At 68.4% G+C, this 55,177-nt stretch carries 51 protein-coding genes and 2 tRNA genes (2 of these 53 running past the window's edge); 23 read left to right on the top strand and 30 right to left on the bottom strand.

The features are described 5' to 3' along the window. The 5 genes from ASC81_RS22355 to ASC81_RS22335 form a co-directional block, all read right to left on the bottom strand. A protein-coding gene (locus ASC81_RS22355) for a ribose-phosphate pyrophosphokinase (RefSeq protein ID WP_056272308.1) crosses the window boundary here: on the bottom strand, window positions 1-97 show its start. Its footprint begins 866 nt before the window's first position; the window shows 97 of its 963 coding nt (coding positions 1-97); it begins with the start codon at window positions 95-97; its stop codon lies beyond the left edge, outside the window. A gap of 65 nt (window positions 98-162) precedes the next feature. After that, window positions 163-239 (bottom strand) — tRNA-Gln (locus ASC81_RS22350). A 40-nt stretch (window positions 240-279) separates the two neighbouring features. Beyond that, a complete protein-coding gene (gene ispE, locus ASC81_RS22345; RefSeq protein WP_056272306.1) occupies window positions 280-1,197 on the bottom strand; it encodes a 4-(cytidine 5'-diphospho)-2-C-methyl-D-erythritol kinase in 918 nt (305 codons plus the stop codon). Next, complete coding sequence (locus ASC81_RS22340; protein ID WP_056272304.1) at window positions 1,194-1,706, bottom strand: outer membrane lipoprotein LolB; 513 nt, start codon at window positions 1,704-1,706, stop codon at window positions 1,194-1,196. The genes ispE and ASC81_RS22340 overlap by 4 nt, the downstream gene beginning before the upstream one ends. Then, window positions 1,703-3,439 carry a tetratricopeptide repeat protein gene (locus ASC81_RS22335; RefSeq protein ID WP_056272300.1) on the bottom strand — a complete coding sequence of 579 codons (1,737 nt, stop codon included), beginning with the start codon at window positions 3,437-3,439 and terminating at the stop codon, window positions 1,703-1,705. The genes ASC81_RS22340 and ASC81_RS22335 overlap by 4 nt, the downstream gene beginning before the upstream one ends. A gap of 195 nt (window positions 3,440-3,634) precedes the next feature. On the opposite strand from ASC81_RS22335, the gene mutM reads away from it, so the two are divergent. From mutM to ASC81_RS22315, 4 genes are all read left to right on the top strand, one after another. Then, window positions 3,635-4,453, top strand: coding sequence for a bifunctional DNA-formamidopyrimidine glycosylase/DNA-(apurinic or apyrimidinic site) lyase (mutM, locus tag ASC81_RS22330; RefSeq protein WP_056272297.1), 819 nt, complete (start codon window positions 3,635-3,637; stop codon window positions 4,451-4,453). Beyond that, window positions 4,438-5,457, top strand: coding sequence for an A/G-specific adenine glycosylase (mutY, locus tag ASC81_RS22325; RefSeq protein ID WP_056272294.1), 1,020 nt, complete (start codon window positions 4,438-4,440; stop codon window positions 5,455-5,457). Before mutM ends, mutY begins: the two co-directional genes overlap by 16 nt. Continuing rightward, window positions 5,458-5,760 (top strand): hypothetical protein, encoded by a 303-nt coding sequence (locus ASC81_RS22320; protein WP_056272291.1) that lies wholly within the window; start codon window positions 5,458-5,460, stop codon window positions 5,758-5,760. A gap of 76 nt (window positions 5,761-5,836) precedes the next feature. After that, the gene (locus ASC81_RS22315; protein WP_056272288.1) at window positions 5,837-7,603 is read left to right on the top strand and encodes a methyl-accepting chemotaxis protein; all 1,767 of its coding nucleotides are present in this window, start codon (window positions 5,837-5,839) and stop codon (window positions 7,601-7,603) included. A gap of 52 nt (window positions 7,604-7,655) precedes the next feature. Here ASC81_RS22315 and ASC81_RS22310 read toward each other — a convergent pair whose 3' ends face one another. The 6 genes from ASC81_RS22310 to ASC81_RS22285 all read right to left on the bottom strand — a co-directional run bounded on the left by ASC81_RS22310 (window position 7,656) and on the right by ASC81_RS22285 (window position 14,694). After that, complete coding sequence (locus ASC81_RS22310; protein WP_056272284.1) at window positions 7,656-8,798, bottom strand: FAD-dependent oxidoreductase; 1,143 nt, start codon at window positions 8,796-8,798, stop codon at window positions 7,656-7,658. Then, window positions 8,795-10,528, bottom strand: coding sequence for a M56 family metallopeptidase (locus ASC81_RS27980; RefSeq protein ID WP_082536731.1), 1,734 nt, complete (start codon window positions 10,526-10,528; stop codon window positions 8,795-8,797). The genes ASC81_RS22310 and ASC81_RS27980 overlap by 4 nt, the downstream gene beginning before the upstream one ends. Beyond that, complete coding sequence (locus ASC81_RS22300) at window positions 10,525-10,917, bottom strand: BlaI/MecI/CopY family transcriptional regulator (protein ID WP_056272281.1); 393 nt, start codon at window positions 10,915-10,917, stop codon at window positions 10,525-10,527. The genes ASC81_RS27980 and ASC81_RS22300 overlap by 4 nt, the downstream gene beginning before the upstream one ends. A gap of 61 nt (window positions 10,918-10,978) precedes the next feature. Then, window positions 10,979-11,893, bottom strand: coding sequence for an RNase adapter RapZ (gene rapZ, locus ASC81_RS22295; RefSeq protein WP_056272278.1), 915 nt, complete (start codon window positions 11,891-11,893; stop codon window positions 10,979-10,981). Then, window positions 11,890-13,590: a DNA repair protein RecN gene (gene recN / locus ASC81_RS22290; protein ID WP_056272276.1), complete on the bottom strand. Its 1,701-nt coding sequence runs from the start codon at window positions 13,588-13,590 to the stop codon at window positions 11,890-11,892. Before recN ends, rapZ begins: the two co-directional genes overlap by 4 nt. Before the next feature lie 237 nt (window positions 13,591-13,827). Continuing rightward, on the bottom strand, window positions 13,828-14,694 hold the full coding sequence (locus ASC81_RS22285) for an NAD kinase (protein WP_056272273.1): 867 nt from the start codon (window positions 14,692-14,694) through the stop codon (window positions 13,828-13,830). A 68-nt stretch (window positions 14,695-14,762) separates the two neighbouring features. Here ASC81_RS22285 and hrcA point away from each other — a divergent pair, with 68 nt between their 5' ends. Further along, window positions 14,763-15,770: a heat-inducible transcriptional repressor HrcA gene (gene hrcA / locus ASC81_RS22280; RefSeq protein WP_056272270.1), complete on the top strand. Its 1,008-nt coding sequence runs from the start codon at window positions 14,763-14,765 to the stop codon at window positions 15,768-15,770. Between the two features lie 35 nt (window positions 15,771-15,805). Continuing rightward, window positions 15,806-15,882, top strand: a tRNA-Ile gene (locus ASC81_RS22275). A gap of 138 nt (window positions 15,883-16,020) precedes the next feature. Here the strand turns inward: ASC81_RS22275 and ASC81_RS22270 are convergent. Continuing rightward, entirely contained in the window at window positions 16,021-16,689 is a 669-nt protein-coding gene (locus tag ASC81_RS22270; RefSeq protein ID WP_162253771.1) for a glycosyltransferase, read from the bottom strand. 329 nt (window positions 16,690-17,018) lie between these two features. On the opposite strand from ASC81_RS22270, the gene ASC81_RS22265 reads away from it, so the two are divergent. After that, window positions 17,019-18,911, top strand: a complete 1,893-nt coding sequence (locus tag ASC81_RS22265) for an AAA family ATPase (RefSeq protein WP_056272265.1) — start codon at window positions 17,019-17,021, stop codon at window positions 18,909-18,911. Window positions 18,912-18,928: 17 nt separating this feature from the next. Here the strand turns inward: ASC81_RS22265 and ASC81_RS22260 are convergent, their stop codons facing one another. Further along, on the bottom strand, window positions 18,929-19,981 hold the full coding sequence (locus tag ASC81_RS22260) for an alpha/beta hydrolase (protein ID WP_056272262.1): 1,053 nt from the start codon (window positions 19,979-19,981) through the stop codon (window positions 18,929-18,931). A 224-nt stretch (window positions 19,982-20,205) separates the two neighbouring features. Here ASC81_RS22260 and ASC81_RS22255 point away from each other — a divergent pair, with 224 nt between their 5' ends. From ASC81_RS22255 to ASC81_RS22245, 3 genes are all read left to right on the top strand, one after another. Further along, window positions 20,206-20,988, top strand: a complete 783-nt coding sequence (locus ASC81_RS22255; protein WP_056272259.1) for a class I SAM-dependent methyltransferase — start codon at window positions 20,206-20,208, stop codon at window positions 20,986-20,988. A 34-nt stretch (window positions 20,989-21,022) separates the two neighbouring features. Next, window positions 21,023-21,832: a DUF2520 domain-containing protein gene (locus ASC81_RS22250; protein ID WP_056272256.1), complete on the top strand. Its 810-nt coding sequence runs from the start codon at window positions 21,023-21,025 to the stop codon at window positions 21,830-21,832. Window positions 21,833-21,956: 124 nt separating this feature from the next. After that, window positions 21,957-22,511 (top strand): protein phosphatase CheZ, encoded by a 555-nt coding sequence (locus ASC81_RS22245; protein WP_082536729.1) that lies wholly within the window; start codon window positions 21,957-21,959, stop codon window positions 22,509-22,511. A gap of 3 nt (window positions 22,512-22,514) precedes the next feature. On the opposite strand, the gene ASC81_RS22240 is transcribed toward ASC81_RS22245, so the two are convergent. Then, window positions 22,515-23,336, bottom strand: coding sequence for a zinc-dependent peptidase (locus tag ASC81_RS22240; RefSeq protein WP_056272533.1), 822 nt, complete (start codon window positions 23,334-23,336; stop codon window positions 22,515-22,517). A gap of 174 nt (window positions 23,337-23,510) precedes the next feature. Between ASC81_RS22240 and ASC81_RS22235 the strand changes: the two genes are divergently transcribed. Together ASC81_RS22235 and ASC81_RS22230 are read left to right on the top strand one after the other, a co-directional pair. Continuing rightward, window positions 23,511-24,692 carry a YbfB/YjiJ family MFS transporter gene (locus ASC81_RS22235; protein ID WP_200946960.1) on the top strand — a complete coding sequence of 394 codons (1,182 nt, stop codon included), beginning with the start codon at window positions 23,511-23,513 and terminating at the stop codon, window positions 24,690-24,692. 89 nt (window positions 24,693-24,781) lie between these two features. Beyond that, window positions 24,782-24,976: a hypothetical protein gene (locus ASC81_RS22230; protein WP_056272250.1), complete on the top strand. Its 195-nt coding sequence runs from the start codon at window positions 24,782-24,784 to the stop codon at window positions 24,974-24,976. Between the two features lie 6 nt (window positions 24,977-24,982). On the opposite strand, the gene ASC81_RS22225 is transcribed toward ASC81_RS22230, so the two are convergent. From ASC81_RS22225 to ylqF, 3 genes are all read right to left on the bottom strand, one after another. Next, window positions 24,983-26,185: an acetyl-CoA C-acetyltransferase gene (locus ASC81_RS22225; protein WP_156392354.1), complete on the bottom strand. Its 1,203-nt coding sequence runs from the start codon at window positions 26,183-26,185 to the stop codon at window positions 24,983-24,985. A gap of 19 nt (window positions 26,186-26,204) precedes the next feature. Beyond that, complete coding sequence (locus tag ASC81_RS22220) at window positions 26,205-27,608, bottom strand: wax ester/triacylglycerol synthase domain-containing protein (RefSeq protein WP_056272244.1); 1,404 nt, start codon at window positions 27,606-27,608, stop codon at window positions 26,205-26,207. Window positions 27,609-27,673: 65 nt separating this feature from the next. After that, window positions 27,674-28,627, bottom strand: coding sequence for a ribosome biogenesis GTPase YlqF (gene ylqF, locus ASC81_RS22215; RefSeq protein WP_056272241.1), 954 nt, complete (start codon window positions 28,625-28,627; stop codon window positions 27,674-27,676). A 122-nt stretch (window positions 28,628-28,749) separates the two neighbouring features. Here ylqF and ASC81_RS22210 point away from each other — a divergent pair, with 122 nt between their 5' ends. Continuing rightward, the gene (locus tag ASC81_RS22210; protein ID WP_056272237.1) at window positions 28,750-29,130 is read left to right on the top strand and encodes a cold-shock protein; all 381 of its coding nucleotides are present in this window, start codon (window positions 28,750-28,752) and stop codon (window positions 29,128-29,130) included. Between the two features lie 51 nt (window positions 29,131-29,181). Here ASC81_RS22210 and ASC81_RS22205 read toward each other — a convergent pair whose 3' ends face one another. The 5 genes from ASC81_RS22205 to ASC81_RS22185 form a co-directional block, all read right to left on the bottom strand. After that, window positions 29,182-29,499, bottom strand: coding sequence for a TonB family protein (locus tag ASC81_RS22205; RefSeq protein ID WP_056272234.1), 318 nt, complete (start codon window positions 29,497-29,499; stop codon window positions 29,182-29,184). A 29-nt stretch (window positions 29,500-29,528) separates the two neighbouring features. Then, on the bottom strand, window positions 29,529-31,076 hold the full coding sequence (locus ASC81_RS22200; RefSeq protein WP_056272233.1) for a methyl-accepting chemotaxis protein: 1,548 nt from the start codon (window positions 31,074-31,076) through the stop codon (window positions 29,529-29,531). Window positions 31,077-31,282: 206 nt separating this feature from the next. Next, entirely contained in the window at window positions 31,283-32,572 is a 1,290-nt protein-coding gene (locus ASC81_RS22195; RefSeq protein WP_056272230.1) for a cytochrome c, read from the bottom strand. After that, window positions 32,569-33,246, bottom strand: coding sequence for a c-type cytochrome (locus ASC81_RS22190; RefSeq protein ID WP_056272228.1), 678 nt, complete (start codon window positions 33,244-33,246; stop codon window positions 32,569-32,571). Before ASC81_RS22190 ends, ASC81_RS22195 begins: the two co-directional genes overlap by 4 nt. Beyond that, window positions 33,243-33,920 (bottom strand): YggS family pyridoxal phosphate-dependent enzyme, encoded by a 678-nt coding sequence (locus ASC81_RS22185; RefSeq protein ID WP_056272226.1) that lies wholly within the window; start codon window positions 33,918-33,920, stop codon window positions 33,243-33,245. The genes ASC81_RS22190 and ASC81_RS22185 overlap by 4 nt, the downstream gene beginning before the upstream one ends. Before the next feature lie 27 nt (window positions 33,921-33,947). Here ASC81_RS22185 and ASC81_RS22180 point away from each other — a divergent pair, with 27 nt between their 5' ends. The 3 genes from ASC81_RS22180 (at window position 33,948) to ASC81_RS22170 (ending at window position 37,128) form a co-directional block, all read left to right on the top strand. Continuing rightward, on the top strand, window positions 33,948-34,991 hold the full coding sequence (locus tag ASC81_RS22180; protein WP_056272224.1) for a type IV pilus twitching motility protein PilT: 1,044 nt from the start codon (window positions 33,948-33,950) through the stop codon (window positions 34,989-34,991). A gap of 107 nt (window positions 34,992-35,098) precedes the next feature. After that, on the top strand, window positions 35,099-36,235 hold the full coding sequence (locus ASC81_RS22175; RefSeq protein WP_056272220.1) for a PilT/PilU family type 4a pilus ATPase: 1,137 nt from the start codon (window positions 35,099-35,101) through the stop codon (window positions 36,233-36,235). A gap of 2 nt (window positions 36,236-36,237) precedes the next feature. Then, the gene (locus tag ASC81_RS22170) at window positions 36,238-37,128 is read left to right on the top strand and encodes an NAD(P)-dependent oxidoreductase (protein WP_056272217.1); all 891 of its coding nucleotides are present in this window, start codon (window positions 36,238-36,240) and stop codon (window positions 37,126-37,128) included. Between the two features lie 51 nt (window positions 37,129-37,179). Here the strand turns inward: ASC81_RS22170 and ASC81_RS22165 are convergent, their stop codons facing one another. From ASC81_RS22165 to ASC81_RS22155, 3 genes are all read right to left on the bottom strand, one after another. Next, on the bottom strand, window positions 37,180-37,791 hold the full coding sequence (locus ASC81_RS22165; protein WP_082536728.1) for a BON domain-containing protein: 612 nt from the start codon (window positions 37,789-37,791) through the stop codon (window positions 37,180-37,182). A gap of 19 nt (window positions 37,792-37,810) precedes the next feature. Beyond that, complete coding sequence (locus ASC81_RS22160; RefSeq protein ID WP_056272212.1) at window positions 37,811-38,389, bottom strand: SIS domain-containing protein; 579 nt, start codon at window positions 38,387-38,389, stop codon at window positions 37,811-37,813. Window positions 38,390-38,540: 151 nt separating this feature from the next. Beyond that, window positions 38,541-38,936: a YraN family protein gene (locus ASC81_RS22155; protein WP_056272208.1), complete on the bottom strand. Its 396-nt coding sequence runs from the start codon at window positions 38,934-38,936 to the stop codon at window positions 38,541-38,543. Between ASC81_RS22155 and rsmI the strand changes: the two genes are divergently transcribed. Then, window positions 38,929-39,849, top strand: a complete 921-nt coding sequence (gene rsmI / locus ASC81_RS22150) for a 16S rRNA (cytidine(1402)-2'-O)-methyltransferase (protein ID WP_056272206.1) — start codon at window positions 38,929-38,931, stop codon at window positions 39,847-39,849. The two genes, ASC81_RS22155 and rsmI, sit on opposite strands and share 8 nt — an antisense overlap. On the opposite strand, the gene ASC81_RS22145 is transcribed toward rsmI, so the two are convergent. After that, entirely contained in the window at window positions 39,827-41,011 is a 1,185-nt protein-coding gene (locus ASC81_RS22145) for a sorbosone dehydrogenase family protein (RefSeq protein WP_056272203.1), read from the bottom strand. The genes rsmI and ASC81_RS22145 overlap by 23 nt on opposite strands. A 170-nt stretch (window positions 41,012-41,181) precedes the next feature. Here ASC81_RS22145 and tldD point away from each other — a divergent pair, with 170 nt between their 5' ends. From tldD to ASC81_RS22125, 4 genes are all read left to right on the top strand, one after another. Next, a complete protein-coding gene (gene tldD, locus ASC81_RS22140; RefSeq protein WP_056272200.1) occupies window positions 41,182-42,645 on the top strand; it encodes a metalloprotease TldD in 1,464 nt (487 codons plus the stop codon). Between the two features lie 200 nt (window positions 42,646-42,845). Continuing rightward, entirely contained in the window at window positions 42,846-43,970 is a 1,125-nt protein-coding gene (locus ASC81_RS22135) for a 3-deoxy-7-phosphoheptulonate synthase (RefSeq protein ID WP_056272198.1), read from the top strand. A gap of 75 nt (window positions 43,971-44,045) precedes the next feature. Beyond that, entirely contained in the window at window positions 44,046-45,929 is a 1,884-nt protein-coding gene (gene htpG, locus ASC81_RS22130) for a molecular chaperone HtpG (protein WP_056272195.1), read from the top strand. Window positions 45,930-46,246: 317 nt separating this feature from the next. Further along, window positions 46,247-46,807 (top strand): GNAT family N-acetyltransferase, encoded by a 561-nt coding sequence (locus ASC81_RS22125; protein ID WP_056914158.1) that lies wholly within the window; start codon window positions 46,247-46,249, stop codon window positions 46,805-46,807. 253 nt (window positions 46,808-47,060) lie between these two features. Here the strand turns inward: ASC81_RS22125 and ASC81_RS22120 are convergent, their stop codons facing one another. Genes ASC81_RS22120 through ASC81_RS22110 form a run of 3 tightly spaced genes read right to left on the bottom strand, consistent with a single transcriptional unit; the run spans window position 47,061 to window position 52,800 of the window. Then, a complete protein-coding gene (locus ASC81_RS22120) occupies window positions 47,061-48,551 on the bottom strand; it encodes a M81 family metallopeptidase (protein ID WP_056272188.1) in 1,491 nt (496 codons plus the stop codon). A gap of 12 nt (window positions 48,552-48,563) precedes the next feature. After that, window positions 48,564-50,528, bottom strand: a complete 1,965-nt coding sequence (locus ASC81_RS22115; protein WP_056272185.1) for a serine hydrolase — start codon at window positions 50,526-50,528, stop codon at window positions 48,564-48,566. 13 nt (window positions 50,529-50,541) lie between these two features. Next, the gene (locus tag ASC81_RS22110; RefSeq protein WP_056272182.1) at window positions 50,542-52,800 is read right to left on the bottom strand and encodes a TonB-dependent receptor; all 2,259 of its coding nucleotides are present in this window, start codon (window positions 52,798-52,800) and stop codon (window positions 50,542-50,544) included. Between the two features lie 173 nt (window positions 52,801-52,973). Between ASC81_RS22110 and ASC81_RS22105 the strand changes: the two genes are divergently transcribed. Further along, window positions 52,974-53,705: a helix-turn-helix domain-containing protein gene (locus ASC81_RS22105; protein WP_056272180.1), complete on the top strand. Its 732-nt coding sequence runs from the start codon at window positions 52,974-52,976 to the stop codon at window positions 53,703-53,705. Here the strand turns inward: ASC81_RS22105 and ASC81_RS22100 are convergent. Further along, a complete protein-coding gene (locus ASC81_RS22100; RefSeq protein ID WP_200946949.1) occupies window positions 53,692-54,993 on the bottom strand; it encodes a peptide MFS transporter in 1,302 nt (433 codons plus the stop codon). The genes ASC81_RS22105 and ASC81_RS22100 overlap by 14 nt on opposite strands. A 92-nt stretch (window positions 54,994-55,085) precedes the next feature. Here ASC81_RS22100 and ASC81_RS22095 point away from each other — a divergent pair, with 92 nt between their 5' ends. Then, window positions 55,086-55,177, top strand: partial view of an FAD-binding oxidoreductase gene (locus tag ASC81_RS22095; RefSeq protein ID WP_056272177.1) — the beginning only. Its footprint extends 1,075 nt past the window's final position; only the first 92 of its 1,167 coding nucleotides appear in the window; its start codon is at window positions 55,086-55,088; its stop codon lies beyond the right edge, outside the window.

Genomic DNA, 55,177 nt, shown 5'->3' with positions numbered 1-55,177 from the left:
CCACTGCCTTGCCCAGCTCGAGGCCGAGATGGGTCGCCATTTCCTGGGAGAGGACCGGGTTCGCGTTGCCGGTGAAGAGAACCGTGTTGAGCAGCACTGGGAGCCTCTGGTGTCAGTGGCTCGCTGAAGCGCAAGCCGGTTCAGCGAATTACAGAAAACATTTGGCAGGGGAGGAAGGACTCGAACCCTCGCATGTCGGAATCAAAATCCGATGCCTTGACCAACTTGGCGACTCCCCTACACAGGACCCGGCCGAGCGGCCGAACCCTATAAACCTGATCAGCCAGCCCAGCCCGCGAGCGGGTGTTGGGCCATGCTGCGGCAAATTCGACCGGTCCACCCTTCAGCCCCATCCTTAGCTTGGGCCTGAAGCAATGTCGCCAGGGACTGGTCGTCCTTGCCATCTTCTCCGTTCCCGGCGAGCACTGAAAACACGGCGGCTCCCGAGCCCGTCATCCGGGCGTTGCCGAATTGCTTCGACATCAGGGCCAACGCGTCTCGCACTTCACTGCTGATCGACTCGGCTGCTGGTTGTAGGTCATTCCGACCGAAGTCAGGACCGAAACCGGTGACAAGCTTTTCTGCAGTTCCAGCCAGGGCGGGAAAGCCCGCGACTATAGCCAGGTTTTCGCTCCGTGCCAAGAGCGGGCTTGAAAAGATGTCCTTGGTCGCCAGCCCCGTCGGGCCTTTGATGACGGCGAAGCGCTGGTCGGGCAGGGTCAGCGGATGCAGGACTTCGCCGATGCCCTCGACGAAGGCCGGCCCGCCGCCGAGGAAGAAAGGCACGTCGGCGCCGAGCTTGAGGCCCAGCGCCATCAGCCGGTCCAGCGGCAGGCGCAGGTCCCACAGCCGGTTCAGCGCCAACAGCGTGGTCGCTGCATCCGACGAGCCGCCGCCCATGCCGGCGCCAGCGGGCAGGCGCTTTTCCAGATGGATGTCAGCGCCGAGTGCGCAGCCGGTCTCGGTTTGCAGCAGCCTGGCCGCGCGCAGGCAGAGGTCGTCCGCCGGCAGGTCGCCGCCCAGCACGTCATGGCGCGCGAGCCGGCCGTCGTCGCGGCGCTCCACGTGCAGCGTGTCGGCCCAGTCGATCAGCACGAAGAGGGATTGCAGCAGGTGATAACCGTCGGGCCGCTTGCCGACGACGTGCAGGAAGAGGTTGAGCTTGGCCGGCGCGGCGAGGTCGTGCAGGGCCTTCATTCGCCCGTATCCAGCTTCGCGCGCAGCGTCACCGTGGGTTCGGCGAGGCGCGTCGCGACGAGGACCGGCAGCTTGGGCTCGATGCGCCAGCCCAGTTGCTCGAAGCCACCCGGCGCCGCCTGATGGGGCGCGGCCGGCCAGGGGCGGGCCTTCAACCAGTCGAACAGCGCGGCCACCGGCACGGGCTCGCCGAGCAGCTCACGTGTCAGCGCGTCGAGGTCGTCGAAGCGGCGCTCTTCGTCTGGCGTCTGCAGCGTGACGCGGCCGGGTTGCCAGCTGGCGCGCGCCACCAGTGAGCCCAGCGGCGATGTCAGCTCCAGCCGCCCGGCCTGCGGACCGCCGAACAGCTCGAAGCTGGCCGCGCCGCCGGTACCGCGGTTGTGCACGTTGCCGGCCACCGTCACGCTGATGCGCCCGCTCAGGCGGGTCTCGTTGCCGGGTGGCGGTGTTTGTGGAAGCTGGGCGCAGCCGGTCAGTACCAGCGCGAGGAAGGCGGCGGCGAACCTCACGGCTTGACCTTCAGCCGGTCCAGGGTCTCGCGCAGCGCCTCGTTGGCGGGGTCGCGCTGGGCGGCCTCGGCGAAGACGCGACGGGCTTCGTCCTGGGCGCCGCTGGCCCACAGCACCTCGCCGAGATGGGCAGCGATCTCGGTGTCGGGCCGGCCCGCGTGGGCCTGCTTCAGCAGCTTGGTGGCTTCGGCCAGGTTGCCCAGGCGGAACTCGACCCAGCCGAGGCTGTCGACGATGAAGGGCTCGTTCGGCGCGAGCTTGAGCGCCTGTTCGATGAGCTGCTTGGCCTCCGGCAGGCGCAGATTGCGCTCGGCCAGCGAATAGCCCAGCGCGTTGTAGGCATGGTGGTAGTCGGGCTTGATCTCGATGACCTTGCGGAGCAGCGCCTCCATCTCGTCGAAGCTGCCGATCTTCTCGGTCATCATGGCCTGCTCGTAGATCAGGTCGGGATCGGTCGGGAAGCGCGCCGTGGCGGTCTTCAGCACGGCCAGCGAGGCCGCGTAGTCCCGCTGTTCCCGCATCAATTGGGCCTCGGCCAGCAGCGTGGCACGTGCGTCTGTTTCGCTCGCGTCCGGGCCGGGCTGCAGCAGCTTGCGCGCCTCGGGCAGCTTGCCTTGGCGGGCCAGCAGGCTGGCGCGGCGGAAGCGCACGTCCAGACCGCGGCCATCGACCTTCTGCAGCGCTGCCTCGGCCGCCTTGAGGTCGCCGCGTTGCTCGGCGGCCTGCGACAGCATCAGCCAGGCCTGCTGGCGGCCATCGATGCGCGCCTTGATCTCGGCATCGGTGCCCGAGGCCGGCGTGTCCAGGCGCTTGAGGCCCTCACGAAGCGCCGTTTCGGCGGCAGCGGGCTGCTTGAGTTCCAGCTCGATGGCGCCCAGGGCCAGCCAGGGCGCGGGGTTGTCGGGCGTCGTCTCGGTCAGCAGGCGGAACTCGCGCGCGGCGTCGGCCGGCCGCTGCGCCTGGATCAACGCGCGGGCATAGGCCTGGCGAACCGCATGCTGGTCGGGCTTTTTCTCAAGACGGGCGGTGATCAGGCTCTCTGCCTGCGGTGCGCTGGGCAGCAGGTCGACGGCGAGCTGCATCGTGTCGTCACTGTCGGGCAGCGCCTTGTCCAGCTCGCGGGTGAGTGCCAGCGCCCTGCCGTTCTCGCCAGCGTTGATGGACAGGCGGGCCTCGGTGTACAGAGCGGGGGGCTTGAGCGGGCCGGTCTGGACCTGCAGCACCGGCCTCAGCGCGGCGAGCACAGATTTGGGATCGGGCGAGCGCTGGAACAGGCGCGGCAGCGCCAGGATGAAGCCCGGTCGCTGCGGCACCGGCGCAATGCGCAGCAGCGTGGCCAGCGGTTGCGCCACCTCGGCGGGCTTGTTCATCAGCGCCAGCAGCTGCACGGTGCTTTGCAGGGCGTCTACCGACGTGGGTATGGTTTCTGACCAGGCGCGTGAGGCCTGCAGGGCCTGGTCTCCAGCGCGAGCCTGGATGGCGATGTTGACGACGCGCTTGAACAGCTCTTCGTCGGCCGTGCGGCGCGCCGCGTCCAGCAGCACCTGGAAGGCGACGCCCGCCTGGCCGTTCTGCAACTCGATCTCGCCGATCAGCAGCTGATAGAAGAGGGGCGCGTCCATGGCCGAGCGGGTCGGCGGCTCGGCAGGCGTGGCCGGAGTGGCGTCTTGAGCGTGGGCTTGCAGCGCCAACAGCAGGGCGGCGGCGATCACGCGACGTTTAGGCAAGGGCATTCGGGCTCCGGTTAGGAAATGCTGAGCAGGCCCCTTACGGCACGCGCATCCCGGCTGTGGGCGCATCGCGGCGTTGCAAATGCTCGCCATAGCACGCTATGTCTGCGCTTTGCGCCTTGCGCTGCATCCCACACCCGGGCGCGCGTACTCGCTCGGAACCTGCTCAGCATTTCCGCTGATTATGATTTCCGTCCAATGCCCGAGTTACCTGAAGTCGAAGTCACGCGCCGCAGCTTTGCTGGTGCCATCCAGGGGGCCCGGGTGACCGGTCTGCGCCTGGGAAAACCCCTGCGCTGGCCCCTCGGCATCGACCCGGAAACGCTGCTCGGCAGCCGAGTCGGCAGCACGCAAAGACGCGGTAAATATTTGTGGCTGCCGCTGGAGGAGCGAGGCGGCTTGCTGATGCATCTGGGCATGTCGGGGTCGCTGGCCTTTCTCGACACCACGCCAGCCGCGGGCGTGCACGACCATTTCGACCTGCACACCGACCGCGGCCTGCTGCGGCTGACCGACCCGCGCCGCTTCGGCGCCGTTGTCTGGGGTGCTGCGCTGGACGCCGAACCGGTGGCCAGCCTGCTTGGCGGCCTGGGCCTGGAGCCGTTCGATGATCGATTCGACGGGCTGCACCTGCATGCGGCGCTCAGCGGCCGACGGGTGGCCATCAAGCAGGCGCTGCTGGCAGGCGACATCGTCGTCGGCGCCGGCAACATCTACGCCTGCGAGGCGCTCTTCATGGCCGGCATCGACCCGCGCCTGCCCGCTGGCAAGCTCAGCCGCCCGCGCGCCGAAAAATTGGCCATCGCGGTGCGGACGGTGCTCGGCCAGGCGCTGGAGGCCGGTGGCACGACGCTGCGCGACTTCCGCGACGCGCACGGCGTGGCAGGCAGCTTCCAGATGCAGGCCCAGGTCTATGGCCGCGAAGGTCAGCCCTGCCGGCGCTGCGGCACGGGAATCAAGCGCATCGTGCAGGGCCAGCGCTCCACCTTCTTCTGCCCGCAATGTCAGAAGCGCTGATCGACGACTTCGGCAAGACTGTCGTCGCTTGGCAGCGCCGCCATGGCCGCAACACGCTGCCCTGGCAGAACACGCGCGACCCCTACCGCGTCTGGCTGTCCGAAATCATGTTGCAGCAGACCCAGGTCGTCACGGTGCTGGGCTACTACGAGCGCTTCCTGGCGCGCTGGCCCAAGGTCACCGACCTGGCCGCGGCGTCGCTTGACGAAGTGTTGGCGCAATGGGCGGGGCTGGGCTACTACAGCCGCGCGCGAAATCTCCATGCCTGCGCGCGGGCTGTGGCTGAACTTCATGGCGGCGAATTCCCGTCCACGGCTGTCGGGCTGCAGACGCTGCCGGGCATCGGCCGCTCGACTGCCGCAGCCATCGCGGCCTTCTGCTTCGGCGAGCGCGTGGCCATCCTGGACGGCAACGTCAAGCGCGTGCTGTCGCGCGTGCTTGCCTTCGACGGCGACCTGGCCAGCAGCGCGTCCGAGAAAAAGCTGTGGAACCACGCGACCGCCCTGCTGCCCGAGCGCGACGTGGGCCGCTACACCCAGGGCCTGATGGACCTGGGCGCCACGGTGTGCGGCACACGCTCGCCGAACTGCCTGCTGTGCCCTGTGCAGCCGCTGTGCCGCGGCCAGCAGGAGGGTGACCCGACGCGCTACCCGGTCAAGACGCGCAAGCTCAAGCGCGGCCGGCGCGAGAACTGGTGGCTGTGGCTGGAGAAGTCCGGGGGCCAGGTGTTGCTGCAGCAGCGGCCCTCGACGGGCGTCTGGGCGGGGCTTTGGACGCTGCCCATGTTCGACGACGAAGCCAGCGCCCGCGCGGCGCTGCCCGATGCCAGCCTGGAGACGCTGCCGCGCATACAGCATGCCCTGACCCATTTCGACTGGGTGCTGCACACCATGCGCGCCACTGGTCCTGAGGGAAACCTACCTGCGGGCACCTGGGTCACGCGAGAGAAACTTGCCGACTACGCGCTGCCCGCGCCGCTGAAGAAGTTGATCGAGGAAAGTTGAATGAAGACCGAAGTCAAGAGCGGTGTCGAGTACGCGCTGATCAGCCTGCTGGCGGTGGGCCTGTGTCTTTGGCAACTGATCAGCGGCGCCAACGAGCCGGACCCTTCCCCGGCGCGCATGACGTTGATGGCCCTGGGACTGGTGGTCAGCGGCGCGATGCACGTCGTCTTCATGATGCAGTTGGTGCGGCGCACCGGCCGCTCGTTCTGGCCATGGCTGGTGGCCGTACTGCTGTTTTTCCCGCTCGGAACGGCCGTACTTCTCGCCATGCTGCTGGGTGAGTCCGAGATGTCGGAAAGTTGACAAAACGGGTGTCTGCCCCGCATTGCCTGTGTGGGGTGAAAGGGGCAAAGTTGTCCGCATAACGATGGGGACTGCCATGGATGCTCTGAAGAATCTGCGCGTTGGATCGCGCCTCGGCCTTGCATTCGCTGTCCTGCTGGCACTGTTGCTTGCGATGGCGGGCGTCGGGGCGCTGTTGACGAAGTCGCTCAACCACTACGTCGAGTACTACCCCGAGAACATCCTGCCGTCGCTGCGCATCATTCATCAGATCGACGGCGGCATAGCGGACGCACGGCGGCTGGAGCAGCAGCACATCCTGACCGACGACGACAAGGACAAGAAGGCGATCGGTAGCCAGCTCGCCAAGATCCGTGAGGACGTCCGCCAGCGCCTGAAGGACTATGCGCTGCACGTGGCCGACGACGAAGACGGCGCGTGGCTGAAGACGGTCAGCCAGGGTGTCGAGGCGTATCTGGCGGGGCAGGAGAAATTGCTCAAGGCGTCCGACGACAGCGCGTCGGACCCAACCCAGGGCACAGCCGCCCGCGAGATGAGCGCCGGCGCCGCGCGCAGCACCTTCCTGCCGCTGCGTGAGAACGTCAGCAAATGGTGGGACTACAACGAGAGGCTGGCCGCCGCGACGGCCGCCGCCGCCGAGAGCGCCTATCGCCGCGTGCTGTTGATCTTCGGCGTCGCTTCGGCGGTGGGCCTGGTCATCGGTGTGTTGGCGGCGCTGGCCATCACGCGCTCGATCACCGGCCCCGTCAAGCGGGCCTCCGACGCCGTCAAGGCGGTGGCGGGCGGCGACCTGACCCAGCGTCTTCACAGCAGCTCGCGCGACGAGCTTGGCCAGCTGCTGACCATGCTGGACGAGATGACGCAGAACCTGGCGCGCATGGTGTCGGGCGTGCGCCAGGGCTGCGACCAGCTCAGCGTGGCCGCCGCCGAGATCGCCCAGGGCAATGCCGACCTGTCGGCGCGCACCGAGAGCCAGGCCTCCAGCCTGGAGCAGACGGCCGCCTCGGTCGAGCAGATGGCGGCGCAGATCAGGGCCAACGCCGACAACGCGCGCCAGGCCGATCAACTCGCCAACCATGCCTCCGAAGTCGCCGGCGCGGGCGGTGTCGCCGTGGGCGAGGTCGTCACGACGATGGACGGCATCTCCACGTCCAGCCGCAAGATCGCCGACATCATCGGCACCATCGACGGCATCGCCTTCCAGACCAACATCCTGGCGCTGAACGCCGCGGTGGAGGCAGCTCGCGCGGGGGAGCAAGGCCGCGGTTTCGCGGTCGTGGCCGGCGAGGTGCGCCTGCTGGCCCAGCGCAGCGCCGAAGCGGCCAAGGAAATCAAGAGCCTCATCGGCGACAGCGTCTCCAAGGTGGAGAGCGGCAGCGCCCAGGTCCTGGCCGCCCGCGAGACCATCGGCCAGATGGTCAACGAGGTGCGCAAGGTGACCGACCTGGTCGGCGAGATCACGGTGTCCAGCCGCGAGCAGAGCGAGGGCGTCGGCCAGATCAATGCCGCCGTCAACCAGCTCGATCAGGCCACACAGCAGAACGCCGCGCTCGTCGAGCAGACAGCAGCGGCGGCGGAAAGCATGCGGATGCAGACGGCCAAGCTCAACGAGGCGGTGTCGGCGTTCCGCGTTGATGCGGGCGCGGCGACGGGCCGTAGCGCACACAAGGCGGCACTTCGTCCCGTGGCAGCAACCAGGCCGCCCGTGCACAAGCCGGTTGCAAGAGCGACGGCGCCCAAACCTGCCGCGCAGCCCCGGCCGGCGCCGGCGGTGGCTGCGCCGGCCCCCAGGGCCGCGGCTGCTGCCCCCGGCGGCGGCGAGGGCGACTGGGAGACCTTTTAGGGCCTGTTAGCGCTACGGCAACGCGACCCGTTGCCGTAGTGTTGACAGGGCCCTAGAACAGCGCCGCGAGGCGCCGCACGGCGTCCTCTGAATGCGCCCGGTCGGGCCGCAGGTCGTCGCTGCCGAAGTCGTGCTCGCCCATGGCAGCAATGAGCAGACCGTCGCGGCGCGGCAGGGCGACGACGTTGCGGCCGCGGTAGATCAGTGCGTAGTCCACCTCCGGCTGCGGAATGAGCCGTGCCGTCTGGCCGCGCACCGGCGTCAGGCTGGTATCGCCCAGCAGCATGCGCGCGCCGTCGCCCGTGCAATTGACGACGAGGCGCTCGGGCAGGGTGCCCAGGTCGCGCAGCTGGCGGAATTCGCGCTGAACCAACTCGCCGCCGTCGCGGGCAAAGTCGTCCAGCAGCAGGCGCTGATAGGCCGGGATGTTGAAGACGAGCTGCGTGAAGCGGCGCACATGGGCCAGGCGGAAGGGATGCTCGCCCGCCGCCAGCGCCTTGCCGCGCGGGCGCAGGTCGGCAACGCGAGGGTGCAGGTCCGGGTAGTCGGGCTCGCCGACGTGACCTGCGATCGGCTGGTCGAAATCCTCATCGGCGACGACGAAGCCGTCGTGCCATTCCACCGGACCCGAGGGCAGGCCAAGATAGCTTTGATGCACTTTGAACGATGCGCGCGCCATCGCCTCCCAGCCGGCGGTCCAGGCCTCGCTGGCATGCTCGCTCGTGACGATGCGCGAGTCCGGTGTCCACAGCCCTGTCGCCGCCGACGAGTGCACGCGCGGTGGCCTGTCCTTGGCGTAGAGGCGCACCTTGTAGCCCGCCTGCTGGGCCGTGCGCGCCGTCGTCAGCCCGATGGCGCCGCAGCCAACGACGGCGATGCGCGCGCCCGGGCGCAGGCCGGCGACCTGGACCAGCGCCAGTGCCCGCTGCGCAGAACCCCAGCACAGCGACCAGCCGCTGCCGCCATGGCCGTAATGGTGGACGAGGGTCTTGCCGAAGCGCCGCTCGGCCTCGATGCGCGGGCCTTGGGCGCGGAAGGGGCGGATGCCGACTGTGATGTCGACGATGCGGTCAATGCTGGCGCGCATCGCCGCCGGCGCGCGCGGCGCGGCGAAATCCAGCGCCTGGGCGGGCAGGGCGAGCGTGGCGCTGCCCGCCGCGAGCAGATGGCGTCGCTGCAATCCGGCGGGCTTCATGGCTGTCGCGCGAGGGATTTGCGGATGAGTGCGGCGTCGCGCAGCCGGTTCGCCGAGCCGTCGGCGTCCAGCAGCACGACGGTGATCGGGCGCTTGCCGTTCATCATGCGCATCGCCAGGCAGCGGCCGGCTTCCTCGGTGTAGCCGGTCTTGGAGACGCGGATGTTCCAGCCCTTGGCGCCGACCAGCCGGTTGGTGTTGCGGATCTCGCGCGGCCGGCCGTTCACCGGCACGCTGGCCTTCTTGACGCTGGTGATGCGCACGATCTCGCGGTAGCGCGCTGCCGCGGCGGTGATGGCGGCCATCTCGCTGGCGGTGGAGGTGTTGTCGGGCGACAAGCCGGTCGCCTCGGCGATAGAGGTGCGGCTCAGGCCTAGCTGGCGTACCTTGGCATTGACTGCCTTCACGAAGCCGGCCTCGCCGCCCGGGAAGGTGCGCGCCAGCGCCGCAGCGGCGCGGTTCTCCGACTCCATCAGCGTCATCTCCAGCGCCGCCTGGCGCGACATCTGCGTACCCACCCGCACCTTGGAGCGGCTGTGCTTGAGCGTGTCGACGTCGTCGCTGGTGATGCGCAGCTTCTCGTTGGGGTCCAGCTTGGCGTCGATGACGACCATGGCCGTGAGCAGTTTGGTCAGCGAGGCGATGGGCACGATGACATCGGCGTCGCGCGACATCAGCACCTTGCCGGTCGCATCGTCCACGACGACGACATGCTTGGCGTTGACGGGCAGGCGCAGTTGCTGGACGGGTGGCGCTGCCTTGGCCGCCGCGGCGGGCACGGCGCGGGCCGGCGGCTCGGGTTCGTCCTTGCCTTTGGCCTGCACGACAAAGCTGGTGGCTGCGATCAGCAATGCCGGCAGCGCCAGCTTCCAGCCGGTGGCCTGCGGGCGCGGTGCAAGCAGCCGCTCGATGCGCGCCAGCAGGTCGCCACCGCGGGCTGCCAGTGCGACCGCGGGCGGCGGGCTGGATTCCTGCAGTTCGGACAGCGCATGCAACGCCCGTGCGAGCCGGCGCCCGCCATCGCGCTGGCCCAGCAGCTGGGCCGAGATCTCGTCGGCCACCAGCTCGCGCTCGGCGCGCATGCGCGCCGACAACCACCACACGACGGGGTGGAAGAAGAGCAGGGCCTCGACCGCGCTCTGCAGCAAGTTGGCCAGGTAGTCCCAGCGGCGCACATGGGCCAGCTCGTGGGCCAGCAGCGCTTCAAGCAGGTCGACCGGCAGGCGGCTGAGCAACGCGGCCGGCAGCAGCACGCAGGGTTTGAGCATGCCTAGCGCAACTGGCCCGGCCAGCTCGGGCAACAGGCGCAGGCTGACGGCGCGGCGCATGCCCAGCCGGCGCGCGAGGTTGTCGAGCCTGGCCTGCCATTCGGCCGGCGCCGGCATGCTGCGCCGCCGCGCGCGTCCCACCCAGGCCAGTCCCAGCGCCAGGCGCCCGAACATCAGTGCGACGCCGAGCGCCCATGCCGTCACCAGGGCCGGCATCTGCTCGGCCAGCTCGGGCAACTGCCCGATGAACTCGGCATCGGCCGGCGCGAGGTCCAGGCACTCGGCCAGCGGCAGGCCCAGGCAAAGCCCAAGGCTGGCGGCGCAGACGGCATAGCGCCAGCGCGCCGATGCGCCGCGCATCAAGCCCATCATCAGCGCGGCGACGCCGCCGACCACGGCGCCTTGCCAGATGAAGTTCAACAGCGCCGAGCCCCAGGCGTTCATCGCGATATCGAGGCTCATTCGCCGTCTCCGTTCTTGGTAAGCAGCTGGCGAATCTCAGCGCGCTCCTTGGCGCTGACATGGCTCTTCAACGCCGCCAGCACGAGCGCCTTGCCCGAACCGGCAAAGGCCTTGGCGATGAAGTCCTTGACGAGTGACTGCTGCAGCTTGTCCTGGGCATGCAAGGCGGCATAGCGCTGCGGGCGCTGGCTCTCGTCGCGATTCAGCAGGCCCTTGCCGTGCATGACCTGCAGCTGGCGCAGCACGGTGGCGTAGGTGGCGTCCGGGCGGTCCGGCAGCAGGGCTTCATGAACTGTCTTGGCATCAGCGGGGCCGAGGCGCCACAGCACCTGCAGGAGGTCCAGTTCGGCCGTCGTGGGCCGCACGGGTGGGGAAGACTTTGAAGGCATGAAGCCAGAATAATCGTTCTAGAACTAGATGTCTAGAACAAATATTCTGAACTTCTAGGGGTTAGCGCGCGTCGAGTTCGCGGTGGCGCTTGAGCACGTGTCCGTGGTGGCTGAACTGGCGCGCCAGCATCTCGACGAGGTAGACCGAGCGGTGCTGGCCACCGGTGCAACCGATGGCGACGGTGAGATAGCTGCGCTGGTCGGCCGCGAAGTTGGGCAGCCAGCGCGACAGGAAGCCCGCGATTTGGCCCATCATCAGACCGACTTCGGGCTGCGCCGCGAGGTAGGCGGCCACTGGCGCATCGCGGCCGGTGAGCGGCCGCAGCTCGCGGTCGTAGTAGGGGTTGGGCAGCACGCGCACGTCGAAAACGAAGTCCGCGTCGCTGGGCACGCCATGCTTGAAGGCAAAGCTCTCGAAGACCAGCGTCAGCTTGGTGCCAGCGTTAGGGCCGACCAGGTCAGCCAGCCAGACACGCAGCTGGGCCGGGCGCAGCTGGCTGGTGTCGATGACGGTGGATTCGGCCTTGAGGCCGCCGAGCAGTTCGCGCTCCAGCTTGATGGCGTCCAGCAGCGGCCGGTGGCTGTCGTCGCTGCTGCCGTCCAGCGCACCGAAGCCGGTGTCGCGGCCCTCGCGCAGCGGATGCGGGCGGCGCGTCTCGGAGAAGCGCCGCATCAGCGCGTCGTTGCTCGCGTCCAGGAAGACCGAGCGCACCGCCACACCCTGGGCACGCAGCTGCTTGAGCAGCGGCAGCAGCAGCGGCAGGGAGCTGGCCGAGCGCACGTCCACCGCGATGGCCACGCGCCGCTCGCCGCGCTGCTGCTCAAGCTTCAGGAAGTCCATCAGCAGCTCGGCCGGCAAGTTGTCGACGCAGAAGTAGCCAGCGTCCTCCAGCGCATGCATGGCCACCGACTTGCCGCCGCCGGACATGCCGGTTAGCAGCACCACGTCGCCTTGAAGATCGGTGTCCAGGTTCATGATCTGGCCTTGCGCGGCCGGGTGGATGCAGCGGTGGAGGCGTCCAGCATTTCCTGCGCATGCGCCAGGCTGGTCGACGACAGGCGCTCGCCGCCCAGCATGCGGGCAATCTCGGCAACGCGGGCCTCGCCGGCCACCGGCGTGACACGGCTGGTCGTGGCGCCATCCTGCATGGCCTTGGCGACGACGAGATGACGGTCAGCGCAGGCGGCCACCTGGGGCAGGTGGGTGACCGCCAGCACCTGGCGCTCCCCGCCCGCCGAATGGCCGAGCTGCTTCATCAATCGGCCGACGGTTTCGGCAACGGCGCCCCCGATGCCGACATCGATCTCGTCAAAGATCAGCGTGCCGGGCGCGTGGTCGTTGGCGGCCTGGCTGGCTGTCACGGCGATGGCCAGCGCAATGCGCGACAGCTCGCCGCCCGATGCCACCTTGGCCAATGGCCGCGGTGTGCTGCCAGCATGGCCGGCGACGAGGAATTCGGCCGATTCGATGCCGAAGCTTTGGGGGCCGTCGGTCGGGTTCAGTGCGATATCGAATTGGCCGCCGGCCATGCCGAGCTGCTGCATCGCCGCCGTCACGGCCGATGCGAGCTGCGGTGCGGCCTTTTTGCGGGCGCGGCTGGCGGCCTGCGCTTCGATGTCGAAGGCCTTGCGCGCGGCTTCGAGCGCAGCTTCGAGCTGGGCGGGGTCACTGGCCGCGTCGAGTGCGGCCAGGTCGCCCCGCCATTGCGCCAACAGTGCTGGCAGCTCCTGCGGCTGGCGGCGGTAGCGGCGCGCCAGCGTCATCCAGGCGGACACGCGCTCGTCCAACTCGTCCAGCCGCGCCGGGTCGAGATCGGCCTTGTGCAGATAGGCCGACAGGGTGTGGCTGGCATCCTGCAACTGGGCCTGCACGTCGCGCAGCGCTTGCACGGCCGGCAGCAGGCGGGCGTCGTGGTCCAGCACGCGTTCGAGCTGATCCAGCGCGCCGCCAGCGAGGGACTGAGCGCTGGGCTCGGCCTCGTCCAGCGCGTCCAGCGCTGATTTGGCGGCGTCGATCAAAGACTGGCCGTGCGCCAGCCGCCCATGCTCGGCGTTCAGCTCTTCCCACTCGCCCTCGGCCGGCGCCAGGCCGTCGAGCTCGCCAATCTGCCAGGCCAGGCGCTCGCGTTCGCGCAGCGCGTCGGCCTGCTGGCCCTGGGCCTTCTGCAGCGCCTCTGCTGCCTGCTTCCAAGCGGCGTGAGCGCGGGCCAGCGGCGCGGTGTCCAGACCAGCAAAGCCGTCGAACAGCTCGCGCACCGCGGCCGGGCGGGTCAGGCCTTGCCAGGCGTGCTGGCCGTGGATGTCGAGCAGGTGGTCGGCCAGTTCGCGCAGCTGGGTCAGCGTGGCGGCGCCGCCGTTGATCCAGGCGCGGCTCTTGCCGCCGGCGTCGATGACGCGTCGCAGCAGCAGCGCCTCGTCCGCATCGAAGCCCGCTTCGTCCAGCCAAGCGCGCAGGTGCGGCGGCGTGTCGAACTCGGCCGTGATCTCGGCCTTCGCCGCGCCCTCGCGCACGACGCCCGCGTCGCCGCGGCCGCCCAAGGCCAGCTGCAGGGCGTCGATGAGGATGGACTTGCCCGCGCCGGTCTCGCCGGTCAGCACGGCAAAGCCGGGCTCGAAGTCGAGCTCCAGCGTCGGGACGATGACGAAATCCTTCAGGCTCAGGTGGCGCAGCATGGGCCTAGATCCGGTAGTTGAGCGCGCCCGAGGGGCTGGCGAGGCGGGACGTTGGCAAGGCGCGACGACGAAGTGGGCTCGTGCCCACGAGGAGGAGCAACGCAGCCAGCGGCCCGAAGCGCCAGACCAACGGGCGCGCAGCGTTGTTCACCGAAGTGGTGAGCGTCATCCAAAGGTTATGGTGTTGATGCATCGGGACTCGGGAGCGTGGCAAGCGGTCAACTGCCGGGTCTGGGCCTAGACATACCAACGCAATTTGCGACGCAGGGTCGCGTAATAGCTCCAGCCCTTGGGGTGCAGGAAACGCACCTGGTGCTGGCTGCGCCGCACGGTGATGGTGTCGCCGTGCAGCAGGCTGGCGAGGCTTTGCATGTCGAAGTTCACCGAGGCATCGCGCCCGGCGACGATTTCCATGCGCACCTCGCCGAGGTCGGGCAGCACGATGGGCCGGTTGGACAGCGTGTGGGGCGCAATCGGCACCATCAGCCAGCCGGCGATGCTGGGGTGCAGGATGGGCCCCCCGGCCGACAGCGCATAGGCCGTCGAACCCGTGGGCGAGGCCACGATGAGACCGTCCGCCCGCATGTTGGCGACGAATTGCTCGCCGACCTCGATCTTCAGTTCCACCATGCCCGACGTGCCGCCCCGGCTGACCACCACGTCATTGAGCGCTAGGCCGGAGAAGATCGACTCGCCGTCCCGCCAGACCGCACCTTCCAGCATCGCTCGCGGCTCGACCTCGTAGTCGCCCGCCAGCACCGGCGCCAGCGACTCGCGCCAGCGCTCGATGGGAATGTCGGTGATGAAACCCAGCCGGCCTTGGTTGATGCCCACCAGCGGGATGCCGTGGCGCGCCATGTCGCGCGCAAAGCCAAGCATGGTGCCGTCGCCGCCGATGACGACCGCCAGGTCGCATTGCCGGCCCAGCTCATCGTTGGAAAGCGCGTCGTAGCCGGCCAGCCCGGTGTTGAGCGCGGTGTCCGCTTCCAGCGAAACGTCGAGGCCGTGGCTGCACAAAAATTGGGCAATCTCTTCCAGCACCGGACCTATGCCTGGCGCCTGATGCTTGCCCACGATGGCGACATGTCTGAAGCGCTCGGCCATAGCGGCAAATTACACCACAGGGGTATCGCCTCTCCACGCAGGAAAGGGTCAGTCCATAGAATGCGGGCATGCTCGACGAGCGCTCCAAATCCCTGCTGAAAACCTTGGTCGAACGCTATATCGCGGACGGGCAGCCGGTCGGCTCGCGCACGCTGTCCAAGGCTTCGGGCCTGGAACTGAGCCCCGCGACCATCCGCAACGTGATGGCCGACCTGGAAGACCTCGGCCTCATCGCCAGCCCCCACACCAGCGCCGGCCGCATCCCGACGGCGCGCGGCTACCGCCTTTTCGTCGACACCATGCTGACGGCGCAGCCCGGCCTCATCGGCGTCGAGACGGCTCAGCTGCAGCCCGACCAGCCCCAGCGCGTCATCGCCAGCGCGGCGCAGATGCTGTCCAACCTGTCGAGCTTTGTCGGCGTCGTCACGGCGCCCAAGAAGCCCAGCGTCTTCCACCACATCGAGTTCCTGCGCCTGGGCGAGCGCCGCGTGCTCGTCATCCTCGTGTCGCCCGACGGCGATGTGCAGAACCGCGTCATCTTCACCGCGCAGGATCTCAGCCAAGGGGAACTGGCCGAGGCCAGCAACCGCCTCAACGCGGGCTATGCGGGCCTGACGCTGGAGGGCGTGCGTGAACGCCTGCGCCACGAGGTCGACGCACTGCGCGGCGAGATCGCCGGCCTGATGAGCGCGGCCGTGCGGGTAGGCACCGAAGCCATGACGCAGCAGGACGAACAAGTCGTCGTCTCCGGAGAGCGCAACCTGCTGACCGTGCAGGACTTCAGCCACGACATGGGCAGCCTGCGCCGCCTGTTCGACCTCTTCGAGCAGAAGACGCAGCTGATGCGACTGCTCGACACCTCCAGCCGGGCGGAGGGTGTGCGCATCTACATCGGCGGCGAAAGCCAGGTCGTGCCGTATGAAGAGCTGTCCATCGTGTCGGCGCCCTACGAGGTCGACGGCCAGGTCGTCGGCACGCTGGGCGTCATCGGCCCCACGCGCATGGCCTACGACCGCATGATCCAGATCGTCGACATCACGTCGCGGATGGTGGGCCAGGCGCTCAGTCAGCGTTGAGCCAACGCTGACTAGAATCCGCGGCTCCTCCCCGGGGGCCGTTAGCTCAGTTGGTCAGAGCAGAGGACTCATAATCCTTTGGTCGTTGGTTCAAGTCCAACACGGCCTACCACCCACTCTGTGATCGCTGTTGCCTGCTTGGGCAGGCAAGCTCTTTCATAGGTAATCCGTACCGGCATGGTCATGCGTTGCACCGACCGAGACGCAGCGGTCGCGGTGATTCAGGCACAGGGCTGAGCGATGTCCCCGCTTATTCGCCCCACTTGGCAAGGTACTTCTCGTAGTTGCCTTGCCACGCGGCGCCGGCCGCGTTGCCGCTGCTTTGATGGGTGATGGCGATCGGCCAGGTAGCCAGCCACAGCCCCGCCTGACGAGCACTCCGGCAAAAGTCCATGTCGTAGAAGTGGAAGTCGAATCGCTCGTCAAAACGAACCTGTCGCTCCCTGAGCAGATCGCGCCGGGTGGCGAGCAGCACGCCGTCCAGCAGCTCGCAACTGGCGGGCGCCGACCCGAAGTGCGAGATCTTGCCAAAGGCCTGCTGCCCATGGCCGACCGTGCCGCTGAGGTGCTCGGCGGCATCCCATTCGCGCGGCTTCGTGAAGGCCCATGAAGGCTGTCCCGGCACGCGGCGGCGGTTGCCCGCGACGCCGATGATGTCGACCGCGTTCACGGCAGCCGACACATGTTCGAAAAAGAAGTGGTCGTCCAACCAAACGTCGTCGTGGATGAATACCAGCTGCGGCGAGGCGTCGGCGGCGTCGATGTTCTCGTTGTAGACCGCCGGCAAGCTCCGACGGTTCTCAAAGGCGATGCGTGGTCTGAGTCGGCGCTCATGCGATATGCGCTGCAGGGACAGCCCTAGTGCCGAGCGTGTCCAGAAGTCGTGGGAGTTCAGGCGCGTTGCACAAATCAAGTCCATCATGCGTTCCGGTGAGCCAGTTGTCCTTGACCAGGCGGCGTAGTCTAGCGATGCCTTGACAGCTTTGAGCTGAGACAGTCGCCGGCCGGCGCTGATCGCTTCCGCCGGCCCGGCGCGTTAGCAGTCGCGGCATTTTTTCGCGGTTGCGGCCGGTGTCGCGGCTTGTTACCGCGCCATGCCGCCGAGCCTCGATAACGCACGCGCCGATGCTGCCGAGGCGCGCTAGTCTTGCTGCGTTCGAGCCCGCGCCAGGGCCCGACCAGGCGGCCTGTGCAGTTGTCACGGCCCACCTGCCCCGGTCCTCCCGCATCTCCGGAACCACTGAAAGCATGGACAGCGCCAGCAAGACGCCCACCCCCGGGCTCCGCCAGAAACTCATCATTGCCGCCGTCGCCGTTGGGGCGCTGTTGGCGGTCTACGGCGTGTCTACGCTGCACGAGCGCACCGCTCAGGAGACGCAGGCCCGCAAGAACGCCACGGCACTGGCCTTCGAGCGTGCGCCGGAGCAGTGGCTGGCGCAGCCGCGCGAGGCCTCGGAATTCGAGCGTGCCGTCCAGGCCAAGGAGGTCGCGGCCGTGGGCGTCGACGGCCCGCTGGTGCTCTACAGCGACCGCGCCGGGCGCCGGTTCAGCACGCGGCTGATCGACTGCGGCGTCGGCTGCAAGAACGAGATCGGCTCGCGCCTGGGCGAGCTGAGCGTGGCGCAAGGCTTTGCCTTGACCCACATCGACGTCGATGCCCGCACCGCCGGGCAGCGCATCAGTCAGGCCGTGGACAAGACGATGGGCGTGCTCGCGCCGCTGCTCACCCTGCTGCTGCTGGGCGGTGTGCTCGCCTATTTCCACCTGCGCGGCTCGCTGGGCCAGCGCACCCGCCTGGCCGACAAGCCGAAGATCCGCTTCGACGACGTCATCGGCGCCGACGAGGCCAAGAAGGCGCTCAAGCGCGTGGCCGCCTTCATGAAGGACCCCAGGCAGTACGCCGCCGTCGGTGCGCAGGCGCCGCGCGGCGTGCTGCTCGACGGCCCGCCGGGCACCGGCAAGACGCTGCTGGCCAAGGCGCTGGCCGGCGAATGCGGTGCCAGCTTCATCTGCGTGGACGGCTCCTATTTCAGCTCGATGTTCTTCGGCGCCGGCATCAACAAGGTCAAGGAGCTGTTCAAGAAAGCTCGCGAGGCGGGCCCCTGCATCATCTTCATCGACGAGATCGACGGCATCGGCAAGCGCAGCAGCGGAAAGGAAGCCGGTGGCGGCGGTGGCGGCGAGCAGGAACAGAACCGCATCATCAACCGCCTGCTGGTGGAAATGGACGGCTTCTCGTCGCTGGACAACGTCGTCGTCATCGGCGCCACCAACCACGTCGACAACATCGATGAGGCCATGCGCCGCCCCGGCCGCTTCGACCTCATCGTGCGCACCTCGCTGCCCAACGCGCCTGAGCGTCAGCAGCTGTTTGAGCTTTACCTCGGCAAGGTCAAGGCCGCTGCCGGCATCGACCTTGCGTCCATCGCGCGGACTTCGGTAGGCATGTCGCCAGCCGATGTCGCCAACGTTGTCAACCGCGCCGCCGCCTACGCGGCGGAGGCGGGTGAAAGCGAAGTCAGCCAGGAGCGTGTCTACCAGTCGCTGGAAACCCACCAACTCGGCGGCGAGGTATCCAACACCAAGTCCCTCATCACGCCCGAGACGCTGCGCCGCATCGCCTTCCACGAGTCCGGCCATGCGCTGGTGGCCCATGTGCTGGAGGCCGGCAGCGTCGAACGCGTCAGCATCGAGCCGCGGGGCCCCGCGCTGGGGGTGACCTATATCGCGCGCAACAACGAAGAGCCGCTCTACGGCGAGCGCGAGCTGCTTTCCCGCCTGGCCATGATGCTGGCCGGCCGCGAGGCCGAGCTGATCGCCTTCGGCAATGCCTCCTCCGGCGCCGCCGACGACCTCAAGCGGGCCTCCGAGCTGGCCACGTCCATGGTCGGCTCGATGGGGTTCGGCAAGACGTTTGGCCTGCTCAGCATGGCCGGCGTGCCGCGCGAGCTGATCGGCCCCGATGTGCAGAAGTCGCTGCTCGACGAAGCTCGGCATCTGCTGGAAAGCGCGCAGGCCGAGTGCCGCCGCGTGCTGGAAGACAAGCGCGACCGCTTGAACACGCTGACCGACCTGCTGCTCGGCCAGGAGACCGTCAGCGGCGCGCCGCTCAAGCGCGTGCTGTCAGGCGAAGCCGCCTGAGGCGCACGCGCGCAGGGTCAGCCGCCATCGGGCTCCTTGGGGGCGCCGACATAGCAGGTCACGCCGTCGGCGTCGCAGCCCAGCGCATAGACCTGCGACGGATGCTCGCCGGTGTCCAGATCGGCCTGCGAGCTGAACACGCGCATGAAGAACCGCTTGGTCTTGCCCAGCAGCTTGCTGTAGACGAAATAGCCGTGGCCGCCAACGCCGACGGGCGAGTTGCTGAAGCACACGTAGCGCACGACATTGTTCTGAACCCGCTCCGAGCCCGGATCCGCACCCAGCTTGACCTGATTGCCGTCCACGACATAGGCGCCGAAGAGCACCGAGTCAGCGTCGTTGTAGGTGACGAAGACCTTGCCCTTCGGCCTCAGCTTCTCAACCCAGTCCTTGTGGCCTGAGGCGCGCACGCAGGGCGCCACCAGCGCGATGTTGAACGCGGCGCCGAGCGCTTCACGCGCTGCCTCAATGTCCAGCGTGTACTGCAGGAAATGCCCGCCCAGACTGTGCGCAGCCACGCTGTAGGGCTGCGCATTGGCCTGAAGCCTGGCGACGCTTACGAGGCGAAGGAATCGCGCCAGCGCATCGACCGAGTCCTGCGCATTGTTCTTGGCCTGTCGGTAGCGCCTGGCCTTCTTGACGATAGGGCCATCGGTGCGATTGGACGGCTTAACCTGGTCCAACTCGTCCTCGTTGCCTGGCTCGTCGTTCTTGGCGCCCGGCAGTTCAGAGCCATCGGACAGATAGCCTTCGGACGGCCAGGAGAAGCCGATCACCTCCACCTTGTAAAGCTTGTCCAACACGGCGCAGCGCTCGAAGCAGGCTTCCGGCGTGTTGTTGTTGCCATGAAGGTAGAGCAGCACCGGTCGACCACCGCTGAAGAGCTTGGACAGGGCCGCGACGATGGCCGCGTCGTCGGCGCCGTTGGTAAGGTCCTTCAGGCTCCAGGCGCCGTTGGTTGCGGCCTTCGCATTGGCAAAGTTGAGATCGGTCTTGCCGGGCGCGAAGCCCTTGGCGAAGGTCGCGCTGCTGCCGGTTCCGGCGATCTTGCGATTGGTAAAGATGAGCATGGCGGTTCCACTGTCAATTCAATGCCGGAGTGTTCGGCAGCGACGCCCTGCCGCCATCCCCAGCCTTGACGATGGGCGGCTCTTCACGAGCCGGGCGTCGAAGGCGCAAGGCGCCCTGCCGTGGCGCAGCGGAGCCGACCGCTGCGCTGGGCCATTCGCGCTGACCTTTGTCAGGGCGGCGCGCGACGCCGGATACTGGGCTTCCCCCAACGGAGACTAGACCCATGAAGACCTGGCAGATCGCCGCGCTCGCTACCGCCGCCCTGTTCACCGCCGTCGGTTCCCAGGCGCAGGCCGCCGACCCGCTCAAGGCCGCCGTTGCGGCCGACCATCGCACGGTGGGCAATGTTGCCCGCGACGCGCACCGTCACCCCTACGAGACGCTGAGCTTCTTCGGCATCAAGCCGACCGATACCGTCGTCGAGCTCTCGCCGGGTGGCGGGTGGTACACAGAGATCCTGGCCCCTTATCTGCGTGAAGCCGGCCAGCTCTATGCGGCTGCGGGCGAGGGCGGCCGCTTCAAGGCCAAGATGGACTCGATGAGCGTCTACAGCAAGGTCAAGCTGAGCGTCTTCGATTCCAACAAGGGTTTGCTCGACATCGCGCCGCCCGGCACGGCCGACGCGGTGCTGACCTTTCGCAACGTGCACAACTGGATGAGCCAGGGCCCCGAGAAGACTCAGGCCGTCTTCAACGCCGCCTTCAAGGCGCTGAAACCAGGCGGCGTCCTCGGCGTCGAGGAGCACCGCCTGCCGGCGTCGCAAACCCAGGACCCCAAGGCTGCCAGCGGCTATGTGCAGGAAGCCGTCGTCATCAAGTTCGCCGAGGCCGCCGGTTTCAAGCTGGCCGGCAAGAGTGAGGTCAATGCGAATCCCAAGGACACGGCCGACCACCCGCAAGGCGTCTGGACGCTGCCGCCGACGCTCGCCCTGAAGGACAAGGACCGCGCCAAGTACCAGGCGATTGGCGAGAGCGATCGCATGACGCTGAAATTCGTGAAGCCTTGATGGACCGAACGGCCATGCCGCGTCAGGGGTCGGATTGACCCGGCGGCACGCCGTCATCGGCCTGGGGCGCCTTGCCGGGGCGCTGGTCCCGGCGCTGCGGCAGGCGGGCGAGGTGGTTGTCGTTGGGCGTCGCTCCCCTGGCGCGGGCGAGTTGACGCAGGCGGAGGCGGCGCAGCAGTCGGATTGGGTCTGGCTGACGGTCCCCGACGACCAGATCGCCGCGACCGCCGCGGCCTTGCCCTGGCGGGACGGCCAACTCGCCCTGCACTGCAGTGGCGCGACGCCGCTGTCTGCACTGGCCCCGGCGCTCGCCGCTGCGGGCTTTCATCCGCTCAAGCTGCTGGCTGGGGACGCCGGCCTGGCCGGCGTGCATGTCGGCATCGAGGCCGGCGCCGGCCACCATGCGGCGCTGCGGGCGTTGGCTCTTGCGCTCGGCCTGGTGCCGCTGGCGCTGCCGTCGCCGATGACCGCCCAGGCGCGGGCTGCGTATCACGCGGCTGCCAACCTCGCTGCCAGCGGCGTGCTGGCCGTACTGGCCGAGGCCGAGGTGCTGTGGGCTTCAGCTGGACTGGCGCGCGGCGACGCCCTGCCGGCCATGGCGCCGTTGACACGCGGTGCGCTTGACACGGCGCTGGCTCGCGGTCTGCCCGGCGCGGTCTCGGGGCCCATCGCCCGGGGCGACACCGGCGTGGTGACACGCCATCTCGGGGCTCTGGCGGCTGCCGGGCTGGCCGACGATCTGCTGCTGGCGCTGGGCCGTCGCCAGCTTGCGTTGGCGGACAGCGCCGGCCGCCTCGACGCCGCCCAGATCACGGCCTTGCGGGCCTTGTTGGCGATGCCATGAAGACGTTTGCAGCCTGCGTGACAAAGGGCGCGTTCGGCTGGCGCTGCGGCGCCTCGCCCTGCGGGGTGCGCTCCTAAACTGGCCCAGTCCCGTCGCTGTGCCGGGCGCAGCCCAGGGAGTCTTCATGTCCGACGCGTCCATCCACGCGGTGATCCAGGCCGATGCCGTCCAGGTCCTGCACGACGTCGTCGAGGAACTGCCCGATGCGCGCGAGCGCCTGGCCTATGTGCGCAGCATGACGGAGCAGGCCGCGACCAAGGTGCTCAACCTGGTCGAGGCCGCACAGGGCGATGCGGAGGCCGTGCGCAAGAAGGGCCGCGAGCTGTCCGACGCGCTCAACCGCCTGGCGCTGTCCAGCAACATCAGCCCCGATCGTGCACGTGCGCTGATGAAGCTGTGCGCGGCCTATGCATCCGATGCCGCCAGCTTCGCGGCACGAGAGAAGTCGCTGCACAGCGAGATCATGATGTCGCAGGACTTCCAGGATCTCTCCGGCCAGGTCATCAACAAGGTCAGCAAGATGCTGGAGCGCGCCGAGCCGCCGCTCAGGGAGCTCGTCCAATCCTTGCCGGCGTCCGTGGCCTCCGCCAAGCCAGAGGTTCTGGGCGGCGTGCAGACGCCCGACAAGGCCTTCAAGCAGGACGATGTGGATGACCTGCTGGCCAGCCTCGGCTTCTGACTTTCAAGTCCAGCTCGCCGGGTCCAGTCGGTAGTAGCCGCTCAGCTCCGAGTACAGCGCCGGGTGGCCGGCGGCCAGCTCGATGGGGCGCTCGAAGAACAGCTCGCTGATGACAGCGAAGAACTCCGCCGGGTCGGTGGCGCCGTAGGCGTCGATCAGGCCCGGCTCGCCACGCGCCAGCCGCCAGCGCAGCGCATCGAACTCGTTCTGCATCACGGTTGACCAGCGCCGGTAGGCCTCGGCCGTCGGCAGCGCGGGTGCGCCATTGGCGGGGCCGCCGGCCTGGTCCAGCTGATGGGCGAACTCATGGATGACGACGTTGTGGCCGTCGCCCGGCGTGGCAGCGCCGCGCTTGACTTCATCCCAGGCCAGCAAGACCTGGCCCTGGCTCCAGCTCTCGCCGGCCAGCACGCGGCGCTGGTCCGACAGCACGCCGCCGGACTCCGTCACCGGCCGGTCCACCACAAAGGCACCCGGGTAGACCAGCACCTGGCGCAGTTCGGGGTAGATGCCGCGCGCCATGCCCAGCACCGGCAGGCAGGCGAGCGCCGCGATGGTCACGCGCATCTCGTCCGTCACCCGCAGGCCGCCGCAGCCGAGGATGGGTTTTTCGGCCAGGAACACCTGCATCAGCCCCTTGAGCTTGAGCTGCTGGCGCGCCGGCAAGCGTGACACCAGCGGCACATGGCGGCGCAGCAGGCGGCGCCAGGCCGGCGGGAACGGGCGGTTGGCGATGCGCTCGCGGCTGCGCCTCACCCACAGCGGCCACAGCGCGATACCGGCGGCGGCCAGCAGGACGAGACAGAAGCAGATGAAGAGCGCCATGAGCGGCAACTGGGCCCGGCGGCACGCTTTGCAAGCCCCGCAAAAACCCAACCCACCCGACCGCGGGGAGAGGATCGGGCCGACATAACATGGCTCGCGTTCAACGCCCGGAGTCGCCATGCCGCCCAGTCTCGCGAATGTCTCTCGACGCTGGTCCTTGAGCCCGCGCCGCCCGTGACCCAGGCCCCGCTGCGTGCTTGGCAGGTCTTGTTGGGTGGCATTTGTGCGCTCGTGCTGACCATCGGCCTGGCGCGTTTCGCCTACACGCCGCTGCTGCCGCAGATGCACGCCCAGGCTGGCCTGGGCCTGGCCGAGGGCGGTCTGCTCGCGTCCATCAACTACGCCGGCTACATGAGCGGCGCGCTGCTGGCGGCCTGGATCGAGAGCCCGACCTGGCGCCAGCGGCTCTACAGCTGGGGCCTGCCGCTGGCCTTGGCCGTCACGGCGCTGATGGGCTGGAGTGCGTCCCTCGGTGTGTGGGCACTGTCGCGTTATGTCGGCGGCCTGTGCGGCGCGGCCGGCATGCTGCTGGGCTCGGGGCTGGTGCAGGGCTGGCTGATTCGCTCGGGGCGGCGGCCGGAGCTGGGCATCTACTTCATCGGCCTGGGGCTGGGCATCGTCGTCTCGGCGCTGGGCGCCATGGGAATGACGGGTCTGGGGCTCGGCTGGGCCGATCAATGGCAGGGCTTCGCGCTGTTGGGGTTGGCTTTCCTGATCCCGGCCTGGGCCTGGCGCCCGCCGGTGCCGCCGCCGGCCGCCAGGTCGGCGTCGGCCGAGGCGCCCAGCGCGCGCTGGATGGCGCTGATGGTCGCAGCCTACTTCTGCGCCGGCTGGGGTTTTGTCATCAACGCGACCTTCACCGTCGCCATCGTCGAGAAGCAGCCGCTGCTGGCCGGCCAGGGTCCCTGGGCGTGGCTGCTCGTCGGCTTGGCGGCCACGCCCGCCGTGTTCGTGTGGGACCGCATCGCGCGGCGCTGCGGCGATGTCGGCGCGCTGCTGATCGCCTTCGGCGTGCAGATCGTTGGCGTGTTGCTGCCGGTGCTGGCCGATGGCCTGACTGCGGCGCTGGCGGGCGCGTTGCTCTACGGCGCCACCTTCATCGGCATCGTCAGCCTGACGCTGGCCCTCGTGGGCCGGCGCTCACCCGCCAACCCGGGCAAGGCGATGGCGCGGCTGACGCTGAGCTATGGCGTCGCCCAGATCAGTGCGCCGGCGTTGACCGGCCGCATGGTCGAGGCCAGCGGCAGCTTCGACGCCGCGCTGTGGCTGACGGCCGGCGTGATGGCGCTGGGCATGGCCTGCTTGTACGCCGTGCTGCGCGAGTCTGAGCCGCGCTCCAGACACAGTCCGCCATGAAGTAACTCTGTGTGAGCCCGTCATCCGTGCCGTGCGTCGGACTGTTAGTGGGGGGCGGCCGCGCTTGTGCGGCCTGGAGTGGACCCATCATGAAACGACTGGCCCTGGCCATCACGCTGATCTCTTCCGCGGCCCTGCTGTCGGGCTGCATCATCGTGCCGCACCGCCACGGTGGCCACCGCGGCCACGGCCATCACTATCAAAGCGATGGGTACTACGAAGGTCAAGGCGGCCACTACCAACGCGGCGGCCGCGTCTACGGGGATCCTGGCCCGCGCCGCTGAGCGGCGTCAGACCCGCTCGATGATGGTGGCGATGCCCATGCCACCGCCGACGCAAAGCGTCACGGCGCCGGTCTGAAGGTCGCGGCGCTCCAGTTCGTCGAGCAGCGTGCCCAGCAGCATCGCGCCGGTGGCGCCCAGCGGGTGGCCAAGCGCGATGGCGCCGCCGTTGACGTTGACGCGGTCCATCTCCAGCCCAAGGTCGCGCGCCGTTTTCATCGGCACCGCGGCGAAGGCTTCGTTGATCTCCCACAGGTCGATGTCCGCGGTCTGCATGCCGGCCTGGCGCAGCGCCTTCTGGCAGGCCGGCGTCGTGCCGGTCAGCATGATGGTGGGCTCGCTGCCGGTCACGGCCGCGGCGCGGATGCGGGCCCGGGGCTTGAGCCCGGCCGCGTCGCCACCGGCCCTGGAACCGATCAGCACCAGCGCTGCCCCGTCGACGATGCCCGATGAATTGCCGGCATGGTGACGGTGCTCGATGGCCGCTGCCTGCGCGTACTTGCGCAGCGCCAGCGCGTCGAACTTGGCGCCCAGCTTGACGAAGCTCGGGTTCAGCGCGGCCAGCGTCTCGGCCGTGGTCTGCGGGCGGATGGTCTCGTCCTCGGCCAGCAGCAACGCACCCGCTTCGTCATGCACCGGCACCAGGGCGCGCTTGAAATGGCCGGCTGCGCGAGCCGCTGCGGCGCGCTGATGGGAGCGGGCCGCATAGGCGTCGAGCTCTTCTCGCGTGAAACCTTCAAGCGTCGCGATCAGGTCGGCGCTGATGCCCTGGGGTACGAAGCCGATGGCGTTCACGACACGCTCGTCGAGCAGCCATGCGCCGCCGTCGCTGCCCATGGGCACGCGGCTCATGCTCTCCACGCCGCCGGCCACGACAAGGCGCTCGAAGCCGCTCGCCACCTTGGCTGCGGCGAGGTTGACGCTTTCCAGCCCCGAGGCGCAGAAGCGCGATTGGGTAACACCGGCGACCGTCTCGGCCCAGCCGGCGTCTAGCACGGCGGTGCGGGCGATGTCGCCGCCCTGCTCGCCAATCGGCGTCACGCAGCCCAGCACCACATCGTCGACCAGGGCGGTGTCCAGCCGTGTGCGTTCGCGCAGCGCCTGCAGCAACGTGCGCACCAGCCAGATCGGTGTGGCCGCGTGCAGCGAGCCCTCGGCCTTGCCCTTGCCACGGGGCGTGCGGCAATGGTCGTACAGGTAGGCGTCGAACATCGTCATCTCCTCGCTGCCGTCATGCGATCCCGACCGCCGCCTCAAGCGTCGCGATTTCCTCTTCGACATAGGCCGCCAGCCGGCCCAGGTTGGGCAGGGCGTCTGTCGCGATCAGGCCGACATAGAGCGTGCCTGCATAGCTGAACAGCGTGATGTTGAGCAGGTGCGTGGCCGGCAGCGTCGACACCGGGTGCATCTCCAGCAGGGGTGCGCCCTTCAGGTACAGGCGACCGGCGGGCCCGGGCACGTTGGACACCAGCGTGTTGCCCATCGGCGTGATGACGTCGGCGAGCTTGAGCATGCCGGCGATCTGGCCGAGCAGGCCGGTGAGGATGGTGTAGGTCTCGACCGCCTCGGGCGCGACGGCGTCGATCATGGCCCGCACATTGCGCAGCGAGTAGCCGACATTGCGCAGCCGCACATAGGCGTCATCCGTCGGCGGTGACAGATCCACCAGGATGATGCCGATCTTGTTGCCCGCGGCCTTCTCGTCCTCGCGGCGCAGGTTGACCGGCATCTGGATGGTGATGGGCCGGTCGAGCTCCACGCCCTCATCGGCGAGGTAGCGGTGCATGGCGCCGTCCAGGCAGGTCAGCGCCACATGGTTGAGCGTGGCGCGGGCGACCTTGCGGATGGCGTCGATGCGCGCCATCGGCACGGCGGCGGTCGCGAACTGGCGGCCCGGCGTGGCATTGCCGGTGAAGGGCGTGTTGCCGCTGGCCATGAAGGGCAGGGCGATGGCGTTCTTGGTCAGCTTGACGGCCTCCAGCGCCAGCATGGCCATGAGGCGGCCGATGCCGACGGCGCGTTTGCTGTTGGCGGTCAGCTGCTTCCAGACCGTGCCGGCGACGGCCTGGTCCAGCCGCTTCTTGGCGCCAAGGCCGCGGCTGCGCCGGGTGTGGTCCAAGGTCCAGACCGGCGTGACGGTGTCGTCCTCCGGCGTGGTGCGCAACGAGTCGACGCCCCAGCGCGTCATCGTGATGCCATCGGCCACGGCGTGGTGCATCTTGTAGTAGATGGCGAACTGCTTGTCCCACAGGCCGGCAATGACGTGCACCTCCCACAGGGGGCGGCTGCGGTCCAGCATGGGTTCGTGCAACCGGGCCGTCAGCGCGTAGAGGGCGTCGCGGTCGTTCGCACCGGCTTTGAGCTTGTGGAAGAAGACGTGTTGCGCCAGGTCCACGCTGTCGGCCGTGCTCCAGCTCGGCATCAACCCGGCCGACACGAAGTTGATGACCTGGTCGAACGGCGGCTGCACGTCGGTGTGGGTCAGGAACTCTTCATACAGCTGCTTCGCAAAGCTCGCGCCGCCACCCTTGAGGCCCTTGGGAATCTGATGGATGTGCAGGCCCGCGACATGCTTGGGGCTGGCCTCGTTCTCGGCGATGAAGAAGGCGAGGTCAAGCAGGGAGAGTCGAGTCATGACGGCGCTTGGAGTGGCGGGCGACCCAGCATAGGCGGCCGCCCTGGCCGGTCAAGGCAGGGGATTCACGCGTCGCCGCTCGCTGCCTGGCGCTTGCCGCTGCGCTTTGCCTTCTCGGCAATGCGGGCCGCTTCCAATGCCTCGGCCTTTTGCGACTCGGCGTCCGCCGCTGCCTGCCGCCAGGCGGTCATTTCCTCGGGCGTCTCCAGCGTGATGCGCCCGAGCGAGCCACCGCGGAAATCCATCAGCAGCGCCTCGGCCGCCTTGTGCATCTGCACGCCGCCGCCGCGCACCTTGGCGCCGCGCTTCAGGCCGATGGCCTCCAGCACCGCATCGTCGGGGCCAAGTTCGGGCAAGCCGTAGCGCTCCTGCAGCCGCTCGGGGTAGCGCCGCTTCAGCGACGCGATCAACTCCAGCGCCACTTCCTCTTCATCGAAGGCATTGCGGCCAATCGCGCCGCTGGCTGCGAGGTGGTAGCCGCTCTGCTCGATGGCGATGCGCGGCCACAGCATGCCGGGCGTGTCGAACAGGTAGAAGCCGTTCTCGAGCACGATCTTCTGCTCAATCTTGGTGATGCCGGGTTCGTCGCCAGTCTTGGTGGCGCGCTTGCCGACGAGGGTGTTGATCAATGTGGACTTGCCGACGTTGGGGATGCCGCAAATCAAGACGCGCAACGGCTTGTGCATGTCGCCGCGCAGCGGTGCCAACTCGCGGCAGGCCTTGATGAGGGCACGGGCGGGTGCCTTGTCGCCGGCGTCCAGCCCGATGGCACGCGTATACGGCTGGGCGTTGTAGTGAGCCAACCAATCGCCCGTGATCGGGGGGTCGGCAAGATCCTGCTTGTTCAGTACCTTCAGCGACGGGCGGCCGGTCGTGAGCGCGGCCAGCAAGGGGTTGGCGCTTGAGCCCGGCAGACGGGCGTCCAGCAACTCGATGACCACGTCCAGCCCCGCCTTGACGCGATCTTTGATCGCCTGGCGGGTGGAGTTCATGTGGCCGGGAAACCAGTTGATGGGCATGCGTTGGCGGGTGCGGGCTGTCGAAAGGCGGATTGTCGGGGGCTTACATCCGGTTGCGGCGCTCGCCGCCGTCTCCCCCAACATCTTGGGGTTGTCACGAGGTAAATATGCGATTTGAAGGAGTGCTCAGCGCTTGGAACCAGGACGCCGGTTACGGCGCCATCCGCCCGTTGGGCGGCGGCGAAGAGATTTTTGTCGGACTGGCCGCCTTTCCAACCGATGGCGAAGGGCCGCGGCCCGACGAACCGCTGAGCTTTGAAATTGTGACGAACCGTGACGGCCGCAAGCAGGCGGTCAACCTGAAGCGCCTGTCTCAGACGCCAATGAACCCTGCGCTGCGTGAAGCGGCCGGGAGCGCCCGCATCCGCGCGCGTCAGGCCCAAAGGAAACGGCGCCTGGCCTTGGTGGCCGGAGGCGCCGTCGTCACGGTGATGCTGGTGGTAGGCGGCATGCAGTGGTGGCAGCCGATGAGCAAGGATGTGCCGGCAGGGATGCGGCGCTAGCTTCGGATTTGCAAGCCGTCGAGCAGGCTCAGGGCTTTTCCCGGTCCAGGTTCAGTCCTCGTTCTTGAAGACCAACTTGACTTCGTGGGTGGCCTTCTCGCCCGCTTCAAATTTCCACTCCATCAACGCCGCCTTCACGGCGCGGTCGAAGACCCGCTTGGGTTCGGCCTCGACGATTTCGACATCGCTGACCTTGCCATCGGCTTCGATGGTCATCTTGGCCTTGACCGAGCCGGTGGAGATGCCCTTCTTGGACGCCTCGGCCGGGAACTCGGGCGGCACTTTCTTGACGACCTTGGGTGCGGCGTGGGCGGCCAGGGCCAGCATGAGGCTGGCGGCCAGAACGGTGGCGGAACGCAGGAGTGACATGGTGCGAGCCTCGGCAGGTAAGGATTAGGTCAGGCGGCGCGGAAGAAGCCGACGGCGTCGATCAGGCGGGTCGAGCTGTCGCGCAGCGCGTCGGCCGAGCGGCTGAGTTCGCCGACCAGGCTGGTGTTCTGCTGCGTCGCCTTGTCCAGCTCGTTCATCGCGCCGTTGACGACGCCGACGCCCGTGGCCTGCTCCTGGGCCGAGTGCGAGATCTCCTCGATCAGCTGGCCCATGTTGTTGACTTCGTCGACCACGCTGCGGATGGTCACGCCAGCGTTGTTGACCAGCGTCGTGCCGTTCTCGACCTTCACGGTCGATTCCTGGATCAGCACCTTGATCTCCTTGGCGGCACCGGCCGAGCGCTGCGCCAGCGCGCGCACTTCGGCGGCCACGACCGCAAAGCCTCGGCCGTGCTCGCCGGCACGCGCCGCTTCGACGGCGGCGTTCAGCGCCAGGATGTTGGTCTGGAAGGCGATGCCGTCGATGACGCCGATGATGTCGCCGATCTTCTTGGAACTGGCGCTGATCTCTTCCATCGTCTCGACGACCTTGGAGACGACGGCGCCACCGTTGCTGGCGGCCTGACGCGCCGTCACGGCGATGCCGGCGGCGCGGCGGGTCAGGTCGCTGGCGCCCTTGAGCGTGGAGGCGATCTCTTCGACGGAAGCGGCGGTGTTCTGCAGGCTGGCGGCGGAGCGCGTCGTGCGCTCGGCCAGGTTGGAATTGCTGTCGGCGATGTTGCCGGAGTTCTGTGCCACCTCGCTGGCGGCGGTGGACACGTCGCGAACCACGCCGGACAGCGCGGCCTGCATGTCCTTCATGGCCTGCAGCATCTGGCTCAGCTCGTCGCGACCCTCGACCTGGATGTTTTGGGTCAGGTCGCCGGCGGCAATCGCTTCAGCCGCGGTCTGCGCCCTGCGGGCCGGGCCGACGATGGAGCGGGAGATCACCAGGAAGCCGCCGATGCCCAGCACGACGGCAACGATGACCAAGCCGGCGGTCACCATGACCGAGAAGCGCGCCAGCTCGCCGCCGGAGGTGGCGAGTTCCTTGCCGCTGTCGAACTGCATGTTGACGAGCTTCTGCAGGCTTTCCTGCAGCGCGGTCTGGGCCGGGCGCAGGTCGGTGATCAGGCTCTCGCGGGCCTCATCGGGGCTGCCGTCGGTCTGGATCTTCTGGAACTTGGTCAGCGCGGCCAGGAACTTGGTCTTCTGCTCGCGCACCTCGCCGACGACGGATTTCTCCTTCTCGTCGGAGGACGCCGCGTCGAGGCTGGTCAACTGCTTCTCGGCTTCGTCCACGGCACCGGTGATGGCCGCCTTCTGCTTCTTGATGGCACCTGCGGTGTCCAGCAGCAGCAGGTCGCGCACCGCGCGGGAAATGATGTTGACCTGGTTCTCCAGCGCGTTGGCCGCGGCGATCTTCACGAGGCTGGAATTGGCCGTGCGGTCGAGGTCCGTCGCCAGGCGCTTGGCATTGTTGGCGCCGTAGATGCCGATGCCCACCAGCAGCAGGATCAGCAAGCCGAAGCTTGCGGCCAGGCGCTGGCCGATGCGCAGTTGCGTCAGGAAGTTCATTCGGTTGTGGTCCTTGTCCGGTGGTGTGCGGTATCGGCGGGTCGGCTTTGCGTCTTGAGACGCTATTCGGCGGGGGGGCTTTGCTGGCGCTACCCCAGGGCAGGCCGGAGTGTGGCGCCCATGGCCCTGGTTTCACGCCTTGTCACAAACCGGTCGCGTGAAGTGGTTCACGTGACCCCCCTGCACTTGCGGGCTTGCTGCGGCAGCTATTTCGCCGCCGCGCCGCGGCGCAGTCGCAGCACCTCGACGCCATCCACCTCGCCCGCCCGGTTGCCGAACGATTCGCGCAGGTGGCTTGCGAGCGCCGCCAGGTCGTCGGCGCCGAGCACACCTGCGAAAGGCGGCATGCCATAGGGCCGAGGGTGGCCCGGCGTGGCGGGCGCGAAGCCGCCGCGTTCGATGAGGCGGATCAGGTTGGCCGCGCTGGCCTGGGTGACCAGGCGGCTGCCGGCGATGGCCGGATAGGCGAGTGCGCCGCTTTCGTCGCGCCGGCCCTCGCCCTGCGCGCCGTGGCAGGCCGCACAGTGGTCACGGTAAAGGCCGGCGCCACGCTCCATGCGGCGCGCATCCGGCTTGGCCGGCTGCGGTCGTGTGACCGGCTGTTCGGGCAGGGCGCGCAGATAGGTGCTCATCGCCGCCAGGTCCGCATCGTTCAAGGCCGCTGTGCTGCCAAGGATGACCTCGGCCATGGGTCCCTGGGCCGTGTGGCCCGCGGCGTGGCCGTCGCGCAGCCAGCGTTGCAGCGTCTCGGCCGGCCAGCGCTGCACGCCGGCTTCCGCCGGGTCATGCAGGGAGGGCGCCACCCAGCCCGGGCCGGCGAGCAGGCCGCCGCGGAAGTCCGCCGGGCCGCCGTCACCGCCGAGCGCATTGCGGCCCGAATGGCAGGCGCTGCAGTGGGCCAGGCCCTGGCTCAAGTAGGCACCGCGGTTCCAGGCGGCGTCACGGGACGGGTCGGCCTGGTAGCCGCCCGGCCTGAAGTAGAGCGCCCGCCAGGCCGCGATGGCGAGCTGGCTGCCGTAGAGCCGGCCCAGCTCGTGCGGGCGCCGAGGTGACGCGACCGGCGGTTGGGATTGCAGCCAGGCGTGCAGGGCGTCGGCGTCTTCGCGGGTCACCAGCGTCGTGTTGGTGATGGGATGCGCCGGCACCAGCAAGCGGCCGTCGCGGCTGCGGCCCAGGTGCAGGGCCTGCCAGAAGTCGTCGCTGGTCCAGCCGGCGAGGCCGCTGGCATCTGGCGTCAAGTTGGTCGAGAACACCGTGCCGAAGGGCGTCGGGATGGCGCGGCCACCGGCCAGGCGCTCGCCGCCGCGGGCCGTGTGGCAGCCGGCGCAGTTGCCGATGGCGGCGAGGTAGGCGCCGCGTTCCAGGCTGATGGGCGCGGTGGACGCAGGCTGGACCGGTGTCCGGTCGCCCAGCCCGCGTTGCCACGCCAGCAGCCCAAACGCCGCAGCCACAAGCAGCGCTACCAGCGTGGCGAGGCTGATCAGCAGCCGCTTCATGGCGCCAGCCCACCACAGCGCATGGGCGCCGGCGCAGGCGGTGCGGCCGCGGGATGCGCATCGGCCGGCACAGCCTGGCCCGCCAGGAACTGCGTGATGGCGTTGATTTCGGGCTCGGTCAGTGCCTTGGCGATCTGGGCCATGCAGTCCGGCGCCTGGGCGCGGCGCTGGCCGCTGCGCCAGGCCCCGAGTTGCCCATTGAGATAGTCGCGCGACAGGCCCAGCAGCCCCGGCACGCCCGGTTGTGCGCCGGTCAGCCGCTCGCCGTGGCAGGCGGTGCAGGCAGGCAGGCGGCGGGACGCGTCGCCGGCGCGGATCAGCTGCTCGGCCCGGGCGAGTTCAGCGGCGGGTAGCGCAGGCTTTTGCGGCGGCGGGTAGGGCAGGTCCAGCGACGCGAAGTGGCTAGCCAGCTCCTTCAGATAGACATCGGACAGCGGCGCGATCAATTCGCTCATCAGCCCGTAGTCGCGCCGGCCGTCCCGGAAGTTCAGCAACTGGTTGTACAGGTAGCCGGCCGGCTTGCCCGCGAGGCGCGGGTAGTAGCCGTCCGGCGCTGCGCGGCCTTCCTTGCCATGGCAGCCGGCGCAGGCCACGGCCCTTTGCGCCAGCGTATCCGGCACCGGCTGAGCCTGCGCGGCCAGGGCGGCGAAGGCCAGCAACCAGGCGGGCTTCATCCGCGCGCTCCGAAGATGGCGCTGCCGACGCGCACCATCGTCGAGCCGGCGGCAATGGCGTCTTCAAGATCGGCGCTCATGCCCAGCGACAGCGTGTCTGGGGCGAGTCCGGCGTTTCTCAGAGTCTCGAACAGTGCTGCCATGGCTTGATGCTGAACCAGCGCATCGGGGCCGGGTTCCGGCACGGCCATCAGGCCGCGCAACCTCAACCGCGGCAAGGCGCAGACCTGGGCGGCCAGCGTAGCGACGTCGGCCGGTGCCAGGCCGCTCTTGCTGGCTTCACCACTGATGTTCACCTGCAGGCAGATGTTGAGCGGCGGCAGTTGCGGCGGGCGCTGTTCGGACAGGCGCTGCGCGATCTTCAGGCGGTCCACGCTGTGCACCCAGTCGAAATGTTCGGCAACGGGCTTGGTCTTGTTGGACTGCAGCGGGCCGATCAGGTGCCACTCGATCTGGCCGCGCAGGTCGGCCAGCTCGTCCACCTTGGACAGGCCTTCCTGCACATAGTTCTCGCCAAAGGCGCGCGCACCGGCGGCGAAGGCGTCGCGCACGGCCGAGGCAGGGAAGGTCTTGCTGACGACCAGCAGTTGCACCGCATCGGGCGCGCGTCCGGTTGCGACACATGCCGCAGCGATGCGGTTTTTGACGGCTTGCAGGGAATCCGAGATGGCCATAATGGTCCGAGCTTCCCACGGAACATCATGGACATCACCCAGCTGCTGGCATTTTCGGTCAAGAACAAGGCGTCGGACCTGCACCTCTCGGCTGGGCTGCCACCCATGATCCGGGTGCATGGCGACGTCCGCCGCATCAATGTCGAGGCCCTGGACCACCGCGCGGTCCACGACATGGTCTACGACATCATGAACGACTCGCAGCGCAAGGTGTACGAGGAGACGCTGGAGGTTGACTTTTCGTTCGAGATCCAGGGCCTGGCGCGGTTCCGCGTCAACGCCTTCAACCAGAACCGGGGCGCCGGCGCCGTGTTCCGGACCATCCCGAGCAAGATCCTGTCGCTGGAGCAACTGGCCGCGCCCAAGGTCTTCGGCGATCTGGCGCTGAAGCCGCGCGGCATGGTGCTGGTGACCGGCCCGACCGGCTCCGGCAAGAGCACGACGCTGGCCGCCATGGTCAACCACCTCAACGAGAACGAGTACGGCCACATCCTCACCATCGAGGACCCGATCGAGTTCGTGCATGAAAGCAAGAAGAGCCTGATCAACCAGCGCGAGGTCGGCCCGCACACGCACTCGTTCGCGAACGCACTGCGCTCGGCGCTGCGCGAGGACCCGGACTGCGTGCTGGTGGGCGAAATGCGCGACCTGGAAACCATCCGCCTGGCGCTGACGGCGGCGGAGACGGGTCACCTGGTGTTCGGCACGCTGCACACCTCGTCGGCCGCCAAGACAGTGGACCGCATCGTCGACGTCTTCCCTGCGGCCGAAAAGGAGATGGTGCGGGCGATGGTGTCCGAGTCGCTGGTCGCGGTTATCTCGCAGAGTTTGTGCAAGCTCAAGGACGGTACCGGCCGCGTCGCTGCGCACGAGATCATGCTGGGCACGTCGGCCATCCGAAATCTCATTCGCGAGAACAAGGTCGCCCAGATGTACTCGTCGATCCAGACGGGCAACAGCCAGGGCATGCAGACGCTGGACCAGAACCTGACCGACCTGGTCCGCCGCAACATCATTTCTCCCGCTGAAGCGCGGTCCAAGGCCAAGTTCCCGGAAAACTTCCCGGGCTGATTCACCCAATACAAAAGCAACCATAGAGGCACAGAGACACGGAGGAATGCGCATGGCTGCTTTCTCTGTGTCTCTGTGCCTCTGTGGTTGCATTTCCTAGGACCCATATGGAACGCGATCAGGCCTCCAAATTCATCAACGACCTGCTGCGGCTGATGCTGTCGCGCAAGGGCTCCGACCTCTTCCTGACGGCCGAGTTCCCGCCGGCCATCAAGGTGGATGGCAAGCTGACCAAGGTGTCGCCCCAGCCGCTGACGGGCCAGCACACGCTGCAGCTGGCGCGGGCCATCATGAACGACAAGCAGGCGGCCGAGTTCGAACGCACCAAGGAGTGCAACTTCGCGATCTCGCCTCACGGCGTCGGGCGTTTCCGCGTCAACGCCTTCATCCAGCAGAGCCAGGTCGGCTTGGTGCTGCGGACGATCCCGTCCACGCTGCCGACCATCACCTCGCTGGACTTGCCCGTCGTGCTGCGCGAGGTGGTGCAACACAAGCGCGGCCTGGTCATCGTCGTGGGCGCGACCGGCTCGGGCAAGAGCACCTCACTGGCCGCGATGATCGATGAGCGCAACGAGACGACCTATGGCCACATCGTGACCATCGAGGACCCGATCGAGTTCGTGCACCCGCACAAGAACTGCATCGTCACGCAGCGCGAGCTGGGCCTGGACACCGACAGCTGGGAGGCCGCGCTGAAGAACTCGCTGCGCCAGGCGCCCGACGTCATCCTGATGGGCGAGCTGCGCGACCGCGAGACCATGGAGCATGCCGTCGCCTTCGCAGAGACCGGTCACCTTTGCATGGCCACGCTGCACGCCAACAGCGCCAACCAGGCGCTGGACCGCATCATCAACTTCTTCCCGGAAGACCGCCGCCAGCAGTTGCTGATGGACCTGTCGCTGAACCTGCGCGCACTGGTCAGCCAGCGCCTGCTGCCGCGTCGCGAAGGCAAGGGCCGCGTCGCCGCCGTCGAGATCCTGCTGAACTCACCGCTGATCTCCGACCTCATCTTCAAGGGCGAGATCAGCGAGATCAAGGAGCTGATGAAACGCTCGCGCGAGCAGGGCATGCAGACTTTCGACCAGGCGCTGTTCGACCTCTACGAGGCCGGCAAGGTCACCTACGAAGACGCGCTGCGCAACGCCGACTCGGTCAACGACCTGCGCCTGCAGATCAAGCTCAACAGCGAGCGCGCCCGTTCCGGCGATCTTTCGACCGGCACCGAACACCTGACCATCCTGTGAGCATGAACACCCGCACCTACGACCCATTTCCCCCGCGTCGCGTCGCCTTCCTGGGCCTAGGCGTCATGGGCCACCCCATGGCGGGCCACCTCGCGCGGGCAGGTCACCAGGTCACCGTCTACAACCGCACGCCGGCCAAGGCCGAGGCCTGGGTGCAGACCTATGGCGGCGCCTTCGCCGCGACGCCGGCCGCGGCGGCGCAGGGGGCCGAGTTCGTGTTTTGCTGCGTCGGCAATGACGACGACCTGCGCTCCGTCGTGCTCGGCGACAGCGGCGCCTTTGCCGGCATGACGTCGGGGGCCATCCTCGTGGACCACACGACGGCCTCGGCCGCCATCGCCCGCGAACTGCAGGCTCAAGGCGAGAAGCGCGGCATCGCCTTCATCGATGCGCCGGTCTCTGGCGGCCAAGCGGGCGCGGTGAACGGCGCCCTGACCGTGATGTGCGGCGGCGACGCCGCAGCCTTCGACACCATGAAGCCCGTGGCCCTGGCCTTTGCCAAGGCCGTGACGCTGCTGGGTGGCCCGGGCTCTGGCCAGCTGGCCAAGATGGTCAACCAGATCTGCATCGCCGGCATCGTCCAGGGCCTGTCCGAGGCGGTGCGCTTCGGGCAGAACGCGGGCCTGGACATGGCCCAGGTGCTGGACGTCATCGGCAAGGGCGCGGCCCAGAGCTGGCAAATGGACAACCGCGGCAAGACCATGGTCGAAGACAAGTTCGACTTCGGCTTCGCGGTGGACTGGATGCGCAAGGATCTGGGCCTGGTGCTCGACGAGGCCCGCCGCAATGGATCGCGCCTGCCGGTGACGGCACTGGTGGACCAGTTCTATGCCGACGTGCAGGCCCAGGGCGGCAACCGCTGGGACACGTCGTCGCTGATCAAGCGTCTTTGAGCGCTTGAAACACCGCCCAGCGCCTCGGCGCCGGGCGAGCGGCTCACACGATCACGACTTCTTCGGCGTGATCCGCGCGAGTTCTTCCTCGCTGATGATCTCGAAGGCCCGGACGACCTTCCTGACGCCGCCGACGCCGCGCGCGATGTCGGTCGCCCGGTCGGCCTCGCGTTCGGTCACGCGGCCCATCAGGTGGACGGTGCCGCGCTCGACGACGACGTAGAAGGCGTTGCTCAGCAGGTCGCGCGCGTCGATCAGCTTGGCCTTGACCTTGCCCTGGATGACGACGTCGTTGGAGCGCCCGCTCAGCGAGCTGTGCATCGTCACGCCCACCTCGTTCAACACCTTCGTCACGTTCTCGACGCCAGCGACGATGCGCTCCACCGCCGCATGGTCGGCTTCGTTGCGGGCCTCGCCGGTGATCAGGGCGACGCGGTTGTAGCTGTTGACGTTGATGTGGACGCGGTCGCCGAGCTGCTCGCGGATGCGCGCGCCGGCCTTGATCTCGATGGTCTCGTCTTCGAGCTGCGTGGCCGAGGTGCGGCGGTCGGTGGCGACGTTGACCCCACCCACCATCGCACCGCCGATCAGCAGCGGTGCGCAGCCGGTGGCAAGCGTGCTGGCGAGAACGGCGGCAGCCAGGGTCAGGGAGAATTTTTTCATCGTCGGGGTTCCAAAAGGTTTACTCATCGCTGCCCAGCAGTTGCAGGTCGACAGCGTCGGCCAGCGCATGCAGCAGCACGCGCTGTGCTTCGACAACGCGCGGCTCTCGGCCGTGGCTGACGCGGATCTGAATATCGGTGTCCAGCAGCACGCCGCGCCACTCATCAGCCGCGCCGGCCGGCTGGGCCGTCAGCGCGATGATGCTCATCTCCTGCGCATGCGCCGCCGCCAGTACGGGTTGCCAGGCGTCGCGCTGCTCGCGCAGCGGCTCGATCATCACCAGCACGTCGCCCGGGTGGCCATGGGCCTGCAGCAGGCGCGTCAGGTCCAGGCCGGCAGCTTCACGGGTCTGCGCAGCCAGGCTCCAGGCCGCCAGGCCGGGCCTCTCCTGTTCGAAGCGACCGGCCAGGCGCGCCGCCAGGTAGTCGGCTTCCATGCTGGCCAGCCCCTGGCCGGCGCACAGGATGCGGTTGCCGCCGGTGATGGCGTCCACCACCATCTGCGCGGCCATCGCCAAGGGGCGCGCCAGTTGCTCGGCGGCTTGGTAGAGCAGGTCGGCGCTCTCGAAGAATTGCTGCTGGATGCGTTGCTCGATCATTGGGCGGCGATCATAGTCAGCGTCGCGGGCCGAGCGCCGGGCCGCTCCCAAGCCGGCCCGTCCTGGCGATGTGCGCGTGGCTCAACGACGCGAGCATCGCCGTCCCCCAGGGGGACCGACCAAGGTAACGCCTTGGGCGAGGGGCGCCATGTCAACCCGCATCGAAGGCCCCTTGCAGCCAAGTCAGCTGATCTCCATCGAGCGCGACCACGTCGAAGCGGCAGGGCGGCGGGCTGGCATGGCGCAGCAGATAGTGCTGGGCGGCGTAGATCAGGCGCTGCTGTTTCCTGAGCGTGACGCTGGCCGCCGCGCCGCCGTGCGACATGCCGGCCCGCGCGCGCACCTCGACGAAGACCAGCGTGCCGTCGGGCGCGCGCATGATGAGGTCGACCTCACCGGCGCGGCGCGCGGGACCGGCGGCGACTCGATAATTCCGCTCCAGCAACGCCAAGCCCGCGCGCTGCAAATGCGCGAGCGCCGCGTCCTCGCCCGCCAGGCCGACCTCGGCCCGGTCGGGTTTTGAAGAACGAGAGCCCCACTTGAACATTGATGCCTCTGCGCTTCGCCAAGCCGCGCAAGCCGCGGCCGGTGGCCAGCAGTATCCGGCCGCCACGCTCTATGTCGTCGCCACGCCCATCGGCAACCTCGCCGATCTGAGCCTGCGCGCCATCCATTGCCTGGGCCTGGTCGACGCGCTCGCCTGCGAGGACACGCGCCAGGGCGGCGGCTTGCTGCGCCATCTCGGCCTGCACAAGCCGCTGATCGCGCTGCACCAGCACAACGAGCGCGAGGGCAGTGCAACCGTCATCGCGCGCCTGGCAGCGGGCGAACGTGTGGCCTATGCGTCGGACGCCGGCACGCCGGCCATCTCCGACCCCGGCGCCGTGCTGGTGCAGCAGGTTGCGGCGGCCGGCTACCGCGTGCTGCCGCTGCCCGGGCCCAGCAGCGCGGTGACGGCGCTCAGCGTGGCCGGCGACACGGCGGCCACGGCCTTCGCGTTTGCCGGTTTCCTGCCGACCAAGGCGGGGGAGCGCCGCACGGCACTGCAGGCGCTGCTGGGCGTTGAAGGCCAGAGCCAGGTCGTGTTCGAGGCGCCGCACCGCATCAACGAGCTGATCGCCCTGCTGGCCGAGCTGGCGCCCGAGCGGCGCGTGACGGTTTGCCGCGAGCTGACCAAGCAGTTCGAGACCGTGCACACCGCCGAGGCGGCGACGCTGCCGGCGTGGCTGACGGCTGACGCACAGCGCCAGCGCGGCGAGTTCGTGCTGGTGCTGCATGCCGGCGCGCCGCAGGCCGCCGCAGACGACGCGCTGCCGGGCGAGGCGCTGCGCGTGCTGGCGCTGCTGGCGGCCGAGCTGCCGCTGAAACAGGCGGTGGCCCTGGCGGCGCAGATCAGCGGCGCGCCGCGCAACCGGCTCTACGAGGCCGGCCTGGCACTCAAGCGCGGCGGCGACGAGTGAGCAGACCGCCGGCCGCCAGGCCAAGCGCCAGCAGCAGGGCGGACGTCGGTTCCGGCACGGCGGCGGCGAGCAAATAGATATTGCCGTTGATGCCCACCGCATAGAGGGAGCCGTCGCCACCCTCGCCGAAGCTGGTCAGCTGGAAGCCGGCAAAAGGCGAGTCCATCGCCGTGGTGGTGCCGTTGCTGTAGCTCCAGATCGTGCCCTCGACGAAATCGCCGAAGACGTATTTGCCGTTCAGGCTCGCATCGGCGCCGTAGTAGACATAGCCGCCGATGACCGTGCCGCCGACGTCGCGGCCATAGTCAAACAAGGGCTCGGTCAGGTTGGGCGGCGCGGGGTCGCCCACGCCCGGGTTGTCGATGCTGCCTTCGCGCGGGCGCCAGCCGTAGTTGGCGCCGCGGCCCAGGCCCGCTGCGGCGGCCGCAAAGTTGACCTCCTCGCGCGCGCCCTGGCCCACGTCGCCAATCCAGAGGTCACCCGTCTGGCGGTCGAAGCTGTTGCGGTAGGGGTTGCGCAGGCCATAGGCCCAGATCTCGTCGTTGCCGGCCGTACCGACGAAGGGGTTGTCCACCGGGACCGTGTAGCCGCCGTCCGCACCCGGCGTGACACGGAGCAGCTTGCCCAGGTTGCTGCCGAGGTTCTGGGCGTTGTTGTCCGGGTCGTTGCTGCCGCCGCCGTCGCCGGTGGCGATGTAGAGGTTGCCCGGGTCGGCGGCGCTGAAGCCAATCCAGCCGGCCTTGTGGTTGTTGCGCCCGGCGGGCTGGGCGACCGTGATGATCGTCCTGGCGCTGGCCATGTCGACGGCGCCGGACGAGTTGACGGTGTAGCTGGCGACCACGGTGTTCAACGTCGTCTTGTCGATGTAGTCGACGTAGAAGCGGCCGTTGCTGGAGAAGGCGGGATCAAACGCCAGACCCAGCAACCCGCGCTCGCCGGCGGTGTCGACCAGCGTCGAGATGTCGAGCCAGGTGGACACGGTCGAGCCCTGCTGCGTCTTGATGAGCCCGCCCTTCTCGACGACGAAGAGGCGGCTGTCGCCCACCGGTGCTGTCAGGAAGACGGGCTGTGTGTAGCCCGAGCCGACTTGCGTCGCCGCCGCGGCGGGGCTGGTTGCGGCAGCGGCGATGGCCAGGGAAAGCGAGGCGAGCAGGGGCTTCATGCAGGGTCTCCAGCGAGTTGTCGGCGGATGCTCGCGGCGGCTCCCCCTGGCCTGCGATCCCTAGTTGAGCCGAACTTGTGATGAGCTGTAAGGGGTCATTTCGTCATTGCCCCTGCGCCGGCGTGGTCGTCGCTGGCGGCAGGCGCGCCGCCGCTTCCTAGAATGACCCCATGATCGCCGTCGAACCCACCCTGGCCCGCCTGGCCACCGCCCGCTCGCAACTGCTGGAGCCCTTCGGCCTGACCGAGGCCTCGCTCTCGCAGGCGCTGCGCGTCATCACCGAGCACCGCGTCGACGATGCCGACCTCTACTTCCAGACCACGCGCGCCGAGGGCTGGAGCCTGGAGGAGGGCATCGTCAAGAGCGGCTCCTTCAGCATCGACCAGGGCGTGGGCGTGCGCGCCGTGGCCGGCGAGAAGACGGCGTTTGCCTATTCGGATGACATCTCGCTGGAGTCGCTGCTGGACGCTGCGCGCACCGTGCGCACTATCGCCGCGGCCGGGCAAAGCAGACGAGTCAAGGTGCCTGGCACCAGCCGCGTGGCCGGCAGCCGCGAGCTGTATGGCGTGTCCGACCCCATCGCCAGCCTCGACAGCGCCGCCAAGGTCGCACTGCTGGAACGCACCGAGAAGATGGCGCGCGCCAAGGACCCGCGCGTGGCGCAGGTGATGGCCGGCCTGGCCGCCGAGCACGAGGTGGTGCTGATCGCCCGCGCCGACGGCACCATCGCCGCGGACGTGCGGCCGCTGGTGCGCCTGTCCATCACCGTCATCGCCGAGAGCAATGGCCGTCGCGAGGTGGGTTCGGGTGGCGGTGGCGGCCGTTTCGGCCTGGCCTATTTCACCGACGAGATGATCGCCAGCTATGTGGAGCAGGCCGTCAGCACCGCGTTGACAAATCTCGAAAGCCGCCCGGCGCCCGCCGGTGAGATGGTAGTCGTCGTCGGCCCGGGCTGGCCCGGCGTGCTGCTGCATGAGGCTGTTGGCCATGGGCTGGAAGGTGACTTCAACCGCAAGGGCTCCAGCGCGTTCGCGGGCCGCATCGGCCAGCGAGTCGCCGCGAAGGGCGTCACGGTGCTGGACGACGGCACGCTGCCCGACCGCCGCGGCTCGCTCAACGTCGACGACGAGGGCTGCGCCAGCCAGCGCAATGTGCTGATCGAGGACGGCATCCTGAAGGGCTATATCCAGGACGCGATGAATGCGCGCCTGATGAAGACCGCCCCGACTGGCAACGGCCGCCGCGAGAGCTACGCCCATGTGCCGATGCCGCGCATGACCAACACCTACATGCTGGGCGGCAATGACGACCCCAAGGAGATTGTCGCGTCCATCAAGAAGGGCCTGTACGCCACCAACTTCGGCGGCGGTCAGGTGGACATCACCAGCGGCAAGTTCGTGTTCTCGGCGAGCGAGGCCTACTGGGTGGAGAACGGCAAGATCCAGTACCCGGTCAAGGGCGCCACGATCATTGGCAACGGGCCGGATGCGCTGACCCGCGTCAGCATGATCGGCAACGACATGGCGCTGGACACCGGCGTGGGCGTCTGCGGCAAGGAAGGCCAGAGCGTGCCGGTGGGGGTGGGGCAGCCGACGCTGCGCATCGAAGGGCTGACCGTTGGTGGTACGGCCTGAAGCCAGCCTTGGCGTCTGACGAACGACGGCGCCGGCCAGCGTGCTAGATTCCGCTCCCATGTCCCGCGCCGCATTTTTTAGCTTCTGGTTTTTTCCCCGCCCCGGCGGTGGAGAGTCCTGAGCGCGCGCGCTGAACCCAGACTCCCCAGAACCGCCGGGCCTCAAAGCCCGGCGGTTTTTTTATTCCCGAGGTGCCAACGATGAATGCCAAAGTCTCGACGAACGAACCCGAAGCCCAGCGCTGGTACTCCCAGGATGACAAGACCAGCGCGACCGATGACGAGCGCATCGTCGACGTCACGCCGCTGCCGCCGCCGGAGCACCTGATCCGCTTCTTCCCCATCCGCGGCACCGCGATGGAGACGTTGATCGGCCAGACCCGACAGCGCATCCGCAAAATCATGAGCGGCGAGGACGACCGGCTGCTCGTCGTCATCGGCCCCTGCTCGATCCATGACCCGGTGGCCGCGCTCGAGTACGCACGCAAGCTCAAGACCGAGCGTGAGAAGTACGCCGGCACGCTGGAAATCGTCATGCGCGTCTACTTCGAAAAACCGCGCACGACGGTCGGCTGGAAGGGTCTCATCAACGACCCCTACCTGGACGAGAGCTACCGCATCGACGAGGGCCTGCGCATCGCCCGCCAGCTGCTGCTGGAGATCAACCGCCTGGGTGTGCCGGCCGGCAGCGAGTTCCTGGACGTCATCTCGCCGCAGTACATCGGCGACCTGATCGCCTGGGGCGCCATCGGCGCGCGCACGACCGAGAGCCAGGTGCACCGCGAACTGGCTTCGGGCCTGTCGGCGCCCATCGGCTTCAAGAACGGCACGGACGGCAACATCAAGATCGCGACCGATGCCATCCAGGCGGCGGCCCGCGGCCACCATTTCCTGTCGGTGCACAAGAATGGCCAGGTCGCCATCGTCGAGACGCGCGGCAATGCCGACTGCCACGTCATCCTGCGTGGCGGCAAGGCGCCGAACTACGACGCGGCCAACGTGGCGGCGGCCTGCGCGGACCTGGCGAAGTCCAAGCTGCCGCAGCGGCTGATGGTGGACTGCTCGCATGCCAACAGCAGCAAACAGCACCAGCGCCAGTTGGACGTCGCGCGCGACATCGCCGGCCAGCTGCGCGAGGGCGGCAGGAGCATCTTTGGCGTCATGGTGGAAAGCCACCTGAACGACGGCGCCCAGAAGTTCACGCCGGGGCAGGATGACGCCACGAAACTCGAGTATGGCAAGAGCATCACCGACGCTTGCCTGGGTTGGGACGACTCGCTGGCAGTGCTGGACGTGCTGTCAGAAGCCGTCAAGGCAAGCCGCTGACACAATCGCGACTCTTGAACTTTCGACCGCGCGGCCCCAGATGGGCCGCGTTTTCGTTTCACCGGAATCCCTCCCATGAGCTCCAAGCAAACCCACGCCTTCCAGGCCGAAGTCAAGCAGATCCTCCATCTCGTCACGCACTCGCTGTACTCCAACAAGGAGATCTTCCTGCGCGAGTTGGTGAGCAACGCCAGCGACGCCTGCGACAAGCTGCGCTTCGAGGCGCTGGACAACGCCGCGCTGTTTGAGGACAACCCGAACCTGGAAGTGCGCGTCAGCTTCGACGAGGACGCCAAGACGCTGACCATCAGCGACAACGGCATCGGCATGAGCGCCGAAGAGGCGGCGTCCCACCTCGGCACCATCGCCAAGAGCGGTACGCGCGAGTTCATGGCCAAGCTGGAAGGCGACCAGAAGAAGGACGCCCAGCTGATCGGCCAGTTCGGCGTGGGCTTCTATTCGGGCTTCATCGTCGCCGACCGCATCACCGTCGAGACCCGTCGCGCCGGGCTGCCGGCCGACCAGGGCGTGCGCTGGAGCAGCGAAGGCACCGGCGAGTACGAGCTGGAGACCATCACCAAACCGGGCCGTGGCACCGACGTCATCCTGCACCTGCGCGACGGCGAGGAAGAGTTCCTGAAGACCTGGCGCGTCAAGTCGACCATCAGCAAGTACAGCGACCACATCTCCCTGCCCATCCTGATGAAGAAGGAGACCTGGGACGCGGACAACGCCAAGCAGGTCGTCACCGACGAGTGGGAGCCGGTCAACAAGGCCTCGGCGCTGTGGAGCCGCAGCAAGAGCGAGATCACCGAGGAGCAGTACCAGGAGTTCTACAAGCAGATCAGCCACGACAGCGAGGCGCCGCTGGCCTACACGCACAACCGCGTGGAAGGCCGCAGCGAGTACACGCAGCTGCTCTACATCCCGCAGAAGGCGCCGTTCGACCTGTGGAACCGCGACAAGCGCGGCGGCGTGAAGCTGTACGTGAAGCGCGTCTTCATCATGGACGACGCTGAAGCCTTGATGCCGGTCTACCTGCGCTTCGTCAAGGGCGTCATTGACTCGGCCGACCTGCCGCTGAACGTCAGCCGCGAGCTGCTGCAGGAAAGCCGCGACGTGAAGGCCATCCGCGAAGGCTCCACCAAGCGCGTGCTGGGCATGCTGGAGAGCCTGGCCAACAGCGAGGAGCAGGCCGACAAGGACAAGTACGCCGCCTTCTGGACCGACTTCGGCCAGGTGCTGAAGGAAGGCATCGGCGAAGACCACGCCAACCAGGAGCGCCTGGCCAAGCTGTTCCGCTTCGCGTCCACGCATGCTGATGCGAACGTCAGCCTGGCGGACTACGTCGGCCGCATGAAGGATGGCCAGGAGGTCATCTACTACATCACCGCGGATTCGCTGGCCGCCGCCAAGCACAGCCCGCAGCTGGAGATCTTCCGCAAGAAGGGCATCGAGGTGCTGCTGCTGGTGGACCGCGTCGACGAGTGGATGTTGAGCCACCTCTACGAGTTCGAGGGCAAGACGCTGCAGTCCGTCGCCAAGGGCGCCGTCGACCTGGGCAAGCTGCTGGACGAGGACGAGAAGAAGAAGGCGGACGAGACCGCCGAGAGCCTGAAGCCGCTGCTGGACAAGCTCAAGGACGCGCTGAAGGACCGCGCCAAGGACGTGCGCGTGACGACCCGCCTGGTCGACTCGCCCGCCTGCATCGTCGTGGAAGAGGGCGACATGAGCGGCCACCTGGCGCGTCTGCTGAAGCAGGCCGGCCAGACCGCGCCGGAGAGCAAGCCGACGCTGGAGATCAATGCCGAGCACGCGTTGGTGAAGAAGCTCGATGGCAGCGCGCACTTCGACGATCTGGCCCAGGTGCTGTTCGACCAGGCCGTGCTCGCCGAAGGCGGCCACCTGGAAGACCCGGCCGCCTACGTTCGCCGCGTCAACGCGTTGCTGATTGGCTGAGCCTCTTCAGCGCAAGGCCGAGCCCGGATCGTCACGGTCCGAGCCGGCCTTGGGCCTGTTCACGCCACGGCGATAGGCCGCGCTGCGGCGGACAAGGCGGCGAGCAAGGCGCAAAGCGGAGCCGGGTTGGGTACCCGGCGAGCATTTCCAACGCGGCGCGCCACGCTGTGGGTTTGTGACGGTTTTGCGACAAACCCTTGCCCCCGGGCTTCCGTCGCGGGCAGTACACGGATACCCTGCTAGGGTTTTTACCGAGTTCTGTGAGCTACATGGTCCAGAGTGAGTTTAGTGAGCCCGTCGCCGCCGTTCCGGCCGCCATGGTCACCCGCCGCTTGGTGCTGCGCCCGCCCCGGGACAGCGATCTGGATATCCTGACCGGCTTGAATGCCGATCCAGCGGTGAACCGCTTTTGCGCCGCGGCCACGCCGCACGGCCGCGCGGCCACCGAAGCCCAGCTGCAGACGTGGATCAACCATTGGCAGGCGCGCGGCTTCGGTCACTGGGCCATCGCCGAACGTGATCAGCCCGACAGCTTGATCGGCTTTGGCGGGCTCATGCACCGCAGCGTGGCCGGCCATGTGGGCCTCTATCTTTACTACCGCATCACGCCCCAGGCCTGGGGCCGCGGCCTGGCGTCCGAAATGGCGCAATACGCGTTCACGCAGGCGTTCGAGCAGCACCGCGAATCCTCCGTCGTTGCCGCCGTGCTGCCCAGCAACGCCCCCACGCGCAAGACGCTGGAGTGCCTGGGCTTGCGCCTCAAGGGCAGCCTCGCCGACGGGCCGGGCAGCGCCGCAGCTCTGCTGTACGAACTGAGCGCCAGCCGTTGGGCGACGTTGCCGCGCTGCGAGCCCGAAGCGATCGCCTTCGCGGCCTAGGGCCTGTTAACACGACGGCAACGGGTCGCGTTGTGGCCAGAAAGCCCGCGAGCAAGGCGCAGAGCGGAGCAGGGTTGGACACCCGGCGAGCATTTGCAACGCCGCGCGCGGCCTTTCTGGCCGCAACCCGAAGGGAAGGTCTGCCGCCAGGGGCCACTCGGCGTTGCGCCACTTGCCCGCACATCAGTCCGGGCGGCGTGTCGCGCCTTGATTGGCCCCTGGCGGCAGGCCTTCGCGATCCATTGCCGTCGTGTTAACAGGCCCTGTCCAGCGGCCAGACCGGCCGAGGCAGATACCGGTAGGGCAGCCGGCCCAGGTCGGACGCCAGGCTGCCCGGCGTGTCTGCGTACACGACCGCCGCCGCCATCGCATCGAATCCCGAACGGAAGTGCTGCGTCGACTTGACGACAACCAGTCGCTTGGCCGCGGGGTCGATGCCCAGTTCCGTGAAGCACGCCGGCGAGAACACCTGCTGGCGGATGCTGTTGAGCACGATCTCGATGCCCTGCGCGCGCACTGCCACGGCGGCGCCCAGCGGGTCGGTGCCACCCGGCGTCAGGCTGCGCTGCCGCGCGTCGGCGCGGCAGGCCAGCACCTCCACTTCCAGGTCCACGGGGTCGCCCGACATCGGCCCGACCTTGCCGCCGATGCGCAGCGGCAGCCGCGCGCCGACGCCGGCCGACGTCGCGATGGCCACCGCCTGCGGGTCCCAGATCATGCCGAGCGCGACCTCCTGGATGCCGCGCTCCAGCAGCGCACGCAGCACGAAGGTGCTGTCGCCCGCCGCACCGCCGCCGGCGTTGTCCGCCGTGTCGGCCAGCACGACCGGACGGCCCTGGGCCTGTTGCATGGCGGCCACCGCCTCGTCCAGCGCCAAGTGCAACGGCAGGCGGTTGGCGGCGGCGCGCTCACGCAGGCCATAGAAAGTTTCGGCGAGTTCGCCAAGCAGCTGCGTGGCGGCCTTGGCCGCGGCCGGCGTGTCCTGTGACAGCACCAGCACAGCCGCACTCGTGTGCGGCGTGTCCGACCACGGAAAGCCGTGCAGCGCTGACACCGACAGCACGCCCGGCACCGTCTGTTCGCTGGCCTGCAGCTGTTGCACGAAGTCGCGCATCGGCGGCTGCGTCGTGCCGAAGATGCCCAGCATGGGCACGCGACGCCATTGCGCACGGACCGCCAGCTCGCCGCGCGCCATCGCGCCGAGCATCGCGTGCAGCTCCTCGCCGCGGGCGGCGTAGTCGATGTGCGGGTACTCCTTGCATGCCACCAGCACGGCGCCTGACTCGACCATCGACGGGCTCAGGTTGCAGTGCAAGTCCAGCAGCGCGCCCAGCGGCACGCGCGGCCCGACCAGCTCGCGCACGCGCACCAGCAGGTCACCCTCGCAGTCGGGGTAGCCCTCAGCCAGCATGGCGCCGTGCAGCACCAGCAGCACGGCGTCGACCGCGCCCAGGCTGAGGGTTGCCTGCAGGTCGGCCAGCAATTCGTCGCGCAGCCGCTCGTAGTCGGCGCGCGACAGCGGCCCGGATGGCTGCGCCTCGGCGTACAGCCCCGGCAGCAGCGTGTCGCCCTGGCGCGCCGCGGCGGCGATGACACCGACCAGGTTGGGCTGGGCCACCAGCTGCTGCAGCGCGCGAGCATCGCTGCGGTGGATCAGCACGCCGTCGCGGAAGGACTGCACGCTGGTCGGCAGTGGCGAGAAGCTGCTGGTCTCGTGCACCAGCCCGCCGAGGAAGAGTCTCATGTCGCGCCTGCTTCAATAGTTCTGGTTGAAGCCAATCAGGTGGTGGTACAGCGCCACGACCAGCAGGACGGCGAAGGCCAGCAGCCAGACGATGGCGAGCGCCTTGCCCCATTTGTCGCCGACCTTCAACGCGCTGCGAGCATGCAGGCCTGCCACGATCAGGCCGCCGATGACCGACCCGGCCAGCGTCAGCTGCGCGATGGGCAGCAGCAGCGACGCATCGCCCAGGCTTTCCAGCAGCGCCACGACCCAGCCCCACAGGCCCAGTGCCACCAAGGCCAGCACGCTGGCGCCGCGCACCCACGTCACTTGCTTGGGCGGTGCGACAGCCACGTGGTGACGGCGGCGCAGCACCGCGGCGACCGGCCACAACAGCGCCGTCAACAGCAGCGTGACGATGGCCAGGCCCGCCAGCACCAGCACCGTCGGGCTGGCCATGAAGGGCACCGGCTCGAAGATGAAGGCGAAGACGAAGGGCTCCAGTCCCCAGTGCTTGACCTTGCCGTTCTCCACCGCGGCCTGCAGCCGGCGTTTGCCATGCTCCTCCTCCCACAGATAGGGCTTCACTTCACGGTAGGTGCTGCGTGCGCCGGCCAGGTCAATGCTCAGGCGGCCGTCCTCCAGCGCCTGTACCTTCAGCGGGCTCAGTAGCTGCAGCACCGACAGCCAGGTCGAGTCCTCGCGGCGCGTGTTGCGGTAGGCGCCGGCCATCTGCTGCGCATGCTGCTTGGCCGTGGCCTCGTCCACTTCGGGCTTGGTGGCCGGGCGGGCATCGGGCAAATAGCGATCGGCGAAGGCCTCGAACAGCTTGTCGCGCAACCAGGCGCCCTGGCGCTCGTGCCCGGCTCCATTGACCGACACATACAGGCCGATGCCGTCGTCCACGAACAGGAGCAGGTCGCTGTGGAAGAGCACCGTGTCGCCACCATGCGCCAGCACGCGGCGGCCGTTGATGTTCTGTTCGTAGAAGCCCAGGCCGATGCCCGAGAGTGCAGGCAGCGGCCGCGTCAGCTGGCCGAACATCTGCTTGACCGTTTCGGGCTTGAGGATCTGCGCCCCGCCCAGCTGGCCCTGCTGCAGCATGGCCAGCATGAAGCGGCCCATGTCGCTGCCTGGCGCCGACATGCTGCCGGCCGGCGGCATGCTGATGATCTCGAAGCCCTTGGGCTTCTCGTCCCAGGTCATGTAGCCCTGCGACATCTGCGGCTCTAGCGCCGGCGGCAGCGGCTGGCGGAAGGTGGACTGCTTCATGCCCAGCGGTCCAAAAACCTGCTGGTCCATGTAGTCGTCGAAGGACTTGCCGCTGGCGCGCTGCACGATGTAGCCGGCCAGCGCGGTGGCGTAGTTGGAGTAGCCGGGCGTCGTGCCGGGGTCGTAGACGTACGGCGGGATATAGCCCTTGAGCACCTTGCCGAGGTCAGGCGTGGCGGGCGTGTAGGTCAGTAGGTCCCGCGCCGTCTCTTCGAAGCCGGTCGTGTGCGTCAGCACGTGGCGCAGCGTCAGCGCCTTGCCGTTGCGGCCCGGGATCGTGAAGTCGAGGTACTTGTTCAGGTCCGCGTCCAGGTCCAGCTTGCCCTGCTCGACGAGCTGCATGACGGCCGTCCACGTGAACAGCTTGGACACCGAGCCGGGGCGGAACAACGTCTTCTGCGGGTCGACGGGCAGGTGCTTGTCCCAGTCGGCATAGCCATAACCCTTCTGCAGCAGCGGCTGGCCGTCCTTGACGAGGACGACCACGGCGCCCGGCACGCGCGCGGTGCGCAGCGCCGTGGGCATCAAGCCGTCGATGAAGGCTTCGGCATCGGCGGCGGTCAACGCGACGCCCGCCTTGGGCGTCGGCTTGGCCGTGGTGGCATCGGGCGCAGTGACCGCGGCCGGTGGCGTCAGGGCGGGCGCGGGCCCGGTCTGGGCCCAAGCGGGCGCCGCCACGGCCAGCGCCAGGGCCAGCGCATGCAGGCGGGTGAGCAGGGTCTTCATGCGGGTTCCCGGGTCAGAAATTGAAGGTCAGGTTGGCGCCCAGCGTACGCGGCGCCACGGTCGTCACGTTCAGCGGCAGGCCGAAGGCGGTCAGCGCCGTATCGGCGCCGAGGATCGCGCGCTTGTCGGTCAGGTTGCGCACGAAGGTGGCCAGCTGCCAGCGGCCCATCTCCAGCCCCCATTGCGCATCCACCAGCGTGTAGCCGGGCTGGCTGAAGTTGGGCACCGAACTGCCGGTCGAGTCGAAGCCGGCGTTGCGCTGGCCGACGCGGCGCACATTCAGGCCGGCATAGGACGGTTGGCCGGCCAGCTCGAAGGCATGGCGCACGCCCAGCGTGAAAGCCAGCTTGGCGGTGTTGGGCAGGCGCGAGCCGGCGGGGCCCAGCGCGGGCGCGTCCTCGGTCAGCTTCGGGTCGGTCCAGGCCAGGCTGCCTTCGAGGTTCCAGCGCGCATCGACCTTGTAGCGGGCGGACAGTTCCAGCCCGCGCACGCGCGCCTTGCCGGCGTTGACGACGATGGTGCTGGCACCCAGCGCCTTGGGCTGCTGCATGTCCTTCCAGAGGATGTTGAACAGCGCGGCCTCCACGTTCAGCCGCTTGTCCAGCAGGTCGGCCTTGTAGCCCAGCTCGTAGCTCCACAGCGTGTCGTGGCCGAAGGTCTTGGGCGTGTCGGGAATGACCTGGCCGTTGGCGTCGATGGCCGGCGAATTGGGGCCGCCGGGCCGGTAGCCGCTGGCGGCGCGGAAGTAGACGTTGCTCGTCTTGTCCAGGGCGTAGCGCAGCGTGGCGAGATAGGTCTTGGCCGTGTCGTTGCTGGGTGCCGACGAGTTCAGCGCGTCGTTGATGAAGACGGTGTAGACCTGATCGTTCTCCGCCACGCGGGCGCCCAGCGTCAGCGACCATGTCGAGTTCGGGTTCCAGGTCACGTCGCCGTACAAGGCGCGCTCGCGGTACTCGGAGGGCTGGCCGGTGGTCGTCAATGTCATCTCGCCGCCACCGCCGGCCGCCTGGGCCCACAGGCGCTGGCCGACGTGGCCGGTCTCCTTGGTGCGGTAGTAGCCCAGCAACCATTCGACGACACCACGCTGCGAGGTCAGGCGCAGCTCCTGCGTCTGCTTGCGCAGGCCATAGGCGTTGTTCAGCGCAACGAAGTCGAAGGCCGGGTTGTTGCCCAGCAGCGCCGTGGCGTCCTGGCCGGTAGCGCCGTCCTGGCGCTGCGTCGACGCGATGGCGTTCAAGCGCGCCCAGCCAAAGTCGTACTCGAAGTCCGCCGAGCTGAGCCGCGTCTTGAGCTGGTAGGCCTCGCCGGTGTCGAGGTGGCGCCTCAGGTCGCCATAGATCGGCGCGCCCTTGGCGGCGTCGTACTCGACGACGTTCAGGCCGTTGCGCTGGATCTCCTGCTGCGTATGGGCCAGGCCCAGCTTCATCTTGGACATGGGCTCGATCAGCACCGACACCCGCGCGCCGCGCGTGTTGCCGTCGTTGATGTGCTCGCCCGGAGCCTTGCCGACTGCGTCGATGTAGCCGCCCTCGTGGTCGTTGAAGGCCGCCACGCGCACGGCCGCCACGTCCTGGCTCAGCGGCACGTTCAACACCGCGTGCTCGGTGTGGCCCAGCGCGCCGCCGCGGGCCTGGCGCACGCCGAAGCCCAACTTGCCGGAGAACTGCGAGCTGTCAGGCTCGTTTGTCACGTACTTCAGCAGCCCGCCCATCGCGCCGGCGCCGTACAGCGTGCCCTGCGGGCCGCGCAGCACCTCGATGTGGCGCAGGTCCAGCAGCGACAGGTCCAGCGCGGTGTTGGCACCGCCGACGAAGGCGCTGCTGGAGCCGAATGCCACTTCGTCGACATACATGCCGACGGTGGCGATCTGCTGCTCGCCGACGCTGACGCCGCGCATCGTCACGGCGCCGCGCCCCGGGCCGCCGGAGGTCTTCACGTCCACGCCGGGCAGGCCGCCCACATAGTCGGCCAGCGACGCCGAACCGCCGCGCTCCATCGCCTCGGCGCCCAGCGTTTCGACGCGCAGCGGCACGTCTCGCACCGGCTCCCGACGGCGCGTGGCTGTGACGGTCACGACATCGAGCTTCTCGACATCGCGCTCGGCCCGGGTGTCGGCGGCCGGCGCGGCGGACTGCGCCCACAGCGGCGACGCGCACAGCGCCGCAAGGCCGGGCACGAGCAGGGCCGCAAGCCGGTGACGCCGGAAGTGCTGGTGGCACGGGAGGCGTTCGAGCGGCGCGCCGAGAGGAGCAAAGCGGGTGGACCGGCTCATGGCATCTCCTGAGTCAGAGGTTTGGGTTGTTTGATGAATGAAGTTTCCATTTTGGAAAAATCTTTCCCATTGGTGTAAACCTTAGATGTAATGACAAGCCGGTCTAGGGGCAAGCGAGAGGGCGGCCCTCTGCAGGCCGTGACCTAAGATCGAATCGCACTTCCCCCAGCGAAATGGCCACTTCCCCCATCACTCCCGGCGAACACATCCGCGGCATCCGCAAGCGGCTCGGCCTGACCTTGAGCCAGGTGGGCGAGCGCACCGGCCTGGCGGTTTCAACGTTGTCCAAATTGGAAAAAGGCAATGTCTCGCTGTCCTACGACAAGCTGATGCTGCTGAGCCGCGGCCTCGGCGTGGACATGGCCGAACTGCTGCACGACACCCAGGGCGCCCGCCCCGCGCCCAGCGGCGGCGGCCGGCGCGTGGTGCACCGCGCGGGCGAGGGGCAGGTGGTCGACACGCAGAGCTACAAGCAGACGTACCTCGCGTCCGAGCTGCTCAACAAGCGCTTCACGCCGCTGATCGCCGAGGTGCGGGCGCGCACGCTGGAGGAGTTCAAGGCGGAGTTCGGCGACCTGATCCGCCACCCGGGCGAGGAGTTCGCCTTCGTCATCGAGGGCGAAGTCGCCTTCCACTCCGAGCTGTATGCGCCCGTCACGCTGAAGCCTGGCGACTCCATCTTCTTCGACAGCGAGATGGGCCACGCCTACCTGAAGGCGTCCGAAGGTACCTGCCGGCTGGTCGCGACCTGCGCGCCGCGCAATGGCCAGGACGAGATGACCCAGCACTTCGTCGAGGCCTCGCAGCGCCTGGCCGCGCCGGCGACAAAGCCCGCGGCCCCCGCCAAGGCGGCGCGGGCCTTCAAGCCGCAGCCCAAGGCCAAGCCCAGGGTTACGCCGCGTTAGCCATCGGGGCCTCGACGCGGCGCAGAAGCGGCCGCAGCGCGAACAGCGCCAGCGCGGCGGCCCCGGTGATGCCGGCCAGCAGCGCGAAGAAGCCCGCAGCGCCCAGCGGAGCCATGTAGCGCCCCACCACGCCCGACAGCAGGTTGCCGCCGAAGGAGGCCAGGAACCAGGCCGCGATGATGGTCGCGCCCATGCCGGCGGGCGCAAGGCGCGCGAACAGGCCCAGCCCCACCGGCAGGATGTACAGCTCCGCCAGCGTGTAGACCACAAAGAAGGCGCCCACCCACGCCATGCTGACCGGCGCACTGCCATGCGAAGCGGCCAGCAGCGCAAGCATCAGATAGGCCAGCGCCACGCCGGCCGCGCCCAGGGCCATCTTGGCCAGCGACGAGGGCTCGCGCCCGCGCTGCGCCGCGCGCCGCCAGCCGGCCACGACGAAAGGTGTGAACAGGAAAACCAACAGCGGGTTGAGCGACTGCATCCAGGTGACGGGCACCGTCATGCCCCAGGCCACGCGGTCGACGCTGGTTTCGGCCCAGACGGCCAACGTGTTGCCGCTCTGCTCGTAGCCGGCGCGGAAAACGACAACCGCCAGACCCACCAGCAGCAGCGGCACGAAGGCGCCGCTCGACAGCTTGGCGGGCCGGGCGCTGGCGGGTTCTGCCGCGCGCGGCCGGTCTGGCGGCAGGTGGCGCCCACCCAGCACATAGATGGCCAGGCCGATGCACATGCCGATGCCTGCCGCGCCGAAGCCCACATGCCAGCCGTAGACCTCGCCCAGCGTGCCGCACACCAGCGGCGCCAGCAGCGCGCCGAGGTTCACGCCGACGTAGTAGATGTTGTACGAGCCGCCGCGACGCGGGTCGGCCTCGTCATAGAGGTCGCCCACCTGGCTGGGCAGGCTGGGCAGGAACAGGCCGTTGCCCAGGGCGATCAGCACCAGCGCCGGGAAGAAGGCCGACTCGAAAGCCAGCGTGAAATGCCCGAGTGCCATCAACGCGCCGCCGATGAGGATGGCGCGGCGCCGGCCCAGCCAACGGTCTGCGATGTAGCCGCCGAAGATGGGTGTGAGGTAGACGCCGCCCGCGTAGGCGCCGTAGATCAGCGATGCATCGGCTTGCGCGAACTGCAGGTGCCGGATCATGTAATAGATCAACAGCGCCTTCATGCCGAAGAAGGAAAACTTCTCCCACATCTCGGTCAGGAAGAGCACCACCAGGCCGCGCGGCTGGCCGAACCACTGGGCCGTCGGGCGGGAATGCGATGCGGGGTGCAGGGAAGCGTCCACGGGGTTCTCCTCAGGGCTGCGCCAGGCGGTAGATTTCAGCGTTGCTCAACATTTTTCGTGATGGTACATTTATTTTCCAAATTGGAAACTACATGCATCTACCCGTGGGTCAAGCGACAACGAAGAATGTGGACTGCATCGTCATCGGTGCGGGCATCGCGGGTGTGTCCGTGGCGGCGGCGCT

The organism is Pelomonas sp. Root405 (assembly GCF_001425165.1).
Classification (GTDB): domain Bacteria; phylum Pseudomonadota; class Gammaproteobacteria; order Burkholderiales; family Burkholderiaceae_C; genus Pelomonas.
Note: the sequence above shows the minus strand (reverse complement) of the source record. Positions and strands in the feature narration are given on the sequence as shown.

Excerpts from the sequence above, each read along its gene's own strand:
- ispE (WP_056272306.1), bottom strand. The coding sequence starts at position 1,197 with ATGAAGGCCCTGCACGACCTCGCCGCGCCGGCCAAGCTCAACCTCTTC.
- ASC81_RS22335 (WP_056272300.1), bottom strand. The coding sequence starts at position 3,439 with ATGCCCTTGCCTAAACGTCGCGTGATCGCCGCCGCCCTGCTGTTGGCG.
- mutM (WP_056272297.1), top strand. The coding sequence starts at position 3,635 with ATGCCCGAGTTACCTGAAGTCGAAGTCACGCGCCGCAGCTTTGCTGGT.
- mutY (WP_056272294.1), top strand. The coding sequence starts at position 4,438 with ATGTCAGAAGCGCTGATCGACGACTTCGGCAAGACTGTCGTCGCTTGG.
- ASC81_RS22320 (WP_056272291.1), top strand. The coding sequence starts at position 5,458 with ATGAAGACCGAAGTCAAGAGCGGTGTCGAGTACGCGCTGATCAGCCTG.
- ASC81_RS22315 (WP_056272288.1), top strand. The coding sequence starts at position 5,837 with ATGGATGCTCTGAAGAATCTGCGCGTTGGATCGCGCCTCGGCCTTGCA.
- ASC81_RS22310 (WP_056272284.1), bottom strand. The coding sequence starts at position 8,798 with ATGAAGCCCGCCGGATTGCAGCGACGCCATCTGCTCGCGGCGGGCAGC.
- ASC81_RS27980 (WP_082536731.1), bottom strand. The coding sequence starts at position 10,528 with ATGAGCCTCGATATCGCGATGAACGCCTGGGGCTCGGCGCTGTTGAAC.
- ASC81_RS22300 (WP_056272281.1), bottom strand. The coding sequence starts at position 10,917 with ATGCCTTCAAAGTCTTCCCCACCCGTGCGGCCCACGACGGCCGAACTG.
- rapZ (WP_056272278.1), bottom strand. The coding sequence starts at position 11,893 with ATGAACCTGGACACCGATCTTCAAGGCGACGTGGTGCTGCTAACCGGC.
- recN (WP_056272276.1), bottom strand. The coding sequence starts at position 13,590 with ATGCTGCGCCACCTGAGCCTGAAGGATTTCGTCATCGTCCCGACGCTG.
- ASC81_RS22285 (WP_056272273.1), bottom strand. The coding sequence starts at position 14,694 with ATGGCCGAGCGCTTCAGACATGTCGCCATCGTGGGCAAGCATCAGGCG.
- hrcA (WP_056272270.1), top strand. The coding sequence starts at position 14,763 with ATGCTCGACGAGCGCTCCAAATCCCTGCTGAAAACCTTGGTCGAACGC.
- ASC81_RS22270 (WP_162253771.1), bottom strand. The coding sequence starts at position 16,689 with ATGGACTTGATTTGTGCAACGCGCCTGAACTCCCACGACTTCTGGACA.
- ASC81_RS22265 (WP_056272265.1), top strand. The coding sequence starts at position 17,019 with ATGGACAGCGCCAGCAAGACGCCCACCCCCGGGCTCCGCCAGAAACTC.
- ASC81_RS22260 (WP_056272262.1), bottom strand. The coding sequence starts at position 19,981 with ATGCTCATCTTTACCAATCGCAAGATCGCCGGAACCGGCAGCAGCGCG.
- ASC81_RS22255 (WP_056272259.1), top strand. The coding sequence starts at position 20,206 with ATGAAGACCTGGCAGATCGCCGCGCTCGCTACCGCCGCCCTGTTCACC.
- ASC81_RS22245 (WP_082536729.1), top strand. The coding sequence starts at position 21,957 with ATGTCCGACGCGTCCATCCACGCGGTGATCCAGGCCGATGCCGTCCAG.
- ASC81_RS22240 (WP_056272533.1), bottom strand. The coding sequence starts at position 23,336 with ATGGCGCTCTTCATCTGCTTCTGTCTCGTCCTGCTGGCCGCCGCCGGT.
- ASC81_RS22230 (WP_056272250.1), top strand. The coding sequence starts at position 24,782 with ATGAAACGACTGGCCCTGGCCATCACGCTGATCTCTTCCGCGGCCCTG.
- ASC81_RS22225 (WP_156392354.1), bottom strand. The coding sequence starts at position 26,185 with ATGTTCGACGCCTACCTGTACGACCATTGCCGCACGCCCCGTGGCAAG.
- ASC81_RS22220 (WP_056272244.1), bottom strand. The coding sequence starts at position 27,608 with ATGACTCGACTCTCCCTGCTTGACCTCGCCTTCTTCATCGCCGAGAAC.
- ylqF (WP_056272241.1), bottom strand. The coding sequence starts at position 28,627 with ATGCCCATCAACTGGTTTCCCGGCCACATGAACTCCACCCGCCAGGCG.
- ASC81_RS22205 (WP_056272234.1), bottom strand. The coding sequence starts at position 29,499 with ATGTCACTCCTGCGTTCCGCCACCGTTCTGGCCGCCAGCCTCATGCTG.
- ASC81_RS22200 (WP_056272233.1), bottom strand. The coding sequence starts at position 31,076 with ATGAACTTCCTGACGCAACTGCGCATCGGCCAGCGCCTGGCCGCAAGC.
- ASC81_RS22195 (WP_056272230.1), bottom strand. The coding sequence starts at position 32,572 with ATGAAGCGGCTGCTGATCAGCCTCGCCACGCTGGTAGCGCTGCTTGTG.
- ASC81_RS22190 (WP_056272228.1), bottom strand. The coding sequence starts at position 33,246 with ATGAAGCCCGCCTGGTTGCTGGCCTTCGCCGCCCTGGCCGCGCAGGCT.
- ASC81_RS22185 (WP_056272226.1), bottom strand. The coding sequence starts at position 33,920 with ATGGCCATCTCGGATTCCCTGCAAGCCGTCAAAAACCGCATCGCTGCG.
- ASC81_RS22180 (WP_056272224.1), top strand. The coding sequence starts at position 33,948 with ATGGACATCACCCAGCTGCTGGCATTTTCGGTCAAGAACAAGGCGTCG.
- ASC81_RS22175 (WP_056272220.1), top strand. The coding sequence starts at position 35,099 with ATGGAACGCGATCAGGCCTCCAAATTCATCAACGACCTGCTGCGGCTG.
- ASC81_RS22170 (WP_056272217.1), top strand. The coding sequence starts at position 36,238 with ATGAACACCCGCACCTACGACCCATTTCCCCCGCGTCGCGTCGCCTTC.
- ASC81_RS22165 (WP_082536728.1), bottom strand. The coding sequence starts at position 37,791 with ATGAAAAAATTCTCCCTGACCCTGGCTGCCGCCGTTCTCGCCAGCACG.
- ASC81_RS22160 (WP_056272212.1), bottom strand. The coding sequence starts at position 38,389 with ATGATCGAGCAACGCATCCAGCAGCAATTCTTCGAGAGCGCCGACCTG.
- ASC81_RS22155 (WP_056272208.1), bottom strand. The coding sequence starts at position 38,936 with ATGTTCAAGTGGGGCTCTCGTTCTTCAAAACCCGACCGGGCCGAGGTC.
- ASC81_RS22145 (WP_056272203.1), bottom strand. The coding sequence starts at position 41,011 with ATGAAGCCCCTGCTCGCCTCGCTTTCCCTGGCCATCGCCGCTGCCGCA.
- tldD (WP_056272200.1), top strand. The coding sequence starts at position 41,182 with ATGATCGCCGTCGAACCCACCCTGGCCCGCCTGGCCACCGCCCGCTCG.
- ASC81_RS22135 (WP_056272198.1), top strand. The coding sequence starts at position 42,846 with ATGAATGCCAAAGTCTCGACGAACGAACCCGAAGCCCAGCGCTGGTAC.
- htpG (WP_056272195.1), top strand. The coding sequence starts at position 44,046 with ATGAGCTCCAAGCAAACCCACGCCTTCCAGGCCGAAGTCAAGCAGATC.
- ASC81_RS22125 (WP_056914158.1), top strand. The coding sequence starts at position 46,247 with ATGGTCACCCGCCGCTTGGTGCTGCGCCCGCCCCGGGACAGCGATCTG.
- ASC81_RS22120 (WP_056272188.1), bottom strand. The coding sequence starts at position 48,551 with ATGAGACTCTTCCTCGGCGGGCTGGTGCACGAGACCAGCAGCTTCTCG.
- ASC81_RS22115 (WP_056272185.1), bottom strand. The coding sequence starts at position 50,528 with ATGAAGACCCTGCTCACCCGCCTGCATGCGCTGGCCCTGGCGCTGGCC.
- ASC81_RS22110 (WP_056272182.1), bottom strand. The coding sequence starts at position 52,800 with ATGAGCCGGTCCACCCGCTTTGCTCCTCTCGGCGCGCCGCTCGAACGC.
- ASC81_RS22105 (WP_056272180.1), top strand. The coding sequence starts at position 52,974 with ATGGCCACTTCCCCCATCACTCCCGGCGAACACATCCGCGGCATCCGC.